The 50,502-nt window shown below is 68.6% G+C and carries 52 protein-coding genes and 1 pseudogene; 29 read left to right on the forward strand and 24 right to left on the reverse strand.

Going from position 1 to position 50,502, the window contains the following annotated elements; translation table 11 throughout:
• Positions 1-18 precede the first annotated feature (18 nt).
• The gene (locus ABD134_RS08265; RefSeq protein ID WP_344228541.1) at positions 19-1,212 is read left to right on the forward strand and encodes an MFS transporter; all 1,194 of its coding nucleotides are present in this window, start codon (positions 19-21) and stop codon (positions 1,210-1,212) included.
• A 143-nt stretch (positions 1,213-1,355) separates the two neighbouring features.
• Positions 1,356-1,883: a septum formation family protein gene (locus tag ABD134_RS08270; RefSeq protein ID WP_344228543.1), complete on the forward strand. Its 528-nt coding sequence runs from the start codon at positions 1,356-1,358 to the stop codon at positions 1,881-1,883.
• On the opposite strand, the gene ABD134_RS08275 is transcribed toward ABD134_RS08270, so the two are convergent.
• From ABD134_RS08275 to ABD134_RS08290, 4 genes are all read right to left on the reverse strand, one after another.
• Positions 1,873-3,636 (reverse strand): MDR family MFS transporter, encoded by a 1,764-nt coding sequence (locus ABD134_RS08275; RefSeq protein ID WP_344228545.1) that lies wholly within the window; start codon positions 3,634-3,636, stop codon positions 1,873-1,875. The two genes, ABD134_RS08270 and ABD134_RS08275, sit on opposite strands and share 11 nt — an antisense overlap.
• A complete protein-coding gene (locus ABD134_RS08280) occupies positions 3,633-4,262 on the reverse strand; it encodes a TetR/AcrR family transcriptional regulator (RefSeq protein ID WP_344228547.1) in 630 nt (209 codons plus the stop codon). The genes ABD134_RS08275 and ABD134_RS08280 overlap by 4 nt, the downstream gene beginning before the upstream one ends.
• 113 nt (positions 4,263-4,375) lie before the next feature.
• A complete protein-coding gene (gene trxA / locus ABD134_RS08285; protein WP_344228549.1) occupies positions 4,376-4,846 on the reverse strand; it encodes a thioredoxin in 471 nt (156 codons plus the stop codon).
• 60 nt (positions 4,847-4,906) lie between these two features.
• Positions 4,907-5,422, reverse strand: coding sequence for a MarR family winged helix-turn-helix transcriptional regulator (locus tag ABD134_RS08290; protein WP_344228551.1), 516 nt, complete (start codon positions 5,420-5,422; stop codon positions 4,907-4,909).
• Positions 5,423-5,498: 76 nt separating this feature from the next.
• Between ABD134_RS08290 and ABD134_RS08295 the strand changes: the two genes are divergently transcribed.
• The 4 genes from ABD134_RS08295 (at position 5,499) to ABD134_RS08310 (ending at position 10,484) form a co-directional block, all read left to right on the forward strand.
• A complete protein-coding gene (locus ABD134_RS08295) occupies positions 5,499-7,373 on the forward strand; it encodes an ABC transporter ATP-binding protein (protein WP_344228553.1) in 1,875 nt (624 codons plus the stop codon).
• A gap of 138 nt (positions 7,374-7,511) precedes the next feature.
• Positions 7,512-9,740, forward strand: a complete 2,229-nt coding sequence (locus tag ABD134_RS08300) for a catalase (protein WP_344228555.1) — start codon at positions 7,512-7,514, stop codon at positions 9,738-9,740.
• A gap of 130 nt (positions 9,741-9,870) precedes the next feature.
• A complete protein-coding gene (locus ABD134_RS08305; RefSeq protein WP_344228557.1) occupies positions 9,871-10,101 on the forward strand; it encodes a DUF1648 domain-containing protein in 231 nt (76 codons plus the stop codon).
• A complete protein-coding gene (locus ABD134_RS08310) occupies positions 10,098-10,484 on the forward strand; it encodes a hypothetical protein (RefSeq protein WP_344228559.1) in 387 nt (128 codons plus the stop codon). Before ABD134_RS08305 ends, ABD134_RS08310 begins: the two co-directional genes overlap by 4 nt.
• Positions 10,485-10,514: 30 nt before the next feature.
• On the opposite strand, the gene ABD134_RS08315 is transcribed toward ABD134_RS08310, so the two are convergent.
• Positions 10,515-11,021 carry a DUF4383 domain-containing protein gene (locus ABD134_RS08315; RefSeq protein ID WP_378108250.1) on the reverse strand — a complete coding sequence of 169 codons (507 nt, stop codon included), beginning with the start codon at positions 11,019-11,021 and terminating at the stop codon, positions 10,515-10,517.
• Positions 11,022-11,209: 188 nt separating this feature from the next.
• Here ABD134_RS08315 and ABD134_RS08320 point away from each other — a divergent pair, with 188 nt between their 5' ends.
• From ABD134_RS08320 to ABD134_RS08330, 3 genes are all read left to right on the forward strand, one after another.
• Positions 11,210-11,953, forward strand: a complete 744-nt coding sequence (locus tag ABD134_RS08320; RefSeq protein WP_344228561.1) for an MBL fold metallo-hydrolase — start codon at positions 11,210-11,212, stop codon at positions 11,951-11,953.
• Positions 11,954-12,053: 100 nt separating this feature from the next.
• On the forward strand, positions 12,054-13,520 hold the full coding sequence (locus ABD134_RS08325) for a protein adenylyltransferase SelO (protein ID WP_344228563.1): 1,467 nt from the start codon (positions 12,054-12,056) through the stop codon (positions 13,518-13,520).
• A gap of 45 nt (positions 13,521-13,565) precedes the next feature.
• Complete coding sequence (locus ABD134_RS08330) at positions 13,566-14,141, forward strand: hemerythrin domain-containing protein (protein WP_344228564.1); 576 nt, start codon at positions 13,566-13,568, stop codon at positions 14,139-14,141.
• 27 nt (positions 14,142-14,168) lie between these two features.
• Here the strand turns inward: ABD134_RS08330 and ABD134_RS08335 are convergent, their stop codons facing one another.
• On the reverse strand, positions 14,169-14,702 hold the full coding sequence (locus ABD134_RS08335) for a metallophosphoesterase family protein (protein ID WP_344228565.1): 534 nt from the start codon (positions 14,700-14,702) through the stop codon (positions 14,169-14,171).
• Between the two features lie 136 nt (positions 14,703-14,838).
• Positions 14,839-15,963, reverse strand: coding sequence for a YkvI family membrane protein (locus tag ABD134_RS08340; RefSeq protein WP_344228566.1), 1,125 nt, complete (start codon positions 15,961-15,963; stop codon positions 14,839-14,841).
• A gap of 647 nt (positions 15,964-16,610) precedes the next feature.
• Here ABD134_RS08340 and ABD134_RS08345 point away from each other — a divergent pair.
• Together ABD134_RS08345 and ABD134_RS08350 are read left to right on the forward strand one after the other, a co-directional pair.
• Complete coding sequence (locus ABD134_RS08345) at positions 16,611-17,939, forward strand: O-acetylhomoserine aminocarboxypropyltransferase/cysteine synthase family protein (protein ID WP_344228568.1); 1,329 nt, start codon at positions 16,611-16,613, stop codon at positions 17,937-17,939.
• On the forward strand, positions 17,936-18,451 hold the full coding sequence (locus ABD134_RS08350; RefSeq protein WP_344228570.1) for a CoA-binding protein: 516 nt from the start codon (positions 17,936-17,938) through the stop codon (positions 18,449-18,451). The genes ABD134_RS08345 and ABD134_RS08350 overlap by 4 nt, the downstream gene beginning before the upstream one ends.
• Positions 18,452-18,532: 81 nt before the next feature.
• On the opposite strand, the gene ABD134_RS08355 is transcribed toward ABD134_RS08350, so the two are convergent.
• A complete protein-coding gene (locus ABD134_RS08355) occupies positions 18,533-19,072 on the reverse strand; it encodes a hypothetical protein (protein ID WP_344228572.1) in 540 nt (179 codons plus the stop codon).
• 104 nt (positions 19,073-19,176) lie between these two features.
• Here ABD134_RS08355 and ABD134_RS08360 point away from each other — a divergent pair, with 104 nt between their 5' ends.
• Positions 19,177-20,805 carry a RecQ family ATP-dependent DNA helicase gene (locus tag ABD134_RS08360; RefSeq protein ID WP_344228574.1) on the forward strand — a complete coding sequence of 543 codons (1,629 nt, stop codon included), beginning with the start codon at positions 19,177-19,179 and terminating at the stop codon, positions 20,803-20,805.
• A 545-nt stretch (positions 20,806-21,350) separates the two neighbouring features.
• Here ABD134_RS08360 and ABD134_RS08365 read toward each other — a convergent pair.
• Positions 21,351-21,497, reverse strand: coding sequence for a hypothetical protein (locus ABD134_RS08365; RefSeq protein WP_344228576.1), 147 nt, complete (start codon positions 21,495-21,497; stop codon positions 21,351-21,353).
• A gap of 442 nt (positions 21,498-21,939) precedes the next feature.
• Positions 21,940-22,746, reverse strand: coding sequence for a carbon-nitrogen hydrolase family protein (locus tag ABD134_RS08370; protein ID WP_344228578.1), 807 nt, complete (start codon positions 22,744-22,746; stop codon positions 21,940-21,942).
• A 54-nt stretch (positions 22,747-22,800) separates the two neighbouring features.
• Between ABD134_RS08370 and ABD134_RS08375 the strand changes: the two genes are divergently transcribed.
• Complete coding sequence (locus tag ABD134_RS08375; RefSeq protein ID WP_344228580.1) at positions 22,801-24,465, forward strand: FAD-dependent monooxygenase; 1,665 nt, start codon at positions 22,801-22,803, stop codon at positions 24,463-24,465.
• Here the strand turns inward: ABD134_RS08375 and ABD134_RS08380 are convergent.
• Positions 24,452-25,747 (reverse strand): adenylosuccinate synthase, encoded by a 1,296-nt coding sequence (locus ABD134_RS08380; protein ID WP_344228582.1) that lies wholly within the window; start codon positions 25,745-25,747, stop codon positions 24,452-24,454. The genes ABD134_RS08375 and ABD134_RS08380 overlap by 14 nt on opposite strands.
• A 251-nt stretch (positions 25,748-25,998) precedes the next feature.
• Between ABD134_RS08380 and ABD134_RS08385 the strand changes: the two genes are divergently transcribed.
• From ABD134_RS08385 to ABD134_RS08400, 4 genes are read left to right on the forward strand one after another with little or no spacing between them, the layout of a single operon-like run.
• Positions 25,999-26,346, forward strand: coding sequence for a DUF6507 family protein (locus ABD134_RS08385; protein ID WP_344228583.1), 348 nt, complete (start codon positions 25,999-26,001; stop codon positions 26,344-26,346).
• 2 nt (positions 26,347-26,348) lie between these two features.
• Complete coding sequence (locus ABD134_RS08390) at positions 26,349-27,743, forward strand: hypothetical protein (RefSeq protein WP_344228585.1); 1,395 nt, start codon at positions 26,349-26,351, stop codon at positions 27,741-27,743.
• Positions 27,744-27,800: 57 nt separating this feature from the next.
• Positions 27,801-28,199: a hypothetical protein gene (locus tag ABD134_RS08395; protein ID WP_344228587.1), complete on the forward strand. Its 399-nt coding sequence runs from the start codon at positions 27,801-27,803 to the stop codon at positions 28,197-28,199.
• A gap of 34 nt (positions 28,200-28,233) precedes the next feature.
• On the forward strand, positions 28,234-29,613 hold the full coding sequence (locus tag ABD134_RS08400; protein ID WP_344228588.1) for a hypothetical protein: 1,380 nt from the start codon (positions 28,234-28,236) through the stop codon (positions 29,611-29,613).
• A 19-nt stretch (positions 29,614-29,632) separates the two neighbouring features.
• Here the strand turns inward: ABD134_RS08400 and ABD134_RS08405 are convergent, their stop codons facing one another.
• The gene (locus ABD134_RS08405; RefSeq protein WP_344228590.1) at positions 29,633-30,067 is read right to left on the reverse strand and encodes an SRPBCC family protein; all 435 of its coding nucleotides are present in this window, start codon (positions 30,065-30,067) and stop codon (positions 29,633-29,635) included.
• Positions 30,068-30,306: 239 nt separating this feature from the next.
• On the opposite strand from ABD134_RS08405, the gene ABD134_RS08410 reads away from it, so the two are divergent.
• A complete protein-coding gene (locus ABD134_RS08410; protein ID WP_344230796.1) occupies positions 30,307-31,629 on the forward strand; it encodes a short-chain fatty acid transporter in 1,323 nt (440 codons plus the stop codon).
• Positions 31,630-31,677: 48 nt separating this feature from the next.
• On the opposite strand, the gene ABD134_RS08415 is transcribed toward ABD134_RS08410, so the two are convergent.
• The 3 genes from ABD134_RS08415 to ABD134_RS08425 form a co-directional block, all read right to left on the reverse strand.
• The gene (locus ABD134_RS08415; RefSeq protein WP_344228592.1) at positions 31,678-32,370 is read right to left on the reverse strand and encodes a thymidine kinase; all 693 of its coding nucleotides are present in this window, start codon (positions 32,368-32,370) and stop codon (positions 31,678-31,680) included.
• A gap of 30 nt (positions 32,371-32,400) precedes the next feature.
• On the reverse strand, positions 32,401-32,679 hold the full coding sequence (gene catC, locus ABD134_RS08420; protein ID WP_344228594.1) for a muconolactone Delta-isomerase: 279 nt from the start codon (positions 32,677-32,679) through the stop codon (positions 32,401-32,403).
• 190 nt (positions 32,680-32,869) lie between these two features.
• On the reverse strand, positions 32,870-33,784 hold the full coding sequence (locus ABD134_RS08425; RefSeq protein ID WP_344228595.1) for a LysR family transcriptional regulator: 915 nt from the start codon (positions 33,782-33,784) through the stop codon (positions 32,870-32,872).
• A gap of 181 nt (positions 33,785-33,965) precedes the next feature.
• Here ABD134_RS08425 and ABD134_RS08430 point away from each other — a divergent pair, with 181 nt between their 5' ends.
• Genes ABD134_RS08430 through ABD134_RS08450 form a run of 5 tightly spaced genes read left to right on the forward strand, consistent with a single transcriptional unit; the run spans position 33,966 to position 38,558 of the window.
• Positions 33,966-35,024, forward strand: a complete 1,059-nt coding sequence (locus tag ABD134_RS08430; RefSeq protein ID WP_344228596.1) for a cyclase family protein — start codon at positions 33,966-33,968, stop codon at positions 35,022-35,024.
• 7 nt (positions 35,025-35,031) lie between these two features.
• A complete protein-coding gene (locus ABD134_RS08435; RefSeq protein ID WP_344228598.1) occupies positions 35,032-35,826 on the forward strand; it encodes an SDR family NAD(P)-dependent oxidoreductase in 795 nt (264 codons plus the stop codon).
• Positions 35,819-36,835 (forward strand): 3-hydroxyacyl-CoA dehydrogenase, encoded by a 1,017-nt coding sequence (locus ABD134_RS08440; protein ID WP_344228599.1) that lies wholly within the window; start codon positions 35,819-35,821, stop codon positions 36,833-36,835. The genes ABD134_RS08435 and ABD134_RS08440 overlap by 8 nt, the downstream gene beginning before the upstream one ends.
• Positions 36,819-38,198, forward strand: coding sequence for a short-chain fatty acid transporter (locus tag ABD134_RS08445; protein ID WP_344228600.1), 1,380 nt, complete (start codon positions 36,819-36,821; stop codon positions 38,196-38,198). The genes ABD134_RS08440 and ABD134_RS08445 overlap by 17 nt, the downstream gene beginning before the upstream one ends.
• 51 nt (positions 38,199-38,249) lie before the next feature.
• Positions 38,250-38,558 (forward strand): YciI family protein, encoded by a 309-nt coding sequence (locus ABD134_RS08450; protein WP_344228601.1) that lies wholly within the window; start codon positions 38,250-38,252, stop codon positions 38,556-38,558.
• Between the two features lie 42 nt (positions 38,559-38,600).
• On the opposite strand, the gene ABD134_RS08455 is transcribed toward ABD134_RS08450, so the two are convergent.
• Together ABD134_RS08455 and ABD134_RS08460 are read right to left on the reverse strand one after the other, a co-directional pair.
• Positions 38,601-39,794 carry a lactonase family protein gene (locus ABD134_RS08455; RefSeq protein ID WP_344228603.1) on the reverse strand — a complete coding sequence of 398 codons (1,194 nt, stop codon included), beginning with the start codon at positions 39,792-39,794 and terminating at the stop codon, positions 38,601-38,603.
• Between the two features lie 3 nt (positions 39,795-39,797).
• Entirely contained in the window at positions 39,798-40,229 is a 432-nt protein-coding gene (locus ABD134_RS08460) for a DUF3151 domain-containing protein (protein WP_344228605.1), read from the reverse strand.
• A 177-nt stretch (positions 40,230-40,406) separates the two neighbouring features.
• On the opposite strand from ABD134_RS08460, the gene ABD134_RS08465 reads away from it, so the two are divergent.
• The 3 genes from ABD134_RS08465 (at position 40,407) to ABD134_RS08475 (ending at position 43,888) form a co-directional block, all read left to right on the forward strand.
• Positions 40,407-41,369, forward strand: a complete 963-nt coding sequence (locus ABD134_RS08465; RefSeq protein WP_344228606.1) for a putative selenate ABC transporter substrate-binding protein — start codon at positions 40,407-40,409, stop codon at positions 41,367-41,369.
• Between the two features lie 3 nt (positions 41,370-41,372).
• A complete protein-coding gene (locus tag ABD134_RS08470) occupies positions 41,373-42,170 on the forward strand; it encodes a phosphonate ABC transporter ATP-binding protein (protein WP_344228608.1) in 798 nt (265 codons plus the stop codon).
• Positions 42,171-42,358: 188 nt separating this feature from the next.
• Positions 42,359-43,888: a PhnE/PtxC family ABC transporter permease gene (locus ABD134_RS08475; protein WP_344228610.1), complete on the forward strand. Its 1,530-nt coding sequence runs from the start codon at positions 42,359-42,361 to the stop codon at positions 43,886-43,888.
• A 10-nt stretch (positions 43,889-43,898) separates the two neighbouring features.
• Here ABD134_RS08475 and ABD134_RS08480 read toward each other — a convergent pair whose 3' ends face one another.
• From ABD134_RS08480 to ABD134_RS08495, 4 genes are all read right to left on the reverse strand, one after another.
• Entirely contained in the window at positions 43,899-44,192 is a 294-nt protein-coding gene (locus ABD134_RS08480; protein WP_344228612.1) for a hypothetical protein, read from the reverse strand.
• A gap of 71 nt (positions 44,193-44,263) precedes the next feature.
• Complete coding sequence (gene fbaA, locus ABD134_RS08485) at positions 44,264-45,286, reverse strand: class II fructose-bisphosphate aldolase (protein ID WP_344228614.1); 1,023 nt, start codon at positions 45,284-45,286, stop codon at positions 44,264-44,266.
• Between the two features lie 55 nt (positions 45,287-45,341).
• On the reverse strand, positions 45,342-46,037 hold the full coding sequence (locus ABD134_RS08490; protein ID WP_344230798.1) for a TrmH family RNA methyltransferase: 696 nt from the start codon (positions 46,035-46,037) through the stop codon (positions 45,342-45,344).
• Between the two features lie 68 nt (positions 46,038-46,105).
• The gene (locus ABD134_RS08495; protein ID WP_344228616.1) at positions 46,106-46,435 is read right to left on the reverse strand and encodes a hypothetical protein; all 330 of its coding nucleotides are present in this window, start codon (positions 46,433-46,435) and stop codon (positions 46,106-46,108) included.
• 41 nt (positions 46,436-46,476) lie between these two features.
• Between ABD134_RS08495 and ABD134_RS08500 the strand changes: the two genes are divergently transcribed.
• Positions 46,477-47,487, forward strand: a complete 1,011-nt coding sequence (locus tag ABD134_RS08500) for a magnesium and cobalt transport protein CorA (protein WP_344228618.1) — start codon at positions 46,477-46,479, stop codon at positions 47,485-47,487.
• A 20-nt stretch (positions 47,488-47,507) separates the two neighbouring features.
• On the opposite strand, the gene pyrE is transcribed toward ABD134_RS08500, so the two are convergent.
• Positions 47,508-48,080 carry an orotate phosphoribosyltransferase gene (pyrE, locus tag ABD134_RS08505; RefSeq protein WP_378108248.1) on the reverse strand — a complete coding sequence of 191 codons (573 nt, stop codon included), beginning with the start codon at positions 48,078-48,080 and terminating at the stop codon, positions 47,508-47,510.
• Positions 48,081-48,133: 53 nt separating this feature from the next.
• Between pyrE and ABD134_RS08510 the strand changes: the two genes are divergently transcribed.
• Both ABD134_RS08510 and nadE read left to right on the forward strand, forming a co-directional pair.
• On the forward strand, positions 48,134-48,598 hold the full coding sequence (locus ABD134_RS08510; protein ID WP_344228622.1) for a MarR family winged helix-turn-helix transcriptional regulator: 465 nt from the start codon (positions 48,134-48,136) through the stop codon (positions 48,596-48,598).
• A 26-nt stretch (positions 48,599-48,624) separates the two neighbouring features.
• Positions 48,625-49,449: an ammonia-dependent NAD(+) synthetase gene (gene nadE / locus ABD134_RS08515; protein WP_344228624.1), complete on the forward strand. Its 825-nt coding sequence runs from the start codon at positions 48,625-48,627 to the stop codon at positions 49,447-49,449.
• Positions 49,450-49,473: 24 nt separating this feature from the next.
• On the opposite strand, the gene ABD134_RS08520 is transcribed toward nadE, so the two are convergent.
• Both ABD134_RS08520 and ABD134_RS08525 read right to left on the reverse strand, forming a co-directional pair.
• Positions 49,474-50,256 (reverse strand): hypothetical protein, encoded by a 783-nt coding sequence (locus ABD134_RS08520; protein ID WP_344228626.1) that lies wholly within the window; start codon positions 50,254-50,256, stop codon positions 49,474-49,476.
• Positions 50,253-50,502: pseudogene (locus tag ABD134_RS08525) on the reverse strand (hypothetical protein); the annotation flags it as partial. The pseudogene ABD134_RS08525 and the gene ABD134_RS08520, both read right to left, overlap by 4 nt.

The raw sequence follows: 50,502 nt of genomic DNA on the forward strand, positions 1-50,502 counted from the left end.
ATGCCGTAGCTTGTCCTGGTGAGGCACCCGAAGAACCCCCAGATGCCCGACGGCGGCGCACCAGGGCGCGTGCCCGCCTCGATCGCGCTGGCCTCCTTCACCTCCAGCGTGGACCGTTTCGCGGTCAGCCCGCTGCTGGTGTTCCTGGCCGTGGACCTGGGCGCCTCCCTGGAGGAGGCGGTGGCGGTGGCCGGGGCGTACTTCCTGGCGTACGGCTTCACGCAACCGCTCTGGGGTGGCCTCTCGGACCGGTTCGGGCGGATGCGGGTGATGCGGATCGCCCTGACCGGCTCCGTGGTGTTCGGCCTGCTCTCCGCAATCGCGCCCACCCTGCCGCTGCTCATCGTCTTCCGCTGCCTGACCGGCGCGTGCTTCGGCGGGGTCATCCCCACCGCCATCACCTTCATCGGGGACACCGTGCCCCCGCTGCGTCGCCAGGCCGCGTTGGCGGACAACATGGCGGCCATCGCGGTGGGGACGGCGATCGCGACGGCCGCGGCCGGCGTCGTAGGCGAGACTGTGGGCTGGCGGCTGATGTTCGCCCTCCCGCCGGTGCTGGCTGTCGGCTGCATCGTGGCCCTGTGGACCACTGCCGAACCCCCGCTGCCCGCCCGGAGGCCCCTGCTGGGGGCCTTCGCCGAGGCATTGCGGCACCGGTGGATGCTGGCGGTGATCGGCCTGGTGTTCGTGGAAGGGGCCGTGGTGCTGGGGTTGCTGACCCTGCTGGCGCCGGCGCTGCAGGACCAGGGCCTGGACGCGTCCGTGGCGGGCCTGGCCGTGGCTGCGTACGGGGTATCCACGCTGGCGTGCAGCCGGCTGGTCCGGCCCATCCTCCGCCGACTGTCCGTCCCGGCGACCATGGCCCTCGGCGGGGCGGGCATGGTGGCCGGCTACGCCGCCGTCGCCGTTCACGTCTCGGTGCCGACGGTCGCCTTCGCCGCCGCTGCGCTGGGCTGGACGTGGGCCCTGCTGCACACCTCGTTGCAGGTCTGGGCCACTGAGGTGCTGCCGGGGCTGCGCGGGACCGCCGTCGCCCTGTTCGCCGCATCCCTGTTCGCCGGCAGTTCGGTGGGCGCGCTGGTGGCGGGCCCCTTCGCCGACGCCGGCCAGTGGGGCTGGCTGTTCGGCGCCACGGCCGCTATGGCCGCGGTACTGCTGGGGCTCGTGGTGGTGGCGCAACGACGTTACCTGGGTTCCGTCCCGACGTCCTGACGTCCTGACACGGAGGCCATTCAGCAGGGACCACGCAGAATCCGTCCCCTGACATCGTATGATCCTGTGGTCATCACCGCTCATCGCCCCACGCCGGAATGCTCCCCCCGCCGGCGTCCAGGCTCACACCGAAGGTTCCGCACATGACCCTGTCTCGCCCTGCCCGCACCCTGGTTCCGGCCGCCGTGCTCGCCATCGGACTCCTGACCGTCACCGCCTGCTCCGCAGTCCCAGAGGGCGTGGACGAGGCCGGCCGGGCCTTCGGGGTCGAGCTCAACCCCGAGCGGAAGGACGCCGACAGCCTGCTGCCAGGTGAGTGCTTCATCGAGCCGGAGGCCGACGAGCTCATCGGCGTCAGCATGGTCGGCTGCGGCGAGGAGCATGACAACGAGGTGCTGCATGTGGTCACGGTCCCGGTCTCAGTGGAGTATCCGGGCGACGACCCCGAGAACTGGTGGGAACACGAACAGGTCTGCGCCGGCCAGGTCTTCGAGGACTACGTGGACGAGGTCTGGGAGGACTCACCGGATTGGAACTTCTACTCGCTCCTGCCCAGCGAGTACTCCTGGGCGAGCGGCGAGAGGAGGGTCCACTGCGTGCTGTACCGGATGGACGGCACCTCCTGGACCGGCAGCCCCTCCACGGGGAACACCCAGCTCGTCAGCGGCTGAGCACCTCGCTCCGGGCCGCCTTCCGATCCGCTGAGGGGGACGCGTCGGCCACGTGACCATCACCGTCCCGGGCGGGGATGGTGGCCCGGGCGGCCTCAGGCGAGACGATCGACATGCTTCCCGTGGCCAGCGGTTCAGTCTCGACCGAACGCTCGATCCGGGTGGCCAGTGGCTTCTGCTTCAGGAACATCAGCAGCACGGCGGCGAGCAGGCCCAGGGGCGCGATCCACAGGAAGATCGGGGTCAAGGCGTCGCTGTAGGCCGTGATCACCGTGTCATGGAGGGATTCCGGCAGTCCGGCGACGACCGCGGGGGTCAGCGAATCGGCGTTGCCCATCTGACCGGCTCCGGAGGCGGGCAAGCGCTCGGTGAACAGGTTGGCCAGGCGGGCGGCGAACAGGCTGCCGACCAGGGAGGAGCCCAGGGTGGCCCCGATCTGGCGGAAGTAGTTGTTCGAGGCGGTGGCCGTTCCGACCATGGAGATCGGGAAGGTGTTCTGCACGACCAGCACGAGGATCTGCATGGACAGGCCCAGGCCGATGCCAAGCAGGCCCAGGTAGGTGCAGGCCACCCACACCGGCTGATGCGGGTCCATCAGGGACAGCAGGCCCATGGCGATGGCGATGATGAAGGACCCTGCCACCGGGTACCACTTGTACTTCCCGTACTTGGAGACCAGTTGCCCCGAGACGGTCGAGGTGATGAGCATGGCTCCCATCATCGGGATCATCATGAGCCCGGCCACGGAGGCCTCCAGCCCGAAGGACATCTGCAGGTACGTGGGCATGTAGCCCAGGGCGCCGAACATCGCGACGCCGATGAACAGGCCGGAGATGGTGGTCAGCACGAAGTTGCGCTCCCGGAACAGGGTCATCGGGATCAGCGGCTCCGCGGTGCGACGCTCCACCAGCACGAAGGCGACGGCGGCCAGTACGAAGAGTGCGGCGAGCCCCAGGATCAGCGGGTCGGTCCACGCGTAGGTCCCGCCACCCCAGGTGGTCACGAGAACCATGGCCGTGGTGGCCACGGCGATCAGCGCCATGCCGCCCCAGTCCAGGGTCGGGCGCCCCCGGGTGTTGCGGGGCAGCTTGAGGAACACGATGGCCGCTAGCAGGGCCACCACGCCGATCGGGAGGTTGATCCAGAAGGCCCAGCGCCAGCCGGGACCATCCGTGAACCAGCCGCCGAGCAGGGGGCCGATCACCGAGGAGAGGGCGAAGACACCGCCCATGATGCCCATGTACTTGCCGCGCTCGCGGGCCGGAACCACGTCCGCGATGGCCGCTTGGGACAGGATCATCAAGCCGCCGCCGCCGAGTCCCTGGACAACACGGGCCACGATCAGAGTGCCCATGTCCGGGGCCAGGCCACCGACCACCGAGCCACCCATGAACACGGAGATGGCGAAGATCAGCAGTGGCTTGCGGCCGATCTGGTCACCGAGCTTGCCATAGATGGGCATGGCGATGGTGGTGGCCAGGATGAAGGCGGTGATGACCCAGACCATGCTGGAGACGCCGTTGAGCTCACCGACGATGGTGGGCAGAGCCGTGGAGAAGACCGTCTGGTTCAGGGAGGCCAGCAGCATGGCCAGCATGAGACCGATGAACAGCGGGACGAGCGTTCCCTTCGGAATCGCGGAACCGGGCGTGGCCGAGGGTGTGGCCGGGCCGGCGTCGGACACGGTCTTCTGGACCGGTGCGGCGGGGGCGGATGCGGACCCCTTGAGAGCATCCTCGGGGTGGTGGGTCATGAAAGCTTCCTATAAAGGTCCTGGTAGAGGTCAAGGGCATCGTCCACGGAGGACTGTTCGAGATATCCGCCCGCCCCGCCACGGGTCACGATGAGATAGCGCAGCGGGACGCCGGCTGCCATGGTGAGCATGCGGGCCGTCCGCTCCACGCTGTGGCCGTTGAGACCGCCGGACCACGCCGGATGGTCAGCCATGGCCGTGGCGATCATCTGATAGACGAGGTCCTCGCCCTGCATCATCATTTCCCGGCGACGCAACAGCAGGTGCGGGAACTTCTCGAAGAGTCTGCCCCGCCGATCGGCATCCCCCTCCGCGTACGTGCTCCGGCCGACCGTCAGTAGGAGTTCCGTGGTGCGGTGAATCAGCCCCGCTTCATCGAGGAAGTTCTCGGGGAGCTCCGGCGCACTGGGCGGCATCACGCCGAGAATGGCGTCTTCCTTGGTGGGGAAGTAATTGAAGAACGTCCGCTGCGAGATTCCGGCCTCGCTGGCGATGGCCTCGACGGTGACGTGCTTGGTGTCGTCATCGAGGGCGAGCTCCGCGGCAGCGTCATGGATGGCGTGCCAGGTCTCGGTCTTCTTGCGCTCGCGAAGGGACGTCGAAGCGGGGGAATCCATGGGGGGCATGCGTCTATTTTTGCACAACTGCACTTATTGCGCAACTGCAAAATTGCAGTGATGCAGCTCACTGTAATTCACTCACTGCAATTCAACAGGGCCGGCAGGCGGCCCGGAGTCACCTACCGCCCATGCAGGGCGTTCAACTGGTTCGCCGCAGACTTGATGGACTCCTCGGCGGAGGGCTCCTGGGCCCGGCCTTCCTGCGGACCACCCTCCTGGCCCCTCTGCTGCCCAGCCTGCCCCTCCGCCATGCGGCGCACCTCGGCGATCTTCAGGCCCTTGACCTGGTCCAGCAGCTCTCCGAGGACAGACCCTGGCAGGGCTCCGGCCCGGGAGAAGACCAGAACGCCGCCACGGAAGGCCATCAGCGTGGGAATGGACGTGATGCCGGCCATCGCGGCCAGCTGCTGCTCGGCCTCAGTGTCCACCTTGGCGAACACCACGTCGGGGTATTGCTCGGAGGCGGCCTCGAATACGGGGGCGAACTGGCGGCACGGGCCGCACCACGCCGCCCAGAAGTCGACGAGGACGGTCTCATTCTCGGCAACGGCGGTCCCGAAGGTGTCTACGGTGAGGTCAACGGTGGCCATGGGGCTCCTGTCAGAAGAGGGGTCGGAATCTACACCCCACAACCCGTCCAACCCTGTCCGCTATTCCTGGGCGCGCGCCAACTCGGTCAGCAGCCGGGCCAACTCGGCCTGGTCCCGCTGGGACAAGACCGAGAAGTAGTCGCCCGCCTCCCGGCGCCGAGCCTCGCGGACCTCTTCCCGCAGGCCGACGCCGGCCCCGGACAGGCTGATGCGCGTGGCCCGGCGGTCCGCGGGGTCGGGGCGACGCTCCACGAGACCCTTGGCCTCCAATTGATCGATGACCTCCGTGGCCGAGCGTGGGGCGATCCGCAGTCGGTCGGCGATGTCCTTCAGGCGCAGGCCCTCCTCGACGTGCCGACCCGCCTCCTCACACCGACGATGCTCAGCACACGCACCGTGACCATCCGGCCCATGCCCGTGGGCGCCACCACCCACGGCCTGCAGGGCCCGGAACTGATACGGCGTCAGATCGAAGGGGGCCAGTTGATGACTCCACCGGTGGCGCAGCCGGCGGAAGGCGGCGTGCATGAGGTCGCCGAGGTCGGGGGTCTCGGCCGCGGGGCCACCAGCAGTCATGCCCCTCATTCTACGCGATTATTGACGCCCAACCTCTTAGTGAGGTAACCTCTCTATGTCTCCTGAAGGGAGGACCATGAGCACCCCAGCCCTCCACACCCCGTCCGACCCGCCCAGCGGTGGCGGTCGCGGACCGGCACGGGTCGATCCGGCCGACAAGGACCAACTGCAGCGCCACCCCGTGTCCCTGCGCCGCATCGCGGCGCTCTTCGCCCCGCACAAGGTGACCATCGCCGTCGTCGTACTGTTGATCTCCGTCTCCTCGGTGGTCAATCTCGCCCAGCCGTTCCTGGTCCGCGGGGTGATCGATGACGCCCTGCCGCACCAGAACCTCCCCCTCTTGGCCGTCCTGGCCGGCTCGATGGTCGCCGTGGCGGCAGTGACCGCCGTGATCGGCGTGGTCCAGACGTGGATGGCCACGCAGATGGGCCAACGGGTCATGCACACGCTGCGCGTCAAGCTCTTCACACACCTGCAGCAGCAGTCGCTGGGATTCTTCACCAGGACCCGCGGTGGTGAGGTCCAGTCCCGCCTGACGCATGACATCGCGGGCATGCAGTCCGTGGTCACCTCCACCGCCACGGGAGTCGCCACCAACCTGACCACCACGGTGGCCACCGCCGTCGCCATGGTGGCCCTGTCCCCGCAGCTCTCGCTGATCTCCCTGGTGGTGCTGCCGCCGGCCATCTGGCTCTCTCGCCGGGTGGCCCTGATCCGCCGCGCCGTCACCGCCGAACGCCAAGAGACGCTCGCCGCGCTGCACACCCAGGTGGAGGAAGGCCTCTCCGTCTCCGGCGTGCGCCTGGCCAAGACCCTCGGCACCACCGAGCGGGATGCCGGCCGCTTCACCGATCGCTCCGAGGCGCTCGTGGGCCTGGAGATGCGATCCCAGCTGGCCGGCCGCTGGCGGATGGCGACCATGCAGATCATCTTCGCCGCCATCCCCGCCGTGATCTACCTGGCCGCCGGCTTCCCGGCAACCTCCGGCGGCATGACCATCGGTACGCTCGTGGCGTTCACCGCCCTGCAGGGCACCGTGTTCCGCCCCGTTATGGGCCTACTGAACATCGGCGTCCAGTGGGTCACTGCGCTGGCCTTCTTCTCACGCATCTTCGAATACCTCGACCTTGATCCCGAGTTGAAGCCGCCTGCCTCCCCCGCCGCGATCGAGCCGAACCAGGTCCGCGGTGAGGTCCGCTTCGAGAACGTCTCCTTCTCCTACGACGGCGGCGCCGGGCGGGTGCTTGACAGCATCGACCTGGTGATCCCGGCTGGAACGTCCACGGCCGTCGTCGGCCCCACCGGGTCCGGCAAGTCCACGCTGGCCGGGCTCCTCGCCCGGCTCTACGACGCCACCACCGGCCGCGTCACGATCGACGGGACCAACGTCAGGGACATCGCCCCGCAGGACCTGGCGAGGATCGTCGGGGTGGTCTCCCAGGAGACCTATCTGGTCCACGCCTCCGTGCGGGAGAACCTGCTCCTGGCGGACCCGGAGGCCACCGATGCCCGCCTCTGGGAGGTCCTCGGCGCCGCCTCGCTGGCAGACACCGTCGCGGCCCTGCCCGAGGGGTTGGACACCCTGGTCGGCGCCCGCGGCCACCGATTCTCCGGCGGCGAACAGCAGCGGCTGGCCATCGCCCGGACCATCCTGCGTGATCCCCCCGTGCTGGTCCTGGACGAGGCGACCTCGGCCTTGGACAACACCACCGAGGCCCGCGTGCAGGCCGCCCTGGACCGTCTCTCCGTGGGCCGCACCACGCTGGTGATCGCCCACCGCCTGTCCACCGTCACCGAGGCAGGCCAGATCGTGGTGCTCGACGCCGGCCGAATCGTGGAGCAGGGCAGCCCGGCTACGCTCCTGGCGAGCAGCGGCCCCTTCGCCCTCCTCGCCGCCCGAGGCGGACAGCCATGGGCCGCGGCCCTCAGATCGCCAGTCGCTACGGGCTAGCCAGGCCACCCGGGACCGTGCCTAGGGTGGCCACGGACCCACCCAGTCCTGCAGTCCGGGACCACGTCCCGCACGGCGGCGTCGGCGCCCTCCGCGTCACAGGTCACGGCCTGCAGAACCCGACGAAAGGCCAGGCCCATGCCCGAGCAGCAGCCTCAGATCCCCGGCTCCCCCGGCGGCACCGAACCCCCCGTCGAGGAGCCCACCACGCCGGCCGGGCCACTGCCACCCCAGCCGGACCAGTCCGGGCCGGCCACGGTCTCACCGACCGGCCAGGAGACCGGTACACCTCAGGAGAAGATGGCGCAGGCAGGGAAGTTCCTGACCACCGCGCACGGGGCCCGCCTCAGAGACTCAGACCATTCGTTGAAGGCCGGCAACCGTGGGCCCATCCTGCTTCAAGATCACCATTTCCGGGAGAAGATCAGCCACTTCGATCATGAGCGGATCCCGGAGCGGGTGGTGCATGCACGCGGCGCGGGTGCCCACGGCACGTTCCGGGGCTACGGCACGGCCTCGAAGCTCAGCATGGCGGGGGTGTTCGCCCAGGACAAGGAGACGGAGGTGTTCGTCCGCTTCTCCACCGTGGTCGGCTCTCGCGGGTCATCGGACCTGGCCCGGGACACCCGGGGCTTCGCGACCAAGTTCTACACGGATGAGGGCACCTGGGATCTGGTCGGCAACAACATCCCGGTGTTCTTCATCCAGGACGCCCTCAAGTTCCCGGACGTGGCGCACGCCGTCAAACCGCACCCGGACCGGGAGATCCCCCAAGCGCAGTCTGCCCATGACACGTTCTGGGACTTCGTCTCCCTGCACACCGAGGCCCAGCACCACACCATGTGGAATATGGCGGACCGCGGCATCCCCCGCTCCTATCGGATGATGGAGGGCTTCGGCGTCCACACCTTCCGCCTCGTCGCCCAGGACGGCTCCACCGTGCTGGTGAAGTTCCATTGGAAGCCCAAGCTGGGCGTGCACTCGGTCACCTGGGAGGAGGCCCAGATCATCAGCGGTGCGGATCCGGATTTCCACCGCCGGGACCTCGCCGACGCCATCGAGGCCGGGGCGTTCCCCGAGTGGGAGCTGGGTGTGCAGGTCTTCGAGGACACCGAGGACCAGATGTTCGCCGGGATCGACCTGCTCGATCCCACCAAGATCGTCCCGGAGGAACTGGTGCCGGTGGAGCCGATCGGCCTGATGACCCTGCACCACAACCCGTCCAACTACTTCGCCGAGACGGAGCAGGTGGCGTTCAACCCGAACAACCTCGTGCCCGGCATCGACGTCACCAATGACCCGCTGTTGCAGGGACGCCTGTTCTCATACCTGGACACCCAGATCACCCGCCTCGGCGGGCCGAACTGGAACCAGCTGCCCATCAACCGTCCGCACGCCGCGGTGAACGACATGCTGAGGGACGGCATGCACCAGACAGCGGTGCACGCCGGGGTGGCCCCCTACCGGCCGAATTCGCTGGACGGCGGCAATCCCTTCGAGACGCCCGACGGCGACCGGCCCTTCATCGATCATCCCGCCCCGGTGTCCGCCTCGGTGAAGGAACGGGCCCTGCCGGCCTCTTTCGACGACCACTTCAGCCAGGTCCGGCTGTTCTTCCGGTCCCTCTCCGAGGTGGAGAAGGAACACGTGGCGCAGGCCTACACCTTCGAACTCGGAAAGTGCTACGAACAGGCCATCCGCGAGCGCCAGCTGAAGGCCCTGGCCGCGATCGATCCCACCTTGGCGCAGGTCGTCGCGGACGGGTTGGGCCTGCCGGTGCCGAAGCCGGCGGAGTCTCCGGCCGACGTCGTGCCGTCCCCGGCGCTGTCCCAGGTGGGCCGGGAATGGCCGATCGACGGACGGCAAGTGGGCATCGTGGTCGGGCCGGAGGTGGATGCCGGCGAACTGTCCGGGGCGGTCACCGCGGTGCACCAGGCCGGGTTGGTGCCGCTGGTCATCGCGCCGAGCGGCGGAGAGGCCGCCACGCGGCTGCTGGGCAAGGACCTGGTGGCCCAACGCACCTACCTCACCGCCCGGTCCATCGAGTTCGACGCCGTCCTGGTCGCCTCCGCGACGCCGCCGGCCCCGGACGCCGCCAACGGCCTCGACAGCAAGGTCGGAGCCTCCTCTCCGGAGGGCATCGATCCGCGCGTCTCCCTGCTGCTGGGCGAAGTGTGGCGCCAGGCCAAGGCCATCGGCGCCTACGGGGCCGGCGAGGATGTGCTCCGGACGGCCGGGTATCTGGAGGGAGCCGGCGTCGTCACCGGTGCCGGAGGCGAGGAAGCGGTCCAGCAGCTGCTGCGCCTGATGCCCGCGCACCGGGTCTGGGAGCGGTTCCCAACAACGGGCCGCTTCGCCACCACCTGATCCTGGCCCTCTCCACTCCGACCCCACCCTCCGGCCCGCCGCCGGTCACCGCGCCGCCCATCGGCGCCTGACCAGCGGCGGGCCGGTCAGTGAGTCGGGAGGTGCCACGTCGGCCCGGTGAGGATCGGGAGTGACCGACGACGACAGCCCCACCCTGCCCGGACTCCGCCAGGGCAGTTCAGCTGCGTGGCTCCCGTTCGTCCTGTCTTTGATTGCGCTGGCCGCCATCGTCATCTGGGGACTCCGGATCTATCCCGACCTGCCCGAGACCATTCCCACGCACTGGGGCTCCGGAGGGGTACCCGATGCCTGGGAGGAGAAGTCCTTCGGAACCGTGTTCATGGCTGGATCTCCCTGTTGACCGTGCTGCTCGTCGGGTACCTGGGCGTCCAGGGCTGGATCACGCCGGACGAGGTCTCTCTCCAGTGGCCGATGGCCCTCTACCTCGTCCTGATCTTCGTGATGATCTTCCTGCCCTACCGGCGCTGGAGCCGCTGGGCCGACGCCCAGGCTGGCGAGCACGGCTTCACTCCCACCGCGGATGAACAGGCCGAGGAGAGACTCTGGCTCCCCGGGGGGATCTACAACAATCCGGATGAGCCCTTGATCTTGGTCTCCAAGCGGGAGGGCTACGGCACCGGCGCCACCATCAACGTGGGCAACCGGGCCGGCGGGACCGCCGCGATCGTGTTCCTTGTCGTGATCGTGGGCGGCCCCTTGGCACTGGTCTTCGCGGTGGCCTGATGCGCCACCTCCTCTCGCCTCGGCCCGGTGTCAGCGCGGCCCCACCCGATCAGGCCGATTAGGCCGATCAGAGGAGAACCGTGGCAGGAAGGACAGAGCCACCATCGTCACGCCCAGGCCCAGATGCAGCCAATTGTCGGCGTCATTGAGAGGCACGAAGTTCGCGGGTGAGTCGTGGCCGATGAACAGGCCGTACAACCACAGCACCAGGTAGATCACGCCGCCCCACAACAGGTAGTGCCGCGCCATGGGCCCTGTTCGGGCCAGGGCGAGTCCGGCGATGCCGTAGAGCAGGTGGACGACGTTGTGCAGGATGGAGACCTGGAAGACTCCCATCAGCATGGCTTCGGAGTGGTGTCCGGCGAACTGAAGGGTCTCGTAGTTGGTGGTCAGGCCGGGGATGAATCCGGCGATGCCGACCAGCAGGAAGACGACTCCGTACACCATGGCGACGATCTGGACGGGGCTGCGACCAGCCCTGCCCTCGCCTGCTGCAGGGCGTGCGGGTGTGGTGGGATGCTGCGACGACGTGGACATGACGGTTCCTTTCGTCAGGCGTGAATTCCACAGGCGGTTGGCCGTAGTCCGATGATGACGCAGTGGCGCAACAGGGTGAAGATCTCGAAGGCGATGAGATCCCGGAGGCGCGGACCGGCCCTTCCCTACACCCAGGGGCAGGTGACTACGGTGGACCGCGGACACGGACACCGCATCCAGGAGAGACCATGTTCACCCCAGATATCGCCCCCGGCGTGCACCTCATCGAGCATGGCAACGTCAACTGCTACCTCGTGGAGGATGAGGAGGGCCTGACCCTTGTCGATGCCGGATTGCCGGGGGTCTGGACGGAGTTGGGCCAGGCGATCCGCGTCGTCGGTCGACGGCCGGAGGACGTGAAGGCTTTGGTGCTCACTCACGCCCACTTCGACCACGTGGGCGTCGCGCGGCGCCTGGTCCAACGGCTGGGGTTACCGGTGTACGGCCACCGGGACGAGCGCACGCTGGCAGCCCACCCCTACCGGTACGCCCATGAGAACCCCCGGGCCACCTATCCGCTGAAGCACCCGCGGGCCGTGCCGATCCTGACCTCCATGCTGTTCGCTGGCGCCCTGGGCGTGAGGGGCGTCCACGTCACGAACGAGCTGGATCCCTCCGCTCCGGTGCCCGTTCCAGGACGCCCCCTGGTGATCGCCAGTCCGGGGCACACCGCCGGCCACTGTGCACTCCACCTGCCCGAGCGGGACGTCCTGTTGACCGGTGACGCCCTGGTGACGCTGGACCCGTACACCGGGGAGACCGGGCCCAGGATCGTCGCCGGGGCGGCCACCGCGGACAGCGAACTGGCCCTACGGAGCCTGGACGCCCTCGCCCAGACGGGGGCCGGCACGGTCCTGACCGGCCATGGCCGGCCCTGGACTGGGGGCATCGAAGGCGCTGTGGCCGAGGCACGTCGCCACGGGTGCTCCTGATCTGATGACCCGATGAGTACAGCCCTCTTGGGAGCGATCGGGCGAACTTCACGACGACGGACCCTCGTTTCCCGACGCGACGCCCGGATACGGTGGGAGCGTGAGCCGGATCCCGCAACCCACCCTGTCCCTGCAGGCGAACTTCGCCTCCGATCTGCCGGAACTGTCCATCCCGTGGCAGGCCGAGGAGACCCCCGAGCCGCGACTGCTGGTGGTCAATGAACCGTTGGCCGCCGATCTCGGCCTGGACCCTGAGTGGCTTCGCAGCCAGGACGGCATCGGCCTCCTGACCGGCAACCGCGTGCCCGAGGATGCCGCGCCCGTGGCCCAGGCGTACGCGGGACACCAGTTCGGCTCCTACGTTCCCCGGCTGGGCGACGGCCGAGCCCTGTTGCTGGGCGAGATCACGGACAGCGGCGGCCACCGGCGTGATATCCACCTCAAGGGTTCCGGGCGCACGCCCTTCGCCCGCGGCGGGGACGGGAGGGCCGTGGTCGGGCCGATGCTCCGGGAGTACCTCGTCAGCGAGGCCATGCATGGACTCGGCATCCCCACCACCCGTTCGCTGGCCGTCGTCGCCACCGGCCGGACCGTTTTGCGCGAGGAGGGTCCGATGCGGGGAGCCGTACTCGCCCGCGTGGCGGCCAGCCACCTGCGCGTGGGCAGCTTCCAGTACGCCCGCAACCATGAGGACCCTGCCGTCCTCCGCCGCCTGATGGACCAGGCCGTGGCCCTGCACCATCCGACGGCGGCTCAGGACGCCAACCCGTCGCTGTCCCTGCTGCGCGGAGTCATGAAGGCGCAGGCCGGCCTGGTGGCCCAGTGGCTCCTGGTCGGGTTCGTGCACGGGGTGATGAACACAGACAACATGACCATCTCCGGAGAGACCATCGACTACGGCCCCTGCGCTTTCATGGACGCCTTCGACCGCAACGCCGTCTACAGCTCCATCGACACCGGCGGGCGGTATGCCTACGGGAATCAGCCGGCGGTCGCCCAGTGGAACCTGGCTCGCTTCGCCGAAGCCCTGCTGCCGCTGTTGCACGAAGACCAGGACCAGGCCGTCTCCCTGGCCACGGAGGCCCTGGGAGAGTTCCCCCGGGAGTTCGGGACGGCCTTCTCGGCCGGAATGCGCCGCAAGCTGGGCTTGCCCGCGGACGCTCCGGATGAAGCCGTGGGCCCGCTGATCGATGACCTGCTCGCCCTACTGCACCAGGACCACGTGGATTACACCCAGTTCTTCCGCCACCTGGGCCAAGCCGCCCGCAAGGATCTGGGCCCGGTGCGGGACGTGTTCACCGACCGGCCCACCCTCGACTCCTGGCTTGAACGCTGGCAGTCCTTCATCCCGGATCCCGAGTCCATGGAACGCGCGAATCCGGTCTACATCCCCCGCAACCATCTGGTCGAGGAGGCCCTCAACGCCGCGACGGCCGGTGACCTGGCGCCTTTGCACCGCCTGCTGGAGGCCGTGAGCGACCCCTTCCACGAGCGCCCCGGATTTGAGCGCTACGCCGGGCCCCCGCCCGAGGACTTCGGCCGGTACCGCACCTACTGCGGGACGTGAACGGAACTCAGACCACAGTAAGACCGACTCAAGGAGGGCCGCCTGATGGCGGAGACATCACAGCATGGCCACCGCGCCGACGTCGTGGACATCCTGACTACGGATCACCGGGAGATGTTGGATCTGCTGCGACGGATTCCGGACACCACCGATCCCGCTGAGCGGCGGGACCTCGCCGATGCAGTCATCGCCGAGGTGATGCGCCACGCCGTGGCCGAGGAGATGTACGTCTACCCGGCCATGGAGGAGCACCTCCCCCAGGGCGCGGAGGAGGTCGAGCATGACAAGAAGGAGCACGACGAGCTCGTGACCGTCATGAAGCAGCTGGAGGATGCCGACTCCGCCGACCAGGCGTTCCTGGACCTCGTCCGGCAGATGACGGACATGTTGAGCCACCACATCGAGGATGAGGAGGCCGAACAGTTCCCGAAGCTGCGAACCAGCATCCCGGCGGACCAGCTGGTGGACCTGGGGACCAAGGTGGACAACGCCAAGAAGCTGGCCCCGACCCGCCCCCACCCCCATGCTCCGCACTCAGAGCTGTTCCACAAGACGGTGGGGCCAGGCGTGGGCATGGTGGACCGGCTCCGGGACCTGCTCACCTCGCGGAATACGAACTAGGTGACGTTCGCCCGGACGGACAGACCGTCAGGGCTCCCGGTCCACGGCGACCAGCCGGACCTCCACCAGCCTCCCGCCCTGCACCGCAGCGGTCATCAGGGTGCACTCGGGTTGCCGTCGGCGGTCCGTGGGCGAACCCGGATTCAGCAGTCGCAGGCCAGGGTTCGCGGTAGCCTCTCCGGCCACCGAGTCCCAAGGGATATGGCTGTGGCCGAAGACGAGGACATCGTCCTCCGGAAATGCGGTGGCCATCCGCTGCTCCCGGCCGCGGGCCGCCCCGGTCTCGTGGGTGATGGCGAACCGAACGCCTTCGATCTCCACGCGCGCGATCTCCGGCAATCGTCGGCGCAACTCCTCGCCATCGTTGTTGCCCCACACACCCACCAGGCGGCGCGCACGGGCCTGGAGCTCGTCCAGCACCTCCGGGACCTGCCAGTCTCCGGCATGGAACACGACGTCGGCCGCCTCCACGGCCTGCCACACCTGCGCGGGCAGGGCGCGCGCCCTGCGCGGGACATGCGTGTCGGCCAGCAGCAGAAGGCGGACCGGGGTGGAGGGCATGCCCATACGCTAGCGGCCTCCGATCGGTCCGCAGGACGTTGATGGGTCACGACTCTGCCCGGGTGTGCTGGGGGCGCGGGTCGTGTACTTCCAGCCCGCGACGGGGTCCGCATGTACCGCTACACGGGCGGGATGATCACAACTCGGCGCGTCGGACCGTGCGCGTCACCGTCTTCATGATCATGAGCGCCAGCAGCAGGATGCCCACGTAGCCGTTGATCACATAGACGATATTGACCATCTGGTCGAACGGCAGGACCAGACCGATGACGGTTCCCAGGGCGGCCAGCCCCAGTGTGAGGAACTTATAGGAGCCGGTCGTGTCTGCGAAGAACCGGGAGGACACGGTCCACAGTAGCGGGACCGCCGTGGTGTAGATGCCGGTCAGGATGATCACTGCGAAGCCGGCGGCCAGCCACGGGGCGGCATCGGCAGCGAGGACGAGCATCGGGATCTGGGTGCCAGCCACTGCCTCGAGGTTCGCCAGCAGGCCAAGTCCGACGATGACGCAGGCCACGGAGAAGACCACGCCGCCGGCCACACCGCCGCTGGCAGCCTCCCGCCGGCTGCGGGCCGTCTTGCCTAGGGCCGTCAGGAAAGCCGCGAGCCACAGCATGCAGAAACCCACATAGGACAGTCCGGCCATGAACCAGTTGGTGGAGGCCTGGGTCAACTCCAGTCCCGGCAGGAGGGCCACGCCATCAGCGATCCCCTCTGGGTTGCGGACGATCCCTAGGATGCCCAGGGCAATGGCGATGACCACGATCAGCGGCCCTACCTTGCCGATCACGTCCACCAGGCTCTTCAACCCGAACCAGACGGTGATGCCCACGACCGCTGCCAGGCCGATTCCGCCCACGTACCTGGACAGCCCGTATTGCTCCTGAAAGACCGCACCGGCGCCGGCGACCATCACCGTGAAGGACAGGAAGACGAAGAGGATCGAGAAGTAGTCGAAGAATGTCCCCAGGTAGCGCCCGCAGTAATATTGGAAAATCCGCGAGGGTCGATCAAACTTCTTCGCCTGGCCGACCACGAAGAACTCCACGCAAACATAGGTGATGAGTACCAGGACCAACAGGCCGGTGCCGAAGATCCCCCAGTATCCATAGGAGGTGAAGTACTGCAGGATCTCCTGGCCGGTGGCGAAGCCCGAACCGATGAGGAACGCAATGATCGCGCCTGCATAGGTGAGAACCCGAAGTGCGCTGGTTCTCTCCCCGGTCGCCAGATACGTACTGGTTGGAGTGGTCTGTGCCATAGGAGTGCCTCCTGAGAAGGGTGATGGGACTGAGACTCACCATCCGCGATTCGGATGGACAAGCTCGGCGCGGAACACAGGACGGCTGAGCGAAGCGCGGCGGGCACGAACATGGTCAGCGAACCACCAGCCAGTCTCCGGTGTTCATAGGTCGATACTTCGATGGGATCGGCAAGGGACCCACATCCGCACCGCAGGACGAAACGACTGTGGAGAGGATCTACTTCGCGACCTGCAACGACATGGCACCCGAGGGAGGATGCCGCAGGATGATTCCCCTGGAGTTCACCGCCCAGTCGCCACTTGATATATCAACTGACACGGAACGATATGTCACAGGTGTGACCGAGTCAACACTTTGCTGCGGACCATGAGAGAGGCATCTGCTCACTCCGCGGTGCGCTCTTGCAGTACACCGGCCACAAGGGAGCCGATCCGCCCCGATGGTCGAGGTGCTTACCGGATTCGCAGGTGGCCCTTGGTGCGTCAACGTGCCATCCACCCCCAGGTCATCTTTCGACCCCCAGTTAAGGCGAACGGGCCGGCGTCGGGAACAATGAAGGCAACGGGAGAGTTGCGCCAGTCACCGCCACCCGGCAATACCTGGCGCACTGCACCCCGACCCTGTACCTGCTGGAAGGATCCCCGTGGCAGAACACCAGTTCGGCTTCCGTACCCGCGCGCTGCATGCTGGCGCCGTCCCTGATGCCGTGCACGGCTCCCGCGCCGTGCCGATCCACCAGACGACCTCCTATGTCTTCGAGTCCGCTCAGGATGCCGCGAACCTCTTCGCGCTGCAGAAGTACGGCAACATCTACTCCCGCATCGGCAATCCCACGGTCGCCGCCTTCGAGGAGCGCATGGCGGCGCTGGAGGGGGGCATCGGGGCGGTCGCGACGGCGTCCGGCATGTCCGCCGAGTTCGTGACCTTCGCCGCGCTGGCTGGCGCCGGGGACCACATCGTTGCCTCGTCCAAGCTCTATGGCGGCACCATCACGCAGCTCGATGTCTCGCTGCGCCGCTTCGGGGTGGAGACCACCTTCGTGGACTCGATGGAGGCAGCGGACTTCGAGGCCGCCATCCAGCCGAACACGAAGGCCGTCTACACGGAGATCGTGGCCAACCCCTCGGGGGACATCGTGGATCTGCCGGGGTTGGCCCGTGTGGCCCACGCCGCCGGGGTGCCGCTGATCGTGGACGCCACCCTGACCCCGCCGTACCTGATCCGCCCCTTCGAGCACGGCGCGGACATCGTCATCCACTCCGCCACCAAGTTCCTCGGCGGCCACGGCACCACCCTGGGCGGCGTCGTCGTCGAGTCCGGGCTGTTCCCGTGGGACAACGGCAAGTTCCCGGCCATGACCGAGCCCGTGCCCTCGTACGGTGGCGTCTCCTGGTGGGGCAACTTCGGCGAGTACGGATTCCTGACCAAGCTGCGCTCCGAGCAGCTGCGCGATTTCGGCCCCGCCCTGCCGCCGGCCTCCGCCCAGCAGCTGATGCTCGGCATCGAGACCCTGGCCCAGCGCATGGACGCCCACCTGGCCAACGCCCAACGGGTGGCCGAGTGGCTCGAGGCCGACCATCGCATCTCCTGGGTGAACTTCGCCGGCCTGCCCTCCCACCCGCACCACGAGCGCGGCAAGGAATTGCTCCCGCTGGGTGTGGGCTCCGTGTTCAGCTTCGGGGTCAAGGGAGGGCGCGACGCCGGCGCCTCCTTCATCTCGCACCTCCAGTTGGCCAGCCACCTGGCCAACATCGGCGATGCGAAGACCCTCGTCCTGCACCCCGCCTCCACCACGCACCAGCAGCTGAGCGCTGAGCAGCTCGTCTCCGCGGGCGTTCCGGAGGACCTGATCCGCCTGTCCGTGGGCATCGAGGACGTGGAGGACATCCTCTGGGACCTGGACCAGGCCCTCGAGGCCGCCGTGAACGGCGCCGCCAGCACTGTCCCCGCCACCGAGGAGGCCTCCGCATGAGCACCGCACTGCCTGACCGCACCTGGACCGGCCCGTCCGCACCCGAGCGCCTGCGCCTGCTGCGGGAGGCCAAGTCCATCGCCATCGTCGGCGCCTCGGACAAGCCGGCCCGCGCGTCCTACTTCGTGGCGACCTACCTGAACAGTTCGACCACGTTCGACCTGTACTTCATCAACCCGATCCTCGCCGAGAAGGGCACCGAGATCCTCGGCCACCGGGTCTACGCCTCACTGGCCGACCTGCCAGTGGTGCCGGATCTGGTGGAGGTCTTCCGCAAGGCCGAGGACACCCCCGACATCGTGGAGGAGGCCCGTGCCATCGGTGCGAAGACCGTCTGGCTGCAGCTGGGCATCTGGAACGAGGAGGCCGCCCACGCGGCCGAATCGGGCGGGATGAACATGGTCATGGACCGTTGCGTGAAGATCGAGCACGCCCGCTTCCACGGGGGCCTGAACCTGGCCGGATTCAACACCGGGGTGATCTCCTCCCGGCGGCAGCAGCTGGACCATTAGAGGGCTACCGGCCTCCCGGCCACCGCGCGCCTCCGGCTCCGGATCGACGAACGGAGCCGGAGGTGCGCGTCAGCTTCGAAGTCACTTCTTCAGCAGTCCCTGCGTCACGTTCTTGGGCCGCTGCATCTCGCCGTGCTTGGCACCGAGGATGACGACGGTACCGGCGAGGACCGGGATGGCCCATTGCAGTTGACGTAATTGGTTCTGCGCCTGCTTGAGCTCCGGCGACGCGGTCGGGGCCGGTTCCGTGGCACCCTCGGATCCCTGGTGTGACAACTCATCGACCTTCTTGCCCAGCATCCCTGAGTAGAGGGTCACACCGGCTCCGGCGACCGTCACGCCGAACTTGATCCAGGTCCACCGCATGACGCCGTCCTGGGTCGCGTAGCGGCCCTTGTTCTCCCACAGAATGGGCAGCAGAGACGCCAGATGTGCGGTGCAGGCTGCTGTCTGCACGGGGGTCCACTTCTTCCAGCCCAGACTCGCCAGACGCGTACGTTCCGCGGGGTCCTTCGCCTCGGCGGTGGCACCATTGAGCCCCACGGCGCCCATCAGGGAGCCGCCGAACCAGGCAGCGGCCGACAGGTCGTGGACAGAACGGGCAAAGAGGTTTCCTGGCATGTTGTGATGTCCTTCCGGTGAGATGTCCTCTGGTGTCTCCTACCGTTCCAACTCCGGCACCTGCCGTAAAGAGCTCTTCCGCTTCGATCTTCTACAGTGAGTCCATGACGGCCACGACTGCAGAGATCCACCGGCTCGCCCACGATGTCTTCGGCTGGGATGAATTACGCCCCAACCAGGCGGAGGCCGTCGAGGCCGCGCTCGCCGGACAAGACGTGCTGGCAGTGATGCCCACGGGGTACGGGAAGTCGGCGATCTACCAGCTTGCCGGCATCCTGGCGGACGGTCCCTGCGTGGTCATCTCCCCGCTGATTGCCCTTCAGGCCGACCAACGGGACGGACTCAACGAGCTCTCCGGACGGGCGCGGACGCGTGCCGTCGCCATCAATTCCTCGCTCTCCGCGCGTGCACAGGAACGTGCCTGGCATGCCGTGGAGAGTGGAGAGGTGACCTTCCTGTTCCTGACCCCGGAACAGCTGGCCAAGGACGAGGTGTTGGCCAGGGTTCGCGATGTTCGTCCGGCGTTTCTCACCGTCGACGAGGCCCACTGCGTCTCGGCCTGGGGCCACGACTTCCGCCCGGATTACCTCCGGCTCGGTGCGGCCCGTCTCCGGATGGGCTCGCCGACGATCATCGCCCTCACCGCGACAGCCTCGACTCCCGTCCGGCAGGAGATCGTCGAGGGGCTGGACCTGGCCGATCCGCTCGTGATCGCGCTGGGATTCGATCGGCCCAACCTGCACTTGGCAGTGGAGCGTCACCATGAGGACAGCGGCAAACGTGATTCCGTGCTGGAGCAGGTCGTAGGGATGCCCCGCCCGGGGCTGCTCTACACGGCAACACGCCGCGACGCCGAGGACTATGCCGCCGGACTCAGTAAACGGGGGCTGACGGCCCGGGCTTATCATGCCGGCCAGAAGGCTGCCGACCGGGATGAGACCCTGCACCAGTTCCTGGATGGCGACGTCGATGCCGTGGTGGCCACGAGCGCCTTCGGCATGGGCATCGACAAGGGCGATGTGCGATTCGTGGTGCACGCCGACATCACTGATTCGCTGGACACCTACTACCAGGAGGCAGGCCGCGCGGGCCGCGACGGCCGGGAGGCCCGAGTGGTGCTGCACTACCGCAGCGAGGACCTCGGCCTGCGCAGCTTCTTCAATGCTCACCGTGCGGACCAGGACGTGGTGGCGGCGGTCGTCCGGGAATTGCAGCGCACGGACGGTCCCCTGCGCCTCACTCACCTGAAGCGTGCCGTGGACGTCAGCGCCCGCCGGGTCACCGGCACGGTCAATCTGTTGCAGGCTGCGGGCGCCGTGGTCTCCTCCCGCCAAGGACTGACCATGGTGGAGGGAGTCGGGCCGAAGACGGCCGCCCGACTTGCCGAGGAAACCGCCGAGCGGATGGAGCGAATTGACGGCTCACGCATCGAGATGATGCGCGGCTACGCGGAGACCGACGGTTGCCGTCGCCAGTACCTGCTGAGTTACTTCGGTGAGGAATTGGCCGACCCTTGCGGCCATTGCGATACCTGTGACGCCGGCACCGCCGAGGATCTGACGCACAGTGACGGGCAGTTTGCCCTGCAGAGCGACGTGGTTCACCGGGAGTGGGGCGCGGGCCTCGTGATGAGCGTCAACGATGACCGGATCACCGTTCTCTTCGAGGAGCAGGGATACCGGACTCTGTCGCTGGAGGCCGTGCGTGAGCAAGGGCTCCTCACCAGGACATAACCGGCCCGGGGATACTGCCACAGGCGAGGTGGTGCCGACTCAGTTGGCGGGTGTTGCCCGTCGGCCCGACTCAGGCCCGTGGTGGCCGGTTGGCCCTGCCAACACCGCCGTCGCCTGACTGGCCACCGGGACCACCGGTGAACCGGCGAGCGGCATCCATGACTCGGTCGATGCCGGATGCCCGGCCCGCACCAGGCCTCTTTCCACTGGCCCGCCGCCTGAGGGCGCTCGTAGCCTGATGAATCATCTTCCGGCCCTGCGGGCCGTTCGCGAACGATAGGCCCTTACTAGCCAAGTCCTTGAATGTCATGATCTCTCCTCGGTGGCATGGTTGCTGCACCACATCCTCGTACGAGTGAGACCCCGGGTTACCGGCTGCGGAGGGGAATCGCATTGGCCGGACCCGGGGTCCCTGTCATCACTCGCACCTTCATCACTCGCACCATGATGAGGTGCTTTCAGCATAGGAAGCGAACTTGTGCCCGCACCCCACACAGCCTGTGAGAAAGCTGTGATCCGTCCTCGAGTGCTGCCGCCGACTCCAGCTAGCCGGCACAGCGCCGGTAGACCATCACACTGAGGGCATACCCGAGCTCCAGGATACCCAGGCACCAGGCCAGGGCAACCCAGATCTCCGTCCCGACTGGCTGGCCGCTGAACGGGTTGCGGACCGTGTTGACGATGGACGTCACGGGCTGGTGCCCGGCGAAGGCCGCAAGGGTCCGACGGCAGACGGCAGACGGCAGACGGCAGACGGCAGAAACTACCCGGCACATGACGAGACCCCGGACTGGAGCCACCAGGGGTGGCATACCAGGTCCGGGGTCCCTGTCATCACTCGCACCTTCATCACTCGCACCTTGATGAAGCTCTTCCAGAGTAGGGATCCGAAATGTGGACGAACTCCACAGCCCCTGTGCGTTCGCTGGTCTTCGCTGGCCAAGGGGCCTGCGACGACGGACCGGCGGACAGGGCAGGGCCCCGGGTAGTCCGGCGGCGTGAGGGGAACGCCATCTGCCGGGCCCGGGGCCCTCTGTCATCACTCGCACCTTGATGAGGTGGTTCCACCCTAAGAACCAGGAGTGGGAATGGCCCGGGCATCAGCTGTGAGGTCGCTGGCAATGGTGAAGCCGCCTAGGAACCGACGGACCCCAACTGATCCACGTCCGTACGGCGGTTGGCCAGCACCGGCAGGAAAGAGCGCACCTCGTCGATGCGCTCTCGGGTGACATCGGCGGTCTCGACCGCCTCGCCCTCCTCGCCAAGGAAGGCCACGGGCACGGCGAGCGGGTCGATGATGGCCGAGTGGCCCACGGTGTTGTCACTGCGTGTTCCCGCGGCCACGATCCACACGGTGTTCTCCACGGCGCGTGCCTTGAGCAGCAGTTGCCAGTGCTCGATCTTGTAGTCGCCCTTGAACCAGGCGGCCGGCACCAGCACGACGTCCGCCCCCGCCACGGCCAGCGAGCGCGCCACCTCCGGGAAGCGCAGGTCGTAGCAGGTCATGATGCCGAACCGCAGGCCGCCGAGCTCCACCATCAGGGTGCCCCGGTCGCCGGCGGTGATGCGGTCCGATTCCCTGTACTTGAAGGCGTCATAGAGGTGCAGCTTGCGGTAAGTCCCCAGGATCTTGCCCGTGGCGTCCACCGCAACCACCGTGTTGTAGGGACGCTCGGTGCCCGAGGGCTCGTATCCGCCGGCCACCACGGCGATGGACAGGTCCGCCGCGATCCGGGTGACCTCGGAGACGAAAGCCGACCAGCCGGCGTCGACGGCCTCCGCCAGGGGACCGTCCACGTGCCGCACGGTGAACATGGACTCCTCGGGGAACAGCACCAGCTCGGCGCCTTCGTCCTTGGCGGATTCCGCCAGACGCCGCAGCGTGGCAACGTTCTCGGCGACCACACCCGTGGGGCGGAATTGTCCGACGCTGATCCTCATGTGACCGTCCTCCTCGCATGGTGTGAAACCGTCCTCCCAGCCTAACCTGAGGCCATGTCCGCCGCCTCTGACCACGCTCCCGGACGCCGGGTCACCACCGACGTCCTGGTGGTGGGCGCAGGACCAACCGGACTGATGGCGGGTGCCTGGTGTGCGAAGCTCGGCCTCCAGTCCCTCGTGGTGGACGGCAAGACCGGACCGACCCGCGAGTCCCGGGCCCTGGCCGTGCAGGCCCGCTCCCTGGAGGTCTACCGGCAGCTCGGCCTGGCACAGGCCGTGCTGGACGGTGCGATCCCCGCCACGTCCGTCAGCCCCGGGTTCGGCCACCGCACACTGGGCACGGTGCGGCTGGACCGGATGGGCCAGCAGCTGACGCCCTTCCCGGGAATCACCATCTTCGAGCAGAGCGCGAACGAGGCAATGCTGGCCGGCCACCTCCGGGACCAGCACCGGCCCGTCGCCTGGGGCACCTCGTTCCGGTCCTTCACCACCGATCCCCGGGCGGAAGGTCCGGGGGCAACCGTCACCGTCGAGCTCGACTCCCCTGAAGGACTGGTCCAGGTCAGGGCCCGGTATGTGGTGGCCGCCGACGGTGCCTCGTCAGCGGTCCGGCGCGTCCTGAACATCCCCTTCGAAGGTGCCACCAACCGGTTCGAGTTCTACGTGCTGGATGCCTACGGCGTCACCGGCACCGAGTCCGGCATCACCCTGCGAGCCTCCCGCGAGCACTTCATGCTGGCGTTCCCCCTGGGCGGCGATGGCCGCGGCGGCCGGCGCGCACGCCTCCTCGGCATCCTGCGCGTCGAGGACACAAGCCCGGCAGCTACCGGCGAGGACGCCGGCACGATGGCCGAGTCGCCCGCTGCCGATGCCCGCGATGAGGCCCGGGCCCGCGATTCCCTGGCCGGGGAGTTCGGCGTCCGGTATGCCGGCACGGACTGGTACAGCACCTACCGGGTGCATCACCGCTTGGCCGCCGGCTTCCGGGCCGGCAGGGTGTTCCTGGCGGGGGACGCCGCGCACATCCACTCCCCCGTCGGGGCGCAGGGGATGAACACGGGACTGCAGGACGCGCAGAACATCGTCTGCGCCCTCGCTGATGTCCTCGCCGGCCGGGAGCCCGAGGAGGTCCTCGACCGCTATGAGGCCGAGCGCCGGCCGGTGGCCCTGAACCTGGTCCGGACCACCGACGTGGTGTTCGGAGCCGTCACCTCCCTGTCCCCCCTGGCACGCCTGGCACGGACGCGGGTCTTCCCCGTGGTCGCACCGGTACTGCTGCGCGTGGCCCCTCGACTTCCCCTGGGCGGCCGGATGTTCGGCTATCTTTCCCAGACCCGGATCCACTACCGGATGCCGGGGACGAAGGCCGACCGCACCGGCCAACGACGGCGGCGCCGCGGCAAGGTTCGGGGCCGTCGCCTTCCCTGGGTGCCAGACGGCGGCCATACCGGTCCGGTGCCCGGCGGGGACGGGCGCGGGGACAACCATGAGGTGCTCGCCACGGCCGAGTGGCAGGTGCACGCCTACGGTCCGGCAGCCGAGAGGTTGGCGCGGGACCTGGCCGAGCGCCACCGGGACAGGGCCGCCGGACGTGCCAGGCCGGCGTCGGGACTGCCGGTGTACGGGTTCCGGGCAGCCCCGGAGGCGGGGCTGCCCGACGGTACGGCACTGCTGGTTCGCCCGGACGGCTTCGTGGTGGAGGTGGTCAGTCCTCGATGAGGTCCCGGACCTGGACCACCTGGTCCCGGCCCGGCCCGACGCCGATCGCGGACATCCGGGTGCCGGACATCCTCTCCAGTGCCAGCACGTAGTCGCGGGCATTGACCGGCAGGTCCTCCATGGTGCGGGCACCGGAGATGTCCTCGGTCCACCCCTCGAAGTACTCGAAGATCGGCTTGGCGTGGTGGAACGCGGTCTGTGTCATGGGCATCTCGTCATGCCGCACCCCGTCCACGTCATACGCCACGCACACCGGGATCTGCTCGATGCCGGTGAGGACGTCCAACTTGGTGAGGAAGTAGTCGGTGAAACCGTTGATGCGGGTGGCGTAGCGGGCCATCACGGCGTCATACCAGCCGGTGCGGCGCGGGCGGCCGGTGTTCACGCCGAACTCGCCGCCCACGGTGCGCAGGCGCGTGCCCATGCCGTCCTCGTCGAAGAGCTCGGTGGGGAACGGGCCGGCCCCCACCCGGGTGGTGTAGGCCTTGACGATGCCGATGGTGCGGGTGAAGCGGGTGGGGCCGATCCCCGCGCCCACGGAGGCGCCGCCGGCGGTCGGGTTGGAGGACGTCACGAACGGATAGGTGCCGTGGTCCACATCCAGGTAGGTGGCCTGGCCGCCCTCCATCAAGACAACCTTGCCCTCATCGAGGGCGTCGTTGAGCAGGATGGTGGAGTCCACGACCATGGGACGCAGCCGCTCGGCGTAGGACAGGAAGTACTCGGCGATCTCATCCACGGTGATGGCCCGGCGGTTGTACAGCTTGACCAGCAGCTCGTTCTTCTGGCGCAGGGCGCCCTCGATCTTCTGGCGCAGGATCGACTCGTCGAAGACGTCCTGGACGCGGATGCCGAGGCGGCCGACCTTGTCCATGTAGGTGGGGCCGATGCCACGGCCGGTGGTGCCGATGGCGCGCTTGCCGAGGAAGCGTTCGGTGACCTTGTCCATGGTCTGGTGATACGGAGCCACCAGGTGCGCATTGGCAGAGATCTTCAGGTGGTCACAGCGCTGACCGCGGGCCTCGAGCCCGTCGATCTCCTCGAACAGGGCCTCGAGGTTGACCACCACGCCGTTGCCGATCACCGGGACGGCGTTCGGAGACAGGATGCCAGCCGGCAGCAGCTTGAGTTCGAACTTCTCACCGCCGACGACGACGGTGTGTCCGGCATTGTTGCCGCCGTTGGGCTTGACCACGTAGTCCACGCGGCCGCCCAGCAGATCGGTGGCCTTCCCCTTGCCCTCGTCGCCCCACTGGGCGCCGACGATCGCGATTGCTGGCATGAATGCATCTCTCCTGAGCAGGCCACGGCAACCGTACTTGCGGCGGTCCCGTCCGGCCCTCGACATGGAAAACGCCCCCGGTGACCGCTCCCACGGTTCTCTGCCGTGCGGTGCATCACACGAGGGCCTTACAACCGGAGTTTACCAGTCAGGGCCCATGGGGAGTTCTGCCCATCGCCCCGCCCCCGCAGTCGGCCTAGGCTGTCGGCGGAGCCAACGGGGTTCACAGGTCGCTGGAGCGGGGAGATCGCATGACGGACTGGCACGTCGATGAGGAGCCGGCACGGTCCACCGTGCGCACGGCCACGTCGAAGATCGACGAGATCGTCGAGTTCGCCCCCACCATGACCGCCCGCTTCGAATCCGCCGCCACGGCGTGCGACCACCTGGAGATCGGCTCGGCGATCGACGACCTGCTGCAACAGGTGGCCGATCCCCTGCTCCAGGCGGTGGCCGGCTCAGGAAACAACATCTGCTCCTCGACGACCGAGCTCATCAACGCGATCGCGAGCGCCGATCTGACCATGGCCGCCGACGCCGAGGAGGATGTCTACACCATCCCCGAAGCCCCGGCCGCAGGCCCCCAGTCGGAAGGATGACCATGGCCGTCGACACCAGCCAGCTGCCCACCCGACTGCCGTCCTCCGGGACGATCGACCCCGCGGCGAGGAAGGTCCGTTCCCTGGGGACCACGGTCAGCGGTCACTACGCGGACGCGGCCGAGACCTGGACCCAACTCAGCGACGGGCGCCTGATCACGCCCCACAGCGCCCGCGTGTACACGGCCTTCGTGGACGTGATGAAACCCTATGTGGACGCCTACGAGACGCTCACAGACGAGGCCGCCTCCGCCCTGGAGAATTTCTCCGACGACATCGAGGGGCTTCGCACCCGGTACACGGATGCCAAGACCGACGCGGCCACGCACAACACGATGCCGAGGGTCGACCGCCCGGACGACTACGCCGATGACGGCGCCGGCATCCAAAGCCGCGTGGACGCCGTGGCCGAGGACTATGACACCGCGGTCCAGACCTGCGCGAACGCCCTCAGGGGTCTCAACCCCACCTCCGGCGTGACCGTCAACGCGAACCTCTCCGACGCCATGCTGGCGATCGGCGCCTCCCAGAACACCGCGGCGTCCGGCGGCGCCGGCGCACTGAGCCTGCGCACGCGGGACGGCAAGCTCTATTTCCAGTTCGATGCCCAGCACTACCAGACCCTGACCGGCAAGCCCGGGAGCTGGCAGACCTCCCGCCTCTCCTCGTCCACCCTGGGACAGCTTGGCGTCCCCCAGAGCTACCTCAACCGACTCAACGACGCCGCCACGGGCGGGAACCGGCTGAGCAACAACACCACCGGCGCCATGCTGGACGGCCTCGATCCGAAGACCCCGCTCGGCGCCCTGGTGGCCCGCTACCCCTTCTTGAAGAACACCAAGCTGAACGTCGACGGCGGCCGGGGGACCTTCCGCGTGCAGCTCACCTCCGGAAGCGGGCGGTCCCCCAGCGGGACGCCGACCTCGGTCACCGCACTGACGAGCCGCCTGCGCACCGTCGAACGGATCGCCGGGAACCCTGCACTCGGTCGGACCCTGCTGGTCGGCGGCGCGGCACTGACCTTCACCGGCGAGTACGGCAGCTCCTACAACGAGTCCCTAATGCGCAATCCGGGCGCCAGTGAGGCCGAACACCAGCGGACCGCCGCCGTGGATGCGGGGGTCGTGGCGGGTGCCGAGACAGCCGGCGCCCTCGTCGGGGCCCGCGTGGGGCAGGTCGCCGGGGCCGCCATCGGCCAGGCTCTCATCCCCATCCCCGGCGTGGGTGCCGCGATCGGCGGTGTGGCCGGAAACTTCATCGGTGGCTTCGTCGGCGGGAAGGTCGGCAACAGCGTGGGCCAGGCCATCAACGAGTTCCGGCACACGGACGGCAACGTGTTGGAGAAGGGTGCCGCCGCCGGCAAGGCGTTCCTGTCCTCCCTCAACCCCTTCGGCTGAGTTCGGTCCCGTGGTCCTGCAGCGGATACGGTGGACGGAGTCGAACCGAGGAGCCGGATGAATTCCCTGCTGGAACACCTGTTCTTCCTCACCATCGCGGTGATTCCCGCAATGGCCGGCCTCATCCCGGGTTACTTGGCGTGGACTGGCAGATACCGCAACTGGGCCCGGCAGCCGAAGTCCACCTGGTCCACCACGCGGTACAACATGTTCCCCCTGCACATCGGCTGGATCGGGATCACCTGGATCATGCTGTGGGTCAGCATCTGGGTCGACCACTTCCGGCCGGGCTGGACGAGCAGCGTGCTCGGTTTCTCGCTGCTCTTCCCGTTCCTCGTCATCACCGTCGTCCTCAACTTCTGGTGGCCACGGGCCCTCACTCCCGCCTGGCACCAGGACTGGGTGGACCACGGCGGTCAGTACGACACCCCGCTGCGCCGCCCCGACGGCCCGTGACCACGGACCTGCCTTTGACCCGGAAAGAGTACCCATGAACCCTTCAGCGCCGGCCCCGATCACCGGTTACCTCGGCATCCTGCAGTTCCGGCCAGCCCCCCACTGGGTCCCCGAGTCGGTCCGCCCGGAGATCGAGCTGATTGCCACCCTCCCGGTGGACGAGGACACGTTCCGTCCCTCGATCGTGGTCACGGTCAACCCCTTCGAGGGCAGCGTCCGTGAGTTCAGCGTCAAGGCACTGACAGGGTTGACCTCGACTCTCCGGGAATGCCGGATTATCGACGTCGGCGGCTGGGAGCGCCGCCCCGGGGACCGGCCGCAGGATCACCTGGGCATCGAGACGGACACCTCCCTGCAGTCCCGCCGCATCGAGTACCTCCACCGCGCGGACAACGGCCGGCTGGTCTCCGGCGTGGACCACCTGGTGTTGATGGATGGTTGGGCGGTCCAGATATCGACCACCTGCGCGGTCCAGGACCGGCTCTTCCTCACCGCGGACCTGGAGGCGATGGCCCGCAGCGTGGAGCTCGCGCCGGACGGCATGGCCCCGCCCTCGGCTCCGGTCACGGCCGAACCCGGGTACGATGCCACCGCCGCAGCCGCCTTCGACCTTCCCGTCGAGGACCTCGCGCCGTGGCAATACTCCGACGGCACGGACCGCGGGGGCGACTGGCTGACCCCGGCGGCGGTCGAGCGACTCCAAGAGCTCGGTACTGTCGCCAACGGACGCCTTGGATGGCCAGGCCAGGACGGGTCGGCGGCCGAGCTCGAGGCCGCTGGGCTGGTGGAGGACGGCCACCTGACCGAGGTCGGCGACCTCCTCTCCGCCACCCTGACGGAGTCGGCGTTCCGCCTGCGCCTGACGGGTACCGCAGGGGACGGGGATCACCTCGTCCAGGTGTTCGGCCTCTCCGACGTGGCCCTCATGGTCTCGCAGCCGGGCTTCGGCGAACGGGTGCTCGGCACGCCATGGGAGTCCCCCGGTCCCGAGCACCTGCACGTGGGCATGGTCCCGCTCTCCGAGCTCTCGGCTCGGCTGCTCGCGTGGGCGGGAGCCTCCCCCGCCTGGAATCTCCTGCCGACCCCGGCCCTGCTCGCACCTGCGGTCTACGACGCGCGGCTGGCTGGGCCAACGCCACCGCCTGCCGGGGCCGACCCCGCCCTGACGGCCCTGTGGGACCAGCCCTGGTGGGTGTGGCGGATCGAGGCTGACGCGGACGGTGCCGAGGGCTTCCCCGAGACCACGGTGCTCACCACCCCTCAGCGCGGCACATACCGGGTCGGCCTGGTGCCCGAGCCGGCCACGGGGCAGGACCGGGTGCTGCTCTGGCCAGTGGAGAGCTCGTTCCTGTTGGCCCTGGTGGAAGACCTCATTCAGGCCGCTCACTTCGGGCGGGCGCCCCAGCTGAGCTGATGCTCAACTGAGCTGCGCCTCAGGGCGCCTTCTCGGCGTAGTCGCGCAGTGACTCGAGCTGACCCGCGTCCGCGTCGGCGAGCGCGGCGGCCAGGCCGAGTGCCTCCTCGCGCAATTCCTCCGCGGCGCGCACGGCGATCCGCAGGTGCACCCGGGTGGAGCCGGCGTCGGGCAGCAGGAGGTAGCCGTATTCCACGCGCACATCGGCGTCATCGGCACCGGAGACCATGGTCAGCCCGTGCCCGGGATCATAGGTGGCCAGCGTGTACTGGCGCTGGTGGCCGCCGATCGCGTAGGAGAGCTCCTGACCCGGGCCCGCCGGCCCGTTGACGTGCATCTGCTCGACATCGGCCAGCCACGCCGGCGCAGCCGCCCAGTCCGTGAGCAACTCCCACACCCTCGGCGCCGGCAGGTGGACCACGATGTCGTCTTCGAGGGCCGCGATGGTCAACATGGTCCGATCCTCACCCCTGCACACCCCCGGTGTTAAGGGTGAAACGCCGCCGGGTTCCGTCCAGCCCATGCCACGCCTGCCTATGGTGGTGCCAGTCACCTTCGCCCAGGGGCCCGGGCGTCACCATCGCACCGTACGACGCCGGCCCTGCACCGTCAGGAGCCATCGGCATGTCCAGCACCCCGGGAACCTCCGAGACAACGCCGCGGCGCAAGGAGGGCACCCCGCTCTCGCGCGCCATGCGACCCGTCAACCACGTGGTGGAACGGTTCATCCCGTCCGCTCTGGTGTTCTCGATCGTGTTGACCTTCATCGTCGCGGTCCTGGCCCTGATCCTGACCGGAACCGGCCCCGGCGACCTTGTGGTCCACTGGGGCGACGGCCTGGCCGGACTGCTCGACTTCATCACCCAGATGGCGCTGATCCTGCTGCTCGGCCACATCCTGGCCAACACCGGACCGATCCGGCGAGTGCTGGCCTTCCTCGGCTCGGTCCCCCGCACGGAGCTCGCCTCCTACGTGTTCGTCTTCGCCGTGGCCGCCGTGGCCAGCCTCATCACCTGGGGGCTGGGCCTGGTGGTCGGTGGATTGCTGGCACGGGAGGTCGCCTACCAGGGGCGGGAGCGCGGCCTGAAGCTGCACTTCCCCATGCTGGTGGCCGCCGGCTTCGCCGGCTTCGTGGTCTGGCACATGGGCTACTCGGCCTCCGGCCCCCTGACCGCAGCCACCGAGGGATCCTTCCTCATGGATTCCCTGGGCGGACAGCCGGTGCCGATCAGCGAGACCGTGTTCTCCTCCTGGAACATGATCGCCGCCGTGGTGACGATCCTCGTAGTGGCCCTGGCCCTGTTCCTGGTGGCTCCCCGCCGCGGGGACAGGATCGTGGAGCTGGCCCTGGACGCGCGCGAGCAGGGCAACGACGGTCAGGAAGAGGTCGTGACCCCGGCCGACCGCGTGGACGCCAGCCGACTGCCGACCCTGCTGCTCGGCCTGATGCTGGTGATCTACCTGGTCCTGCACTTCGCGCAGGGCGGCACGCTCACCCTGGACACCGTGAACTGGTCCTTCCTCGCCCTGATCCTGTTGCTGGTGCGCAATCCCTTCGAGCTGATCCACCTGACCAAGAACGCCGCCTCCAACGTCGGGGAGATCCTGCTGCAGTTCCCCCTCTATGCGGGCATCCTGGGGATGATGTCCGGAACCGGCCTGATCGAGGTGTTCTCGGACGCCATCGTGTCCATCTCCAACCCCGTGACCTTCGGGCTCCTCGCCTTCCTGGCCGCCGGCCTGGTGAACTTCTTCGTTCCCTCCGGCGGCGGGCAGTTCGCGGTACAGGGTCCCATCATGCTCGGGGCCGGCGCCGACCTCGGTGTGGACCCCGCGATCACGATCATGGCCGTGTCTTACGGAGATCAGTGGACGAACATGATCCAGCCGTTCTGGGCCCTCCCCCTGCTGGCGATCGCCGGGCTGAAGATGCGGGACATCCTCGGCTACACGACCGTGGTGTTCATCGCCTCCGGACTCGTGTTCGCCGGGACACTGTTGATCGTGTCCCTCTGACACCTGCCGCGTCAGCAGAATCCGTGCCCAGCGACGCGGACCGGAGTCTCACCCCGCGCCGAGCCGGCCGCCGGACTCCTGGAGGTAGCAGACCCCGCAGAGGGACTCGTAGGTGACCTCCACGCCGTCGATGGCCACCTGGTCGCCCTCGAAGACGAAGCGCTCGCGACGGGACTCGCGCGCATCGGCGGCCGGACCGGCGTCGTGCCCCACCACCGCGTCCACCACCTTGCGGGTGTTGAAGATGGCCTTGCGCCCGCACCGGCAGATGGTCTTGAGCTCCTCGAGGGAGTGCGCCACCTCCAGGAGCCGGGCCGAACCGGGGAAGGAGGCCGTGCGGAAGTCGGTGCGGATGCCGTAGGCCATCACGGGCACGCCCTCGAGAACGGCGATCCTCAGCAGGTCGTCCACCTGGGCGGGTTCAAGGAACTGGGCCTCGTCCACGAGCAGGCAGGCGACGGGCTTGACCTCGGCGTCCAGGTGCGTGAGCAGGGCGGTCGGATCATCGCCACGGGCCTCCTGACGGAACAGTGCCATCAAGTCGGCTCCGGGCGGGATCAGGAAGTCGGCATTCCGGGTGACGCCCAGCCGGGAGACGATCTGGTCCTCGCCCTTCGAGTCCACCTGGGGCTTGGCCAGCAGGACCCGCTGCCCGCGTTCCTCGTAGTTGAACGCGGCCTGGAGGAGTCCGGTCGACTTGCCGGAGTTCATCGCCCCGTAGCGGAAGTAGAGCTTGGCCACGATCGAGAAGTCTAGTGCTGGTCCGGTGCGCTACGTGATCGAGTTCGGGTGCTTCGCCAGCGGGGTGACCTTGATGTCCATGTAGGGATACATGGGGAAGCCGCTGAGGATGGTGTGCAGCTCGTCATTGTCGGCCACGTCATAGACGGAGTAGTTGGCGTATTCGCCCACCACGCGCCAGATGTCCCGCATCCTGCCCTCGCGCTGCAGGTTGCCCGAGTACTCCTTCTCCTTGACCTGGAAATCGGCCTTGACCTCGTCGGTCATCGACTCGGGGAAGGTCACGTCCATCCGTGCCAGAAACAGCATCGTCACTCCTTCGTACGGCGCAATCATGCGGTGGTTGCCCTGGGGCTGAGATCGCCGATCCCTGCACTGTGCGGGCAGAACACACCCGTGGTTTCTGCCCGCAAAGTACGGGGCGTTAGGCCGTTGCCACTATAGACGGCCCGCGGGACATGTCCGGCGGCACAACCCCTGGTGCACGATGCCGGCCCGTTCAGTACAGGACAGAGTCGTCCGGACGCTCGGGCTCGGGGTGAAGCGCGGCGAGCACCTCCAGGGCGGCCTCAGTGGCGCGGTTCGGCCTCTTCGGGTGGAGCAATGTGGCCGTCAGATACCGGGCCGGTCCGGCCAACGGCCGCAAGGCCAACCCGGGGGTCTCCACATGGGCCACGGAGGAGATCGTGAGGGTGACGCCGACGCCGGCCGCCACCAATCCGAGGATTGTGTAGGAATCCGGGGCCTCCTGCACCAGGCGTGGAGTGAAGCCGGCGCGGTTGGCCAGGCGCAGCCCCATGTCCCGGACGCTCGATCCCTGCTGGGCGGGAAACATGACCCACGGCTCCGAGGCCAGTGCACGGATATCGATCTGCTCCTCACCGGCCAACGGATGGTCGGAGGACACCCCCACCAGCACCCGTTCGTACTCGAAGACCCGGTCCTCGAGGCCGGAGTAGGTCAGGGGCCGTCGCCCGAAGGCGATGTCCAGGTCCCCTGCCGCCACCAGCGAGGGTGCCGCACCGGCATAGATCATGGAGCGCAGGCGGAGGTCCACTCCGGGCGCGTCGCGCCGGACGGCCCGGGCAATTCCCGGCAGCCACGGCCGCGAGGAGGCGCCCGCGTACCCCAGGGTCACGGATCCGAGCAGGGGTGCACCCTCCTGGTGGACGGCGCGCGTCATCAACCGGGCCGATTCCACCGCCTGCCGGGCATGCGGCAGGGCGGCCTCCCCGGCAGCGGTGAGCCTGACGGTCCGGGTGGTCCGTCCCACCACCGGCTCGCCCAATTCCTTCTCCAGCTTCCGGATCCACTGGCTGACCAGCGGTTGGGCCACACCGAGCCTCTCGGCCGCACGGGTGAAGTGGAGTTCCTCGGCCAGCATCACGAACGCCTGGAGCATCTTGATGTCCATGAGTCTCCGTCCAGGTCAGCGGAATTCATCACGTTCCTGCATAAAACTATCCCGAATCCATCTTGGACAGAAGTGAGAGTCGCGTGAACCATGGACACCTGTGGGTGGCGTCACCAGCCCCCGTGTGTCAGTTCACGGTCGTCAGACACCCACCCCGCACCATTGATCGAGAGAGACAGTCATGGACGAGCCACAGTCCCCGCGCTGGCGCCAGCGTCCCGAACCCTCCACCTGGGGTGATTTCGGACCGGACGACGCCCTGGGCCGCATCAACCTGCTCACGTCCGCCAAGGTCGCCGAAGGCCTGGCCGAGGTCCATGAAGGGCGTGCCCTCGCCCTCGGGTTGCCCCTGACCCTCCCGGGGGGCCAAGCCCTGAACGCCAACCGCCTGCCGCCCTTGGTGCGCCCGACCCTGCGGCAGGGGCGTTCCGGCGCCAACTGCATCATGGAGCCCCTGTCTCCCGGCTCCTCGGACGTGCTCAGTGACGACCTCGTGGTCCTGCACAACCAGTACTCCACCCAGTGGGACGCCTTCGCCCACGTGGGCTCGATGTTCGATACCGACGGTGACGGCGTTCCCGAGCCGGTCTACTACAACGGCTTCCGCGCCGGGATCGAGGTGCGGGGGGCCACGGATCCGGCGGACTGTGGGGTCCCCGGTCCCCATCAGCCCACGACGGCGGACCTGGGCCCGGTCGGCATCGGCACCGTGGCCTCACATCCGGTCCAGGGACGTGCTGTGTTGATCGATCTGGCCCACCACTTCGGCACGGACCACCAGATCATCGGCTTCAACCAGATCCGCACCGTCCTGGACGCCGACGGCATCGAGGTCCGCCCCGGGGACATCGTCACCTTCCACACCGGTTTCGCCGCCAAGGTGCTCGAGATGGCCGGCGATCCCGATCCGGACGTGCTGCACCACTACGGCGCCGTCCTCGACGGTCGCGATCCGGCGCTGCTGGACTGGGTCACCGAGACCGGCATTGCCGCCATCGCCGCGGACAACTATGCCGTGGAGCTGTACCCGGCCACCCCGGCGCCGGCACCGGCCTCCATCCTGCCGCTGCACGAGCACTGTCTGTTCAAGCTGGGCGTCCCCCTCGGAGAACTCTGGTACCTCACCGAGCTCGCCGCGGCACTGCGGGAGGCCGGCCGCACGGCCTTCCTGCTCACGGCACCACCCCTGAACCTGCCGGGCGCCTCCGGCTCGCCGCTCAACCCGATCGCCACGATCTGAGGACCGCATGAACGAGAACACCTCCACTGACCATGCCGGCACCACCAGCACCGTCAGCACTACCTCCGCCAGGAATGCCGCGGGCACCGAGCACCGCACCACCCGTGAACGTGTCCTGGTGACCGGCGGGGCCCACGGCATCGGCGCCGCCATCGCGGAACGCTGCCGTCAGGACGGCTATGAACCGGTCATCCTGGACCGAGAGGGTGAGGACGCCATCCATGGCGACCTCTCCGATCCTGACTCCACCGCCCAGGCTCTCGAGCGAGCACTGGCTGACGGGCCGATCACGCGTCTGGTGAACAACGTCGGGGCCGTGTTCCCCAACGCCGTCACGGACCAGACCCTGGACCAGTTCGACGCCGCCGTGGCCCTGAACCTGCGCAGCGCCCTGCAATGCATTCAGGCCCTGCTGCCCGGGATGCGGGAGGCCGGCTTCGGCCGGATCGTCAACATGTCCTCCCGGGCGGCCCTCGGCAAGGAGCTTCGCGTGGCCTACGCCGCCACCAAGGCCGGGCTGCTGGGCCTGACCCGCGTCGTGGCCTTGGAGGAGGGCCGCAACGGCATCACCGCCAACGCGATCGGCCCCGGTCCCATCGCCACGGACCTGTTCACCCGGGCCAACCCGGCCGATTCCCCGAAGACCAGGGCCATCATCGAGTCGGTGCCCGTGCGGCGCATGGGCTCGGCCGAGGACGTGGCCCATGCCGCGTCCTACCTGCTGGACTCCCGCAGCGGCTTCGTCACCGGCCAGACCCTCTACGTCTGCGGCGGCCTGACCGTGGGACGCGCCGATGTCTGAGCAGGTGGCACAGCCTGAGAAGATCGCCGTTGTCGGCGGCGGGTCCATCGGCGTCGCCTTCGCCCTGGTCTTCGCCCGCGCCGGGCACCCGGTCACCGTGTGTGAACCCGAGGCCGCCCGCAGGGAGGCCGTCCCCGGGGAACTGGGCGCGAAGCTCACCGCCCTGGCCGAAGCGGGCCTGCTGACCGAGTCCCCCGCGGCCATCGCCTCCCGCGTCACCGTCGAGGCCGAGCTGACCACCGCCGTGGCCGGCGCGACCCTCGTCCAGGAATGTGTGCCGGAACGACTCGAGGTCAAGCGCTCGATCTTCGCCGAACTCGGTGCGGCAACCGGTCCGGAGACAGTCTTGGCCAGCTCCTCCTCGGCGATCCCGGCCTCACAGACCGCCGAAGGCCTCCCCTCCGCGGACCGGATCCTCGTGGCCCACCCCGGCAATCCGCCGTTCCTGCTGCCCGTCATCGAACTGGTGCCCTCCCCGCTCACCCGGCCGGCCGTCGTCGCCACCGCCCATGGCCTCTATGCCGGGGCCGGGATGTCCCCGGTGACCGTGGCCCGGGAGGTGGAGGGCTTCCTCTTCAACCGCCTGCAGGGCGCCGTACTGCGTGAGGCCTATGCTCTCGTGCGGGACGGGGTCGCCACCGTGGAGGACATCGACACGGTCATGAGGGACGGCCTCGGGCGCCGCTGGTCCTTCATGGGGCCCTTCGAGACCTCGGACCTCAACACCCGCGGCGGCATCTCCTCGCACGCGGAGAAGATGGGCCCGGCCTATGCGCGCATGGGCGCCGAACGCGGCCAGCACGATCCCTGGACCCCCGAGCTGGTGGCCGAGGTGGAGCGCCAGCGCCGTGCCCTGCTTCCCCTGGAGCGCTGGGAGGACCGGGTGACCTGGCGCGACAAGCGGCTCATCGAACTGTTGCGCACTACTGAACAATCCGCACCTTCCACACTTTCCGCACCGAGTATCCCCCATCGTCTCCGAAAGAGTGATCATGACCACAACAACTGAACGCCCACAACGGCCCCAGAAGGGCAATGTCCTGGACCGGACCGCCGGATTCTTCACCAACCTGATGGACAAGTACCTGCCGGATCCGCTGGTCATCGCGATCATGCTGACGGGCCTCACCATGATCCTGGCCATCCTGGCCCAGGGTTCCTCGCCCCTGGAGGTCGTCGAGTACTGGGGTGGCGGATTCTGGGACCTGCTGGCCTTCACCATGCAGATGACCGTGGTCCTGCTGGCCGGCTACATCCTGGCCAAGACCCCCCTGGTCGATCGCCTGCTGGACGCCTTGACCATCCGGATCTCCTCCCCGCAGGTGGCCATCGTCGTCGCAACCCTCGTGGGCGGCATCGGCAGCTGGCTGAACTGGGGCTTCGGCCTCGTCATGGGCGGCATCATCGCCCAGAAGCTGGCCATGAACGTCAAGGGACTGCACTACCCGCTGGCGATCGCCGCCGGCTACTCCGGCTTCGCCGTCTACGGCATCGGCCTGTCCGGATCCGTGCCACTGCTGATCGCCACGGAAGGCCACTTCCTGCAGGAACAGGTGGGCATCATCCCGTTGGCGGACACCATCTTCTCGCCCTACCTGTTGCTGACCAACCTCGCCGTGCTCCTCTTCCTGCCGCTGTTCAACATGGCACTGCACCCGAAGGACCCGGCCAAGATCAAGGAGATGGACCGCACGTCCCACGCCGTCGACGCCCCCATCAAGGAGCTCGACCAACGCACCACGCTCGCGGCGAAGCTGAACAACAGCCCGATCATCGGCATCGGCATCGGCCTGATCGCCCTCGTCTACGCGTTCAACTACTTCTTCCAGGGCGGCACCCTGAACCTGGATGCGGTGAACTTCATGTTCCTGTTCCTCGGCATCATCCTGTTCGCCCGACCCTCCGCCTTCCTGGCGGCGGTGAACGACGGCGTCAAGATCGTCTCCGGCATCATCATCCAGTACCCGTTCTACGCCGGCATCATGGGCATCCTGGTGGGCTCCGGCCTCGTGGTGTCCTTCGCCGACTGGTTCGGCACCTTCTCCACCGCTGAGACCCTGCCGTTCTGGTCCTTCATCTCCGGCGGCATCATCAACCTGCTCGCGCCCTCCGGTGGTGGCCAGTGGGCCGTTCAGGGCCCGGTGATGATGGAGGCCGCCCAGGCGATGGGCGCCAACAACGCCGCCACCGCGGTCGCCGTGCAGATCGGTGACCAGTGGACGAACATGGTCCAACCGTTCTGGATCCTGCCGGTCCTGGCCATCTCCGGCCTGAAACTGCGGGACGTGATGGGCTACATGGTGCTGATCCTGGTGTTCCTGGGCGTCATCTTCGGCGCCGCCGTGCTCCTCTGGGGCTTCCTGGCCGTCTGACCGGCAGAGCCCGAAGAACCTGCAGAGTCCGACGAAAGGACGCGACCCACCATGCCGTACCTGATCGAAACCTATGACGCCCCTGAACGGGCCCAGGTCCGCCAGGACCGCTACGCCGAACACCTGGAGTTCCTGTCCGCGAATGCGGAACTGCTCCTGGCCTGCGGCGCCAAGCTCTCGGACGACGGCACTCACGCCGACGGCGGGATCTACCTCGTGGACCTCGAGACGAGGGACGAGGCGGAGGCCTTCATCGCCCGCGACCCCTTCTCCCAGGGCAACCTGTTCCGGGAGGTCGTCGTGCGCCGCTGGCGCAAGGCGTACCTGGACGGCCGGACCTTCCTCCCCCGCACCTCGTAGCCCCCGCCCCCGCGTAGGTCACCCAGAGGCCGTTCCAGGAACTCAGGAAGCGGGCAGGACGAAGCCGGGTCGCCGCACGGTGATCCGGCTTCGTGCCTCCCCGGGGATGCCGTCGGCATCCAGCGGGAGCCCGACGACGGCGTCGCCGCGTTCCAGCGCGACCAGCAGCGTGGGTGCCACGGCCGGATGACCGAGCGCTATGTGCCGGGGCCAGTTCCCGCCACACGGCACCTCGGCGACGAGTTCGGGGGTCCCGGCACGGCGGATCACGCCGATGGTGTCCCGCCCGCGGTTGGCCACATAGATCAGCGACCCGTCAGGGGACACCACCAGGTGCGAGGGCAGGTTGTCCTGGGCGGATCCGGGATCCTGGTCCTGACCGTGAGTCGGGACGATGGCGACCTCGGGGAATCCCTCGGCGGTGGCGTCCAGATCCAGCACGTGCAGCCGCGAGTCCAGTTCGCCCACCACGGCCAGGTGACGCCCCTCGACGCCGGCCTCCGGCAACGGCGGCAACAGCGCGAGATGGCGGGGGCCCGTGCCGGCGGGCAGGAGGTGGACCCAGGACGGCGGGCAGTCCACTCCCACAACCCCAGTCTCCCCGGGAGCACTACCCGCCCCGTTCCGGACGATGTCCTGGATGGAGTACTCGAGGACGCGGTCGGCGCCCAGGTCCGTGACGAGCAGGCGGTCATCATCCAGGAACAGCACGAAGTGCAGGTGCGGGGCCTCCTGGCGGGAGACTACCGGTCCGGACCCGTCCGGTGCCTGGACAGCCATCGGCTGCCCCAGTAGGCCGCCCTCAAGGACGGGGGTCACCGTCAGGGTGCCGGAGTCGTAGGAGGCCGCGGCCAGCCAGGTGCCGGAGGGGTTGAGGTCCGCATGGCAGGTATTCGCGCCACCGGTGGCCACGCGCTGGGAGGTCACCCAGCCGACGTCGTTGCCGGGGGACGGGGACAGGGCGGCGATCGCCCCCTCGGGAAGGTGCAGGGCGGCATACAACGTGCCCTCCGAGTCCGTGCCCGATCGGCCACGGACCAGCCACGAGGGGGCGTCAGGGCCACCCCCGGCCACGACGTCCGCGTGCTCCGGCCAGCCGGTGGTGCGCACGAGCCCGCCGGCGTTGGCCAGGGCGGGGGCATCCTCGCCCGGGGTATTGAAGGTGCCCACAAGGATGGTGTCAGCCCCTGCGGGGCCGTCGCTGCCGCCTGCGCCGACGGCGGGGTTCGGCATCATGGCTCAGCCCCGGGCGATCTGCTCTGTGGCCGTGGGATCGGCGTCCACCAGGAAGGCCTCGATGCGGTGGACCTCTTCGGCCTCCCCGATGGCGGCGGCGGCCTGGCCGAGCATGTAGAGCGACCGGAGGAAACCGCGGTTCGGCTCGTGGGAGTAGGGCACGGGGCCGGCACCCCGCCAGCCCGCACCCCGCAACGAATCCAGGCCACGGTGGTACCCCACCCGGGCGAAGGCGTAGGCGTCGATGGTGCGCCCCTCAGCCCAGGCATCCTCGGCCATCAGAGCCCAGGCAAGGGAGGACTTGGGGAACCGGGTGGCGATGTCCTCCGGCAGGTCGCCCGCCTCGATCCGAGCCAGGACTTCCGGCTCCTCCGGAAGCTGCGTGGGGGCGGGCTGCATGAGGTTCTTGCCGACGAGGGATGCGTCAGAGGACATGGTGCTCCTTGGTGCGGATGGCTCCGGGGGCGGGCGGCACCGGTACTGGCGCGGTGGCCCACGCCGGAGCAGGATGGGACACCTCTGACCCTACCCGTGGAACCCCGCTTGAGCCGTGGGACGGGTCACCGCCGCCGAGCACCGATTTCGGCGAGTCCGGTTGGCTAGGATGCCACTATGCGCACCTCCCACCGCCATCTCCCCTGGTCAGTCGCGGGCCTGGGCCTCGCCGTGGCAGTGATGGCCTCCGGTTGCGGCGATACATCCGATTCCTCCGACTCCCCCGGGGCGGGCGGGGCCGCTGCCGCGGAGGAACAGGAAGCAGGAGCACTGCGCATCAGCGCCATACCGGACACGGACCCCTCCGACCTCGCCGAGCGCGAGGAGGCGATGGGCGCCTACCTTGCGGCAGAGCTGGGCGTGGAGGTCGAGTACGTCCCCGTCAGTGACTACGCCGCTTCCGTCAGCCTGTTCGGCACCGGGGACCTCGACCTGGTCTTCTACGGGGGCCTGACCGGCGTCCAGGCACGATTGCGCACCGAGGGAGCGGCAGTCCTGGCCCAGCGGGACATCGACGAGCGCTTCCGCAGTGTCTTCATCGCCCATCGCGATGCCGGCTTGGAACCGGTCGAGGACGTGGCCGGTTTGGCAGAACTGGCGGACACGCGGTTCACCTTCGGCAGCGAGTCCTCCACGTCCGGGCGCCTCATGCCGTCCTATTTCCTGGATCAGGCCGGCGTGGACCCGGCGGCCGACCTCGACGGTGAGCCCGGATTCTCCGGCTCCCATGACCTGACCATCGACCTGGTGGAATCCGGCAGCTACGAGGTCGGGGCCCTCAACGAACAGGTGTGGCGGTCCCGGACCGAGGCCGGAACGGTGGACACGGAGACCGTGCGGGAGATCTTCACGACCCCGGAGTATGCCGACTACCACTGGATCGGCTCCCCCGCCATGGACGAGCGGCTCGGCGAGGGCTTCACCGCAGACCTCCGGCAGGCCCTGCTCGACCTCGACGGATCCGACCCGGAGGAGGCGGCGCTCCTCGAGGCCTACGGTGCGGAGGCGATCATCCCGGCGGAGGCCTCCGATCATGCGCGGATCGAGGAGATCGGCCGTACGCTCGGCCTGATCCGATGACACATGCCTGACCCAAGGACGGAGCCGACGCCCGCCGTGTCCCTGCAGGGCCTCACCGTGGCCTACGGGGGCCACGGAGCCCACGGGGGTCGACCGGCTCTGGACGGGATCACCCTCCGGATCCAGCCCGGCGAACGGGTGGCTCTGGTGGGGCCCAGCGGCGCGGGCAAGTCCACCTTGCTGGGTCTGTGCAACGGCACTGTCACTCCCACCTCCGGCCGGGCCCAGGTCCTGGGCACGGACCCCGCCCGTGCGTCCTCACGTGGATTGAGGGCCTTGCGGAGCAGGATCGGCTCCGTGCACCAGCACCTCAACCTGGTCGGCCCGCTGCGGGTGGTGCACAACGTCAACGCCGGCCACCTGGGCAGCTGGGGCCGGTGGCGGGCCCTACGCTCCCTGGTCCGCCCACTACAGGTGGACGAGGCTCGCGGAGCCCTGGCCCGGGTGGGGATCGCCGGCCACCTGCACCAGCGCACCGACCGGCTCTCCGGCGGGGAGCAGCAGCGCGTGGCGCTGGCCCGGGTCCTGGTACAGGACCCGGATCTCGTCCTCGCCGACGAACCGGTCTCCAGCCTGGACCCCACCCGTGCCGACGAGGTGATGGGCTTGCTCTGCGGAGTGTTGAGCCGGGATCGACCGCGCCGGACGCTGCTGGTGAGCCTGCACGACTTCGACCTCGCCGTTCGCCACTGCGACCGCGTGGTGGGACTGCGCCAGGGTCGCGTCGTCCTCGATCTCCCGGCCGCCGACGTGGATCAGCAGGCTCGGGAGCGCCTCTACGAGCTGGAATCCGAACGGTGAACCCCAGCGGACTGACGGCCCTGACCCGGCTGGAAGGGTCCGGCCGGCACCCTGGCTGGCAGTCCGGTCTGCAACCTGGCCAGCAGTCAGGTCAGCGATCCGACCGGCCCGCCCGGCGATCCCGGTGGCCACTACGCGGCGGTGGACGGATCTGGGCGGCCGCGTGGGCGCTCGTCCTCGTGTGGTCCGTGAGCAGCTGGCTGGCCGAGGACGGCCCCCTGGTCAACACCAGGGGCTGGCCGATGTTCGTCGAGTTCTTCGCCGCAACCCTCACGCCGGACCTGTCGGCGGACTTCCTGGCCCGCATCGCCGAGGCCACCCTGACCACGCTCTCCTTCGCAGTCCTGGGGACGATTCTGGCCGTGGCCGGGGGCCTGGTGGTCGGGGTGCTCATCTCGGAGACCTGGTGGGCGGCCGGATCTCCGTCCCGTGGTCGGTCACTGGCCAGCCGCACAGCCCGCCAGGCCGGTTGGCTGGTCGCCCGGCTCAGCCTGGCGCTGCCGCGGGGCATCCACGAGGCCGTCTGGGCCCTGCTGCTGCTCAGCGTGCTCGGCCGGGACCCGCTGGTGGGGGTGCTGGCGATCGCGATCCCCTTCGGGGCCATCACGGCCAAGGTCTACGCCGAGATCATCGACGAGTCCGCCAGCGGCCCCTTCGAGGCGCTGCGGGCGTCCGGCGCCCGCCGCGGGCCCGCGCTGCTCTACGCCGTGGCGCCGATCGCCCTTCCGGACCTGTCCTCGTATGCCTTCTACCGGTTCGAGTGCGCCGTCCGCTCAGCCGTGATCCTCGGCATGGTGGGTGCCGGCGGCCTCGGCTTCGAACTGGTCCTGAGCTTCTCCGGGTCTCGTCACGGTGAGGTCTGGACGCTGATCTTCACCATGGTGCTGTTGGGGGCCGTGGTGGACCGGTGGGGTTCCGGCCTCCGGCGTGCCGGCGGGCGGCGTTGGCGCACCGGGGGGACGGTGCTGATCACGGCGGCCCTCGCGATCGCCGCGCTTGCGCACTTGGGGCCGGACCTGTCCCGGCTGTTCTCCGATCGGACCGCCGGCCTGTTCGTCGGCCTGGTGGATGACCTGCTGCCGCCGGCCCTGCCCGACGGCGGGTGGTCCCGGTTGCTCGAGGACTCACTCGAGACGCTGCAGATGTCCCTCGTGGCCGGGTCGATCGCCGGCGTCGCGGCCGTGGGAGCGGCCTTCGTGGCGGCCCGTGGCCGGGGCACCGGTGCCAGCCCCGTTCGACGGATAGCCGGGACAGCGGCCCGTTGGCTGCTGTTGTTCACGCGGTCTCTGCCGCCGCCGGTCTGGGCCCTGCTGGCCCTGTTCCTGTTCCTGCCCGGGCCACTGCCCGGGGCGCTGGCGTTGGCCGCCTACAACTTCGGGATCCTGGGGCGGCTCTGCGCCGAGGTGGTGGAGAACCTCGACCGGCGCTCCCACGACCACCTCATCGCCGCCGGTGCCCCGCCGTTCAGCGCTTTCGCCTACGGGACCCTCCCGCAGGCAGGAGGCAGGTTCCTGTCCTACGGGTTGTACCGCTGGGAGGTGGCCCTGCGGGAGACGGTCGTGGTCGGCGTGGTGGGGGCCGGCGGCCTGGGCCGGCTGCTGGAGGACCAGCGGGTCACCTTCGACTACGGCGGCATGACCGGGACCATTCTGGCCCTGGTGGTGCTCTCAGCCCTGGTGGACCTGATCAGCAACGCGGTGCGGCGCACCCTGCGCTGACCGAGCCACCTCAGTCGTCTCCGAGGCCCATCTCTCGGGCCTTGCGCTCCCAGGCCTCATGTTCGCTGTCCCGCAGCTCACGCTTCTCCACGCGGGCCTCGAGACGGTCGATGCGGCGCTCCACCTCGGGCTTGACCTGCCCCGACTCCAACGCCTCGATGCGCTTCTTGAGGCGCTCGAGTTCCTCCGGGTCGGTCGACTCACCATCCGAGCCCGGAATGGCCTTGCCGGTCACCATGCTGAAGACCATGATGCCGCCCCAGACGAGGATGGCGATGATGGCGATCCATGCGAACCAGGGCATGGGCTTCTCCTTCTCGAGGACGGCGGCCGGTGCCCCCACTGCGGAATGAGCCCGGCCGGCGTCGTGATGGGTTAACCGATGGACTGACCGGCGGAGCCGAGTTCCTGGCAGGCCTGCCCCACGCGGGTGGCCATGGCCTCCTCGGCTTTGGCACCCCAGGTGCGCGGGTCGTAGAACTTCTTGTTGCCGACCTCGCCGTCGACCTTCAGGACGCCATCGTAGTTCTGGAACATGTGCGTCACCACGGGGCGGGTGAAGGCGTACTGGGTGTCCGTGTCCACATTCATCTTGATGACGCCGTAGGACACCGCGTCCGAGATCTCCTGGGCTGACGAGCCGGAACCGCCATGGAAGACCAGATCGAAGGGGCGGCTCTGGCCGATACTGGCGCCGACCTCGCGCTGGATCTCGTCCAGGATCTCCGGGCGCAGCCTGACGTTGCCGGGCTTGTAAACGCCGTGGACGTTGCCGAAGGTCAGGGCCGTGATGTAACGGCCGTTCTCCCCGGCGCCGAGGGCCTCGATGGTGGCCAGGCCGTCCGCCACGGAGGTGTAGAGCTTGTCATTGATCTCGTGCGCCACGCCGTCCTCCTCGCCGCCGACCACGCCGATCTCCACTTCGAGGATCTGCCGGTTGGCGCGGGTGCGGGCCAGTAACTCGCGGCCGATGCGCAGGTTCTCCTCGAGGGTCTCGGCCGAGCCATCCCACATGTGCGAGTTGAAGAACGGGTCACGGCCGGCCTTGACCTCGGCCTCGGAGGCATCCAGCAGCGGCATGACGAAGCCGTCCAGCTTGTCCTTCGGGCAGTGGTCCGTGTGCAGGGCGATGTTGACGTCGTACTGTTTGGCCACCTCGCGCGCGAAGGCCACCATGGCCAGTGAACCGGTGACCATGTCCTTGACGGAGGAACCGGAGAAGTAGGCCGCGCCGCCCGTGGAGGCCTGGATGATGCCGTCCGAACCGGCCTCGGCGAAGCCTCGGATGGCGGCGTTCAGCGTCTGGGAGCTGGTGACGTTGATGGCCGGGTAGGCATAACCGCCGTTCTTGGCGGAGTCGATCATTTCGGCGTACTTGTCCGGTGAGGCGATGGGCATTGCGGCTCCTTGACATCGATAGGTATCGGGTGACCCTGTCCACGTCCCATCCTAGTCAACCGAGGCCGCTGGATCCGCCGGCTGCCCCACCCCGCCAGGGGTGCTGACTGGCGCCGTGTTGCCGGATCCAGGCATGCATGGCGATTCCGGCAGCCACCCCGGCGTTGATCGACCGGGTGGATCCGTACTGCGCGATGGACAGCGTGGCCTCGGCCGCAGCGTGCACCTCCTCGGACAGCCCGGGGCCCTCCTGGCCGAACACCAGCACGCACCGTTCGGGCAGGTCATACGTTTCCAACGGCACGGAGTCCGGGAAGATGTCGATGCCGATCACGGCCAGCCCCTCGGCCGCCGCCCATGCCGTGAAGTCCTCGACAGAGGGGTGGTGGTGCACGTGCAGATAGCGGTCCGTGACCATGGCCCCGCGGCGGTTCCAGCGGCGCCGGCCGATGATGTGCACGCCGGCCGCATTGAAGGCATTGGCGGTGCGCACCACGGTCCCGATGTTCAGATCATGCTGCCAGTTCTCGATCGCCACGTGGAATGGGTGCCGCCTGGAGTCCAGGTCTGCCACAATCGCCTCGAGCGTCCAGTACCGGTAGTGGTCCGCCACATTGCGCCGGTCGCCCTCGCGCAGGAGTTCGGGGTCCCACTGCTCCCCCGCGGGCCAATCACCCTCCCAGGGGCCCACGCCCACCTCGCGCTTGGCCTCCCCGGTGCTCACGACGTCGGCGCCCGGCTCCACCAGCACGTCGGGCTCGGGTGCCCCCCGAGCAGGGGCGAGGGAGTCGCCCGAGGCTACCGGGCCGGCGTCGGGCGTCACTTGACGCGGTCGACGAGCGCCCAGGAGGCGAGCGCCGAGGCCCCTGCCACGGTCAGGACGGCCGGCCACGGACCGATCCTCTTGGCCAGCGGGTGGGAGGCGCCGAAGCCGCCGATGTACAACACCGACAGCGTGACGGTGGTGGCGGCGCCACCCTTGGCGGCCCACGTGCGGCCCGCGTAGGCACCGGCCGCGGCCAGGACCACACCGCCGAGGGCGCGGACGCCGGTCTCGCGGGCGGTGAGGTAGCCGCCGACGAGCCCGAGGGCGGCCAGGGGGGCGGTCACGACGGACTCTGCGGGCTTGAACACACCGGTTTCGCTCATGGGCACCACGGTAGCCGCTGTCTCCGGCGCACAATGGACCCGTGACCATCGTCGACAACGCCATCTACAAGGACGGCCAGCGCATTCTGGCGCCCACCTCACTGCAGGAGACCTTCGAGCAGTGCAAACGGCTCGGCGGGATGGCGTGGGTGGGGCTGTACCGGCCGGATGAGGCGGAATTGCAGGAGGTGGCGCACGAGCTCAATCTGCACGAGCTGGCCGTGGAGGACGCCCTGGTGGGCGGGCAGCGGGCCAAGCTCGAACACTATGGCGACGACCGCTTCTTCGTATTGATCCCGGCCCGGTACCTGGACGAGACGGAGACGGTGGAGTTCGGCGAGCTCAACGTGTTCGTCGGCCGCGACTTCGTGGTCACGGTCCGCCATTCCGAGGTCCCGGACCTCTCCCGGGTCCGTCGCCACCTGGAGGAGCAACAGCCGGAACTGCTCTCCGCCGGCACCTCCGCCGTGGTGCATGGGATCCTCGACTCCGTGGTGGACGACTACTTCCCCGTGGCCGAGGGCCTGGAGAACGACATCGCCGAAATCGAGGACGAGATCTTCGCCGGGGACGGCAACGTGACCCGCCGCATCTACGAGCTCTCCCGCGAGGTGGTGGGCTTCCAACGGGCCATCCGGTCCCTGCCACACATGCTGGAGACCATGATCGATGCCCTCAGCAAGGAGCAGGATGCTGATCCGGGCAAGCTCGAGGTGGTCCGCAAACTGCGCGACGTGCACGATCACACTGTATTGATCAACGACCGGGTCGCCTCCATGCGCACGATGCTCGAACATACCCTGGAACTGGACTCCACCTTGACCTCGAAGAAGCTCGCCGAGGTCTCCGTGGCGCAGAACGAGCAGGTCAAGCGCATCTCATCCTGGGCGGCCATCATCTTCGCGCCCCAGCTGGTGGGCTCGGTCTACGGCATGAACTTCGACCTCATGCCCGAACTGCACTGGGTGTGGGGCTACCCGTTCGCCCTCGGGCTGATGCTGGCGGTGGCCCTGACGTTGTTCATCCTGTTCAAGCGCAACGACTGGTTGTAGCCCACGGGTCTCCGAACCGCTCAGTCGAGGCCGAGCTCGTCCTTGCCGTAGGCATACAGGTACTTCACCCCGGCCTCCTCCTCGATGCGTTCGGCGGAACCCGTGTCCCGGTCCACGATCACGGCCACGGCCTGAACCAGGCCGCCGGCCTGGCGGACTCCCTCGACGGCGGTCAGCGCCGAACCACCGGTGGTGGAAGTGTCCTCGAGGACGACGACGGGGCGCCCTTCCACGGACGGCCCCTCCACCTGACGGCCCATGCCGTAGGACTTCTGCGCCTTGCGGACCACGAAGGCATCCAGGGGCCGGCCCTGACGGCCGGCCTCGTGCAGCATGGCGGTGCCGACCGGGTCCGCGCCCATGGTCAGTCCGCCGACGGCCTGGGCCTCGACTCCAGCCTCGTCCAGCAGGTCCAGCATGACCCGGCCCACCAGGGGAGCGGCCTCGTGGTGGAGGGTGATGCGGCGCAGGTCGATGTAGTAGTCGGCCTCCTTGCCGGAGGAGAGGGTGACCCTTCCGCGCACCACGGCCAGTTCCTTGATGAGTTCCAGCAGTCGGGCACGGTCCTGAGTCTGAGTCGTCATGGACTCCATCCTAGATTCCCCCGGCTCTGGATTCTCCGGCAGCCCACTCCTAGGGTGGTGCCATGAGTGACCCCATTGACCGGGACGCCCCGTCGGGCAACCCCACCGAACAGATGCTCAGCTACTGGATCAACCTGGTGGACACCCTGCTGACCACGCGCGTCAACGAGTCCCTCGCCGAACACGGACTCACACGCGCCCAGTGGCACCTGATGAACACCCTGACGGCCCGGCCTCAGACCACCGAGGAACTCAGGCAGTCGCTGGCGCCCGCCGCGGCCACCACCGAGGAGGGGCCGCGAACGGTGGAAGAGCACCTGGACGAGCTCGTCGAGTCCGGCTGGCTGGTGGCCGAGGGCGGGATGTACACGCTGACCAGCACGGGCCGCACGTCCGGCGAGCGCGTGGCCGCCGTGGTCGAGGAGCTGCGGGCCGAGATCACCGAGGGGTTCAATGACAGCGAGTACCAGATGGTGGTCCAGGCGCTGAAGACCATGGCCAGGAACCTCGGCTGGGAACATGCCTGAAACATCCAGGCCCCTAGGCTGGGCTCATGCGTGAACTGCAGCGAGAGATCATCGCCGAGATGGGTGTCAGTCCCGAGATCGATCCGGCCGTCGAGGCGGCCAGACGCGTGGCCTTCCTTCAGGACTATCTTCGGACCACCGGAGCGCAGGGATTCGTCCTCGGCATCTCCGGAGGCCTGGACTCCACCCTGGCGGGCCGTTTGGCGCAGCTGGCCGTCGAGGGGCTGAGGGCCGAGGGCGGACAGGCCGAGTTCGTCGCGGTCCGCCTGCCCTACAACGTGCAGCATGACGAGGACGACGCCCAGGCCGCCCTGGACTTCATCGGCGCCGACCGTGAGGTCACCTATGACATAGCCGCCGCCGTGGACGGGTTCGAGTCCGAGTTCGCCTCCGCCATCGGTGAACCGATCTCCGACTTCAACAAGGGCAATGTCAAGGCGCGCGTGCGCATGGTCGCCCAGTATGCGATCGCCGGGGGGCGTGGCCTCCTGGTGATCGGCACGGACCAGGCCGCCGAGTCCGTGACCGGTTTCTTCACCAAGTACGGCGACGGCGGCGTGGACGTGCTGCCCCTGTTCGGCTTGCACAAGCGCCAGAACCGTGCGCTGCTCCAGCACCTCGGAGCAGCCGAGCGGCTGTGGGCCAAGGTGCCCACTGCGGACCTGCTGGACGGTAAGCCGGGCCAGACTGACGAGGCCGAACTCGGCCTGGACTATGACACGATCGACGACTACCTCGAGGGCCGGACCATCCCGGACGAGGCCGCCCAGAAGCTGGAATCGATCTACCTGCGCTCCCGGCACAAGCGCACCACGCCGGTGACCATCCTGGACGAATGGTGGCGCGGTTGACGTTCGCCCGGGCATGACGCTGGCCTAACGCCCCACAGGCACCTTCCGCATGACCAGCCAGGACACCCCGTTGGCGAGGACGGCGATCACGAACAGCAGGCCGGAGATCTTGGCGATGAGGTTCGTCGAGAAGAACGTCATGAAGTCCATCCCGGTGCCGAGCACCAGGGCCAGCGCCCCGAGGATGACCACCAGCAGCCCGGCGATCCCGGCCATCACGCCGTACTGGCTCCATCGCAGGTAGACCGCTGCCAGTCCGGCCCCGACCGAGAGGCACGCCAAGGTGATCGCGAAGCTGATGAGCAGGGTCGCCCCCAGGTCGCCGTCACCAAGTGCGTAGACATCGAACATGCGCGCTCCGGTGAACCAGTGGCCGGTGGCCTGCTCCAGCAGCAGGAAGACCCCCATCAGGGCGGACAGGTAGGTGGACTGCACCACGATCCACAGGGCGGTCCCGGCCCAGTAGTGCCGGCGGGTGGATCCCATCATGCCGATGGCGAAGGGCATGGTCCGGGCGTAGGCGTAGACACCGATCGTCACGATGAAGCCCGGCCAGGACCACAGCGCCGCCTGGTTGTAGCGGAAGCCTTCGGCGATCTCTTCGGCCGTGGCCGGTGTCAGGGCCACCAGCAGCAGGAAGATGACGACGCACACGGCGGCCACGGAGGCCAGCATGATGATCGGCACCCAGACCATCTGCAGGCGGTCCACGAAGTGCAGTCGGACGATCCGCAGGACGGGATTCATCCCGCGGTGGGCAGTGGCGGCCGGGGAAGGCCCGGCCTGGGTCAGGGTTGCGGTGCTCATCGTGACTCCTTCGGGGTTCCGGCGGCGGTTTCGTCCACGGTGTCGGTGGGCCGCGAGCCGATCGCGGCCACCAGGTCCTGGAGTCCGACCGGTCCGATCTCCAGGTGTTGTTCGGCCGCGGCGTCGGCCAGGCCGGCGTCGGGCTGCCCGGCCAGGGTGACGGAGGACAGGCCGCCGATCCGGCGCGAGTGCAGGACGCTCCTGCCCTCCGAGAGCTGCCCGACGGCGGCCGCCGGGCCGGAGAGG

Source organism: Citricoccus alkalitolerans, from assembly GCF_039528175.1.
Taxonomy (GTDB): Bacteria; Actinomycetota; Actinomycetes; order Actinomycetales; family Micrococcaceae; genus Citricoccus; species Citricoccus alkalitolerans.

Bases quoted from the DNA above. Each gene is read 5' to 3' on its own strand.
- ABD134_RS08400 (WP_344228588.1), top strand. From the start codon at position 28,234: ATGAACCCTTCAGCGCCGGCCCCGATCACCGGTTACCTCGGCATCCTG.
- ABD134_RS08275 (WP_344228545.1), bottom strand. From the start codon at position 3,636: ATGACCCACCACCCCGAGGATGCTCTCAAGGGGTCCGCATCCGCCCCC.
- ABD134_RS08370 (WP_344228578.1), bottom strand. From the start codon at position 22,746: ATGAGGATCAGCGTCGGACAATTCCGCCCCACGGGTGTGGTCGCCGAG.
- ABD134_RS08350 (WP_344228570.1), top strand. From the start codon at position 17,936: ATGAGCACCGCACTGCCTGACCGCACCTGGACCGGCCCGTCCGCACCC.
- ABD134_RS08340 (WP_344228566.1), bottom strand. From the start codon at position 15,963: ATGGCACAGACCACTCCAACCAGTACGTATCTGGCGACCGGGGAGAGA.
- ABD134_RS08315 (WP_378108250.1), bottom strand. From the start codon at position 11,021: ATGTCCACGTCGTCGCAGCATCCCACCACACCCGCACGCCCTGCAGCA.
- fbaA (WP_344228614.1), bottom strand. From the start codon at position 45,286: ATGCCCATCGCCTCACCGGACAAGTACGCCGAAATGATCGACTCCGCC.
- trxA (WP_344228549.1), bottom strand. From the start codon at position 4,846: ATGGCCACCGTTGACCTCACCGTAGACACCTTCGGGACCGCCGTTGCC.
- ABD134_RS08430 (WP_344228596.1), top strand. From the start codon at position 33,966: ATGGACGAGCCACAGTCCCCGCGCTGGCGCCAGCGTCCCGAACCCTCC.
- ABD134_RS08270 (WP_344228543.1), top strand. From the start codon at position 1,356: ATGACCCTGTCTCGCCCTGCCCGCACCCTGGTTCCGGCCGCCGTGCTC.
- ABD134_RS08510 (WP_344228622.1), top strand. From the start codon at position 48,134: ATGAGTGACCCCATTGACCGGGACGCCCCGTCGGGCAACCCCACCGAA.
- ABD134_RS08330 (WP_344228564.1), top strand. From the start codon at position 13,566: ATGGCGGAGACATCACAGCATGGCCACCGCGCCGACGTCGTGGACATC.
- ABD134_RS08470 (WP_344228608.1), top strand. From the start codon at position 41,373: ATGCCTGACCCAAGGACGGAGCCGACGCCCGCCGTGTCCCTGCAGGGC.
- ABD134_RS08380 (WP_344228582.1), bottom strand. From the start codon at position 25,747: ATGCCAGCAATCGCGATCGTCGGCGCCCAGTGGGGCGACGAGGGCAAG.
- ABD134_RS08520 (WP_344228626.1), bottom strand. From the start codon at position 50,256: ATGAGCACCGCAACCCTGACCCAGGCCGGGCCTTCCCCGGCCGCCACT.
- catC (WP_344228594.1), bottom strand. From the start codon at position 32,679: ATGCTGTTTCTGGCACGGATGGACGTGACCTTCCCCGAGTCGATGACC.
- pyrE (WP_378108248.1), bottom strand. From the start codon at position 48,080: ATGGAGTCCATGACGACTCAGACTCAGGACCGTGCCCGACTGCTGGAA.
- ABD134_RS08465 (WP_344228606.1), top strand. From the start codon at position 40,407: ATGCGCACCTCCCACCGCCATCTCCCCTGGTCAGTCGCGGGCCTGGGC.
- ABD134_RS08290 (WP_344228551.1), bottom strand. From the start codon at position 5,422: ATGACTGCTGGTGGCCCCGCGGCCGAGACCCCCGACCTCGGCGACCTC.
- ABD134_RS08405 (WP_344228590.1), bottom strand. From the start codon at position 30,067: ATGTTGACCATCGCGGCCCTCGAAGACGACATCGTGGTCCACCTGCCG.
- ABD134_RS08295 (WP_344228553.1), top strand. From the start codon at position 5,499: ATGAGCACCCCAGCCCTCCACACCCCGTCCGACCCGCCCAGCGGTGGC.
- ABD134_RS08460 (WP_344228605.1), bottom strand. From the start codon at position 40,229: ATGTCCTCTGACGCATCCCTCGTCGGCAAGAACCTCATGCAGCCCGCC.
- ABD134_RS08360 (WP_344228574.1), top strand. From the start codon at position 19,177: ATGACGGCCACGACTGCAGAGATCCACCGGCTCGCCCACGATGTCTTC.
- ABD134_RS08480 (WP_344228612.1), bottom strand. From the start codon at position 44,192: ATGCCCTGGTTCGCATGGATCGCCATCATCGCCATCCTCGTCTGGGGC.
- ABD134_RS08355 (WP_344228572.1), bottom strand. From the start codon at position 19,072: ATGCCAGGAAACCTCTTTGCCCGTTCTGTCCACGACCTGTCGGCCGCT.
- nadE (WP_344228624.1), top strand. From the start codon at position 48,625: ATGCGTGAACTGCAGCGAGAGATCATCGCCGAGATGGGTGTCAGTCCC.
- ABD134_RS08390 (WP_344228585.1), top strand. From the start codon at position 26,349: ATGGCCGTCGACACCAGCCAGCTGCCCACCCGACTGCCGTCCTCCGGG.
- ABD134_RS08395 (WP_344228587.1), top strand. From the start codon at position 27,801: ATGAATTCCCTGCTGGAACACCTGTTCTTCCTCACCATCGCGGTGATT.
- ABD134_RS08280 (WP_344228547.1), bottom strand. From the start codon at position 4,262: ATGCCCCCCATGGATTCCCCCGCTTCGACGTCCCTTCGCGAGCGCAAG.
- ABD134_RS08410 (WP_344230796.1), top strand. From the start codon at position 30,307: ATGCGACCCGTCAACCACGTGGTGGAACGGTTCATCCCGTCCGCTCTG.
- ABD134_RS08335 (WP_344228565.1), bottom strand. From the start codon at position 14,702: ATGCCCTCCACCCCGGTCCGCCTTCTGCTGCTGGCCGACACGCATGTC.
- ABD134_RS08320 (WP_344228561.1), top strand. From the start codon at position 11,210: ATGTTCACCCCAGATATCGCCCCCGGCGTGCACCTCATCGAGCATGGC.
- ABD134_RS08385 (WP_344228583.1), top strand. From the start codon at position 25,999: ATGACGGACTGGCACGTCGATGAGGAGCCGGCACGGTCCACCGTGCGC.
- ABD134_RS08375 (WP_344228580.1), top strand. From the start codon at position 22,801: ATGTCCGCCGCCTCTGACCACGCTCCCGGACGCCGGGTCACCACCGAC.
- ABD134_RS08445 (WP_344228600.1), top strand. From the start codon at position 36,819: ATGACCACAACAACTGAACGCCCACAACGGCCCCAGAAGGGCAATGTC.
- ABD134_RS08450 (WP_344228601.1), top strand. From the start codon at position 38,250: ATGCCGTACCTGATCGAAACCTATGACGCCCCTGAACGGGCCCAGGTC.
- ABD134_RS08425 (WP_344228595.1), bottom strand. From the start codon at position 33,784: ATGGACATCAAGATGCTCCAGGCGTTCGTGATGCTGGCCGAGGAACTC.
- ABD134_RS08435 (WP_344228598.1), top strand. From the start codon at position 35,032: ATGAACGAGAACACCTCCACTGACCATGCCGGCACCACCAGCACCGTC.
- ABD134_RS08300 (WP_344228555.1), top strand. From the start codon at position 7,512: ATGCCCGAGCAGCAGCCTCAGATCCCCGGCTCCCCCGGCGGCACCGAA.
- ABD134_RS08440 (WP_344228599.1), top strand. From the start codon at position 35,819: ATGTCTGAGCAGGTGGCACAGCCTGAGAAGATCGCCGTTGTCGGCGGC.
- ABD134_RS08495 (WP_344228616.1), bottom strand. From the start codon at position 46,435: ATGAGCGAAACCGGTGTGTTCAAGCCCGCAGAGTCCGTCGTGACCGCC.
- ABD134_RS08455 (WP_344228603.1), bottom strand. From the start codon at position 39,794: ATGATGCCGAACCCCGCCGTCGGCGCAGGCGGCAGCGACGGCCCCGCA.